At 65.9% G+C, this 57,671-nt stretch carries 43 protein-coding genes; 23 read left to right on the plus strand and 20 right to left on the minus strand.

Annotated features, from left to right (window positions below):
• Together VFZ97_09135 and VFZ97_09140 are read right to left on the minus strand one after the other, a co-directional pair.
• Positions 1-1,011 (minus strand): alpha/beta hydrolase (locus VFZ97_09135; GenBank protein ID HEX6393593.1); only part of this gene is annotated, 1,011 nt, incomplete at its 3' end.
• 32 nt (positions 1,012-1,043) lie between these two features.
• Complete coding sequence (locus tag VFZ97_09140) at positions 1,044-1,688, minus strand: TetR family transcriptional regulator (GenBank protein HEX6393594.1); 645 nt, start codon at positions 1,686-1,688, stop codon at positions 1,044-1,046.
• A gap of 78 nt (positions 1,689-1,766) precedes the next feature.
• Between VFZ97_09140 and VFZ97_09145 the strand changes: the two genes are divergently transcribed.
• The 5 genes from VFZ97_09145 (at position 1,767) to VFZ97_09165 (ending at position 11,137) form a co-directional block, all read left to right on the plus strand.
• Positions 1,767-2,924 (plus strand): amidohydrolase family protein, encoded by a 1,158-nt coding sequence (locus VFZ97_09145; GenBank protein HEX6393595.1) that lies wholly within the window; start codon positions 1,767-1,769, stop codon positions 2,922-2,924.
• A 252-nt stretch (positions 2,925-3,176) separates the two neighbouring features.
• Positions 3,177-4,967, plus strand: a complete 1,791-nt coding sequence (locus VFZ97_09150) for a hypothetical protein (protein ID HEX6393596.1) — start codon at positions 3,177-3,179, stop codon at positions 4,965-4,967.
• Complete coding sequence (locus VFZ97_09155; protein ID HEX6393597.1) at positions 4,964-7,108, plus strand: ABC transporter permease; 2,145 nt, start codon at positions 4,964-4,966, stop codon at positions 7,106-7,108. Before VFZ97_09150 ends, VFZ97_09155 begins: the two co-directional genes overlap by 4 nt.
• Positions 7,105-10,137, plus strand: coding sequence for an MFS transporter (locus tag VFZ97_09160; protein ID HEX6393598.1), 3,033 nt, complete (start codon positions 7,105-7,107; stop codon positions 10,135-10,137). Before VFZ97_09155 ends, VFZ97_09160 begins: the two co-directional genes overlap by 4 nt.
• The gene (locus VFZ97_09165) at positions 10,130-11,137 is read left to right on the plus strand and encodes a hypothetical protein (protein ID HEX6393599.1); all 1,008 of its coding nucleotides are present in this window, start codon (positions 10,130-10,132) and stop codon (positions 11,135-11,137) included. Before VFZ97_09160 ends, VFZ97_09165 begins: the two co-directional genes overlap by 8 nt.
• Here the strand turns inward: VFZ97_09165 and VFZ97_09170 are convergent.
• The 3 genes from VFZ97_09170 to VFZ97_09180 all read right to left on the minus strand — a co-directional run bounded on the left by VFZ97_09170 (position 11,104) and on the right by VFZ97_09180 (position 15,148).
• Entirely contained in the window at positions 11,104-12,189 is a 1,086-nt protein-coding gene (locus VFZ97_09170) for a hypothetical protein (GenBank protein HEX6393600.1), read from the minus strand. The genes VFZ97_09165 and VFZ97_09170 overlap by 34 nt on opposite strands.
• Positions 12,190-12,328: 139 nt before the next feature.
• Positions 12,329-14,080, minus strand: coding sequence for an amidohydrolase family protein (locus VFZ97_09175; protein HEX6393601.1), 1,752 nt, complete (start codon positions 14,078-14,080; stop codon positions 12,329-12,331).
• Between the two features lie 51 nt (positions 14,081-14,131).
• Positions 14,132-15,148: an alpha/beta hydrolase family protein gene (locus VFZ97_09180; GenBank protein HEX6393602.1), complete on the minus strand. Its 1,017-nt coding sequence runs from the start codon at positions 15,146-15,148 to the stop codon at positions 14,132-14,134.
• A gap of 361 nt (positions 15,149-15,509) precedes the next feature.
• Between VFZ97_09180 and VFZ97_09185 the strand changes: the two genes are divergently transcribed.
• From VFZ97_09185 to VFZ97_09210, 6 genes are all read left to right on the plus strand, one after another.
• The gene (locus VFZ97_09185; GenBank protein HEX6393603.1) at positions 15,510-16,841 is read left to right on the plus strand and encodes a hypothetical protein; all 1,332 of its coding nucleotides are present in this window, start codon (positions 15,510-15,512) and stop codon (positions 16,839-16,841) included.
• A gap of 129 nt (positions 16,842-16,970) precedes the next feature.
• The gene (locus VFZ97_09190; protein ID HEX6393604.1) at positions 16,971-17,576 is read left to right on the plus strand and encodes a hypothetical protein; all 606 of its coding nucleotides are present in this window, start codon (positions 16,971-16,973) and stop codon (positions 17,574-17,576) included.
• Between the two features lie 116 nt (positions 17,577-17,692).
• Positions 17,693-18,691 (plus strand): hypothetical protein, encoded by a 999-nt coding sequence (locus VFZ97_09195; protein HEX6393605.1) that lies wholly within the window; start codon positions 17,693-17,695, stop codon positions 18,689-18,691.
• Positions 18,692-18,709: 18 nt separating this feature from the next.
• A complete protein-coding gene (locus VFZ97_09200; protein ID HEX6393606.1) occupies positions 18,710-19,222 on the plus strand; it encodes a hypothetical protein in 513 nt (170 codons plus the stop codon).
• The gene (locus tag VFZ97_09205) at positions 19,186-19,512 is read left to right on the plus strand and encodes a hypothetical protein (GenBank protein ID HEX6393607.1); all 327 of its coding nucleotides are present in this window, start codon (positions 19,186-19,188) and stop codon (positions 19,510-19,512) included. Before VFZ97_09200 ends, VFZ97_09205 begins: the two co-directional genes overlap by 37 nt.
• A 287-nt stretch (positions 19,513-19,799) precedes the next feature.
• On the plus strand, positions 19,800-21,635 hold the full coding sequence (locus VFZ97_09210; GenBank protein ID HEX6393608.1) for a sensor domain-containing diguanylate cyclase: 1,836 nt from the start codon (positions 19,800-19,802) through the stop codon (positions 21,633-21,635).
• A 46-nt stretch (positions 21,636-21,681) separates the two neighbouring features.
• Here the strand turns inward: VFZ97_09210 and recD are convergent, their stop codons facing one another.
• The 7 genes from recD to VFZ97_09245 all read right to left on the minus strand — a co-directional run bounded on the left by recD (position 21,682) and on the right by VFZ97_09245 (position 34,834).
• Positions 21,682-23,619, minus strand: a complete 1,938-nt coding sequence (gene recD, locus VFZ97_09215; protein HEX6393609.1) for an exodeoxyribonuclease V subunit alpha — start codon at positions 23,617-23,619, stop codon at positions 21,682-21,684.
• Positions 23,616-27,101: a UvrD-helicase domain-containing protein gene (locus VFZ97_09220; protein ID HEX6393610.1), complete on the minus strand. Its 3,486-nt coding sequence runs from the start codon at positions 27,099-27,101 to the stop codon at positions 23,616-23,618. The genes recD and VFZ97_09220 overlap by 4 nt, the downstream gene beginning before the upstream one ends.
• A complete protein-coding gene (gene recC / locus VFZ97_09225) occupies positions 27,098-30,523 on the minus strand; it encodes an exodeoxyribonuclease V subunit gamma (GenBank protein ID HEX6393611.1) in 3,426 nt (1,141 codons plus the stop codon). The genes VFZ97_09220 and recC overlap by 4 nt, the downstream gene beginning before the upstream one ends.
• 420 nt (positions 30,524-30,943) lie before the next feature.
• Positions 30,944-32,119, minus strand: coding sequence for a serine/threonine-protein kinase (locus VFZ97_09230; GenBank protein ID HEX6393612.1), 1,176 nt, complete (start codon positions 32,117-32,119; stop codon positions 30,944-30,946).
• 57 nt (positions 32,120-32,176) lie between these two features.
• Complete coding sequence (locus VFZ97_09235) at positions 32,177-33,145, minus strand: LLM class flavin-dependent oxidoreductase (protein ID HEX6393613.1); 969 nt, start codon at positions 33,143-33,145, stop codon at positions 32,177-32,179.
• Between the two features lie 354 nt (positions 33,146-33,499).
• The gene (locus VFZ97_09240; GenBank protein HEX6393614.1) at positions 33,500-34,213 is read right to left on the minus strand and encodes a Clp protease N-terminal domain-containing protein; all 714 of its coding nucleotides are present in this window, start codon (positions 34,211-34,213) and stop codon (positions 33,500-33,502) included.
• A gap of 30 nt (positions 34,214-34,243) precedes the next feature.
• Complete coding sequence (locus VFZ97_09245) at positions 34,244-34,834, minus strand: hypothetical protein (GenBank protein ID HEX6393615.1); 591 nt, start codon at positions 34,832-34,834, stop codon at positions 34,244-34,246.
• Between the two features lie 77 nt (positions 34,835-34,911).
• Here VFZ97_09245 and VFZ97_09250 point away from each other — a divergent pair, with 77 nt between their 5' ends.
• Positions 34,912-35,238: a GlsB/YeaQ/YmgE family stress response membrane protein gene (locus VFZ97_09250; GenBank protein HEX6393616.1), complete on the plus strand. Its 327-nt coding sequence runs from the start codon at positions 34,912-34,914 to the stop codon at positions 35,236-35,238.
• Here the strand turns inward: VFZ97_09250 and VFZ97_09255 are convergent.
• Entirely contained in the window at positions 35,222-35,602 is a 381-nt protein-coding gene (locus VFZ97_09255) for a hypothetical protein (protein ID HEX6393617.1), read from the minus strand. The two genes, VFZ97_09250 and VFZ97_09255, sit on opposite strands and share 17 nt — an antisense overlap.
• 32 nt (positions 35,603-35,634) lie before the next feature.
• On the opposite strand from VFZ97_09255, the gene VFZ97_09260 reads away from it, so the two are divergent.
• The 3 genes from VFZ97_09260 to VFZ97_09270 are packed head-to-tail and all read left to right on the plus strand — an operon-like array spanning position 35,635 to position 39,283.
• Complete coding sequence (locus VFZ97_09260; GenBank protein ID HEX6393618.1) at positions 35,635-37,062, plus strand: amidase family protein; 1,428 nt, start codon at positions 35,635-35,637, stop codon at positions 37,060-37,062.
• 25 nt (positions 37,063-37,087) lie between these two features.
• Entirely contained in the window at positions 37,088-37,765 is a 678-nt protein-coding gene (locus tag VFZ97_09265; GenBank protein HEX6393619.1) for a response regulator transcription factor, read from the plus strand.
• 3 nt (positions 37,766-37,768) lie between these two features.
• Positions 37,769-39,283 (plus strand): HAMP domain-containing sensor histidine kinase, encoded by a 1,515-nt coding sequence (locus tag VFZ97_09270; protein ID HEX6393620.1) that lies wholly within the window; start codon positions 37,769-37,771, stop codon positions 39,281-39,283.
• On the opposite strand, the gene VFZ97_09275 is transcribed toward VFZ97_09270, so the two are convergent.
• Positions 39,259-40,662 (minus strand): amidase family protein, encoded by a 1,404-nt coding sequence (locus VFZ97_09275; GenBank protein HEX6393621.1) that lies wholly within the window; start codon positions 40,660-40,662, stop codon positions 39,259-39,261. The two genes, VFZ97_09270 and VFZ97_09275, sit on opposite strands and share 25 nt — an antisense overlap.
• Before the next feature lie 186 nt (positions 40,663-40,848).
• A complete protein-coding gene (locus tag VFZ97_09280) occupies positions 40,849-41,229 on the minus strand; it encodes a VOC family protein (protein HEX6393622.1) in 381 nt (126 codons plus the stop codon).
• 85 nt (positions 41,230-41,314) lie between these two features.
• Here VFZ97_09280 and VFZ97_09285 point away from each other — a divergent pair, with 85 nt between their 5' ends.
• From VFZ97_09285 to VFZ97_09305, 5 genes are all read left to right on the plus strand, one after another.
• Complete coding sequence (locus VFZ97_09285) at positions 41,315-41,827, plus strand: DinB family protein (protein HEX6393623.1); 513 nt, start codon at positions 41,315-41,317, stop codon at positions 41,825-41,827.
• A gap of 48 nt (positions 41,828-41,875) precedes the next feature.
• Positions 41,876-42,622 carry a class I SAM-dependent methyltransferase gene (locus VFZ97_09290; GenBank protein HEX6393624.1) on the plus strand — a complete coding sequence of 249 codons (747 nt, stop codon included), beginning with the start codon at positions 41,876-41,878 and terminating at the stop codon, positions 42,620-42,622.
• A gap of 37 nt (positions 42,623-42,659) precedes the next feature.
• Positions 42,660-43,547 (plus strand): patatin-like phospholipase family protein, encoded by an 888-nt coding sequence (locus VFZ97_09295; protein HEX6393625.1) that lies wholly within the window; start codon positions 42,660-42,662, stop codon positions 43,545-43,547.
• Between the two features lie 114 nt (positions 43,548-43,661).
• Entirely contained in the window at positions 43,662-45,215 is a 1,554-nt protein-coding gene (locus VFZ97_09300) for an adenylate/guanylate cyclase domain-containing protein (protein ID HEX6393626.1), read from the plus strand.
• Positions 45,216-45,227: 12 nt separating this feature from the next.
• Positions 45,228-46,028, plus strand: a complete 801-nt coding sequence (locus VFZ97_09305) for an RNA methyltransferase (protein ID HEX6393627.1) — start codon at positions 45,228-45,230, stop codon at positions 46,026-46,028.
• Between the two features lie 3 nt (positions 46,029-46,031).
• Here VFZ97_09305 and VFZ97_09310 read toward each other — a convergent pair whose 3' ends face one another.
• Genes VFZ97_09310 through VFZ97_09330 form a run of 5 tightly spaced genes read right to left on the minus strand, consistent with a single transcriptional unit; the run spans position 46,032 to position 54,160 of the window.
• A complete protein-coding gene (locus tag VFZ97_09310; protein ID HEX6393628.1) occupies positions 46,032-47,069 on the minus strand; it encodes a polyprenyl synthetase family protein in 1,038 nt (345 codons plus the stop codon).
• The gene (locus VFZ97_09315; protein HEX6393629.1) at positions 47,066-47,608 is read right to left on the minus strand and encodes a hypothetical protein; all 543 of its coding nucleotides are present in this window, start codon (positions 47,606-47,608) and stop codon (positions 47,066-47,068) included. The genes VFZ97_09310 and VFZ97_09315 overlap by 4 nt, the downstream gene beginning before the upstream one ends.
• A complete protein-coding gene (locus VFZ97_09320; protein ID HEX6393630.1) occupies positions 47,605-49,689 on the minus strand; it encodes an NAD(P)-binding protein in 2,085 nt (694 codons plus the stop codon). Before VFZ97_09320 ends, VFZ97_09315 begins: the two co-directional genes overlap by 4 nt.
• A complete protein-coding gene (locus VFZ97_09325; protein ID HEX6393631.1) occupies positions 49,690-52,959 on the minus strand; it encodes an adenylate/guanylate cyclase domain-containing protein in 3,270 nt (1,089 codons plus the stop codon).
• A 4-nt stretch (positions 52,960-52,963) separates the two neighbouring features.
• On the minus strand, positions 52,964-54,160 hold the full coding sequence (locus VFZ97_09330) for a hypothetical protein (GenBank protein ID HEX6393632.1): 1,197 nt from the start codon (positions 54,158-54,160) through the stop codon (positions 52,964-52,966).
• Between the two features lie 106 nt (positions 54,161-54,266).
• Between VFZ97_09330 and VFZ97_09335 the strand changes: the two genes are divergently transcribed.
• From VFZ97_09335 to VFZ97_09345, 3 genes are all read left to right on the plus strand, one after another.
• Positions 54,267-55,286, plus strand: coding sequence for a polysaccharide deacetylase family protein (locus VFZ97_09335; GenBank protein ID HEX6393633.1), 1,020 nt, complete (start codon positions 54,267-54,269; stop codon positions 55,284-55,286).
• A 44-nt stretch (positions 55,287-55,330) separates the two neighbouring features.
• Complete coding sequence (locus VFZ97_09340) at positions 55,331-57,079, plus strand: glycoside hydrolase family 5 protein (GenBank protein ID HEX6393634.1); 1,749 nt, start codon at positions 55,331-55,333, stop codon at positions 57,077-57,079.
• Positions 57,080-57,173: 94 nt separating this feature from the next.
• Positions 57,174-57,653, plus strand: coding sequence for a hypothetical protein (locus VFZ97_09345; GenBank protein HEX6393635.1), 480 nt, complete (start codon positions 57,174-57,176; stop codon positions 57,651-57,653).
• The last annotated feature ends 18 nt before the right edge of the window (positions 57,654-57,671 follow it).

Consider the following 57,671-nt stretch of genomic DNA (forward strand, 5'->3'; position numbering starts at 1 on the left):
GCTGGAGACCACGTCCGCGCTCTTGGAGAACTCGTCCAGGAGCGACGCGATCTCGTAGGGGCGCTCCTGCATCAACTGGTGGCCGGCGCCGTCGAGAACCTCGAAGCGCGCGTAGGGAAGGAAGTTTGCAATCCGTCTCGCCGCCCACACCGGGGTCAGGAGATCCATCGAACCCACGAGCACCATTGACGGGGTCTTGGTTGCCTGAAGGGCGACCCGCGCGTCGTGGTCGAGCAGGTCGATCCCCGATGGCAGCGAAGTCGACTGGGGGACCTCCTCGGCGTAGCGCCTGACCTGGTCCACGGCTTTAGCCGAGGGGTTCCGGCCGAACGCGACCCTAGCCAGCACCCACGACAGGTCGTCTTCGCCGAACGGCCGCTGAGGTACCGGCTTCCCGTGATCGAACCGGGTGTTGATCCGCCGCCCCAGGGCTTTCGCGATCGGCAACGCCGGCTTGGGCAGGACCTGGTAGGCGGCGGTGTCCATGAACACCAGACCGGCGACGCGTTCGGTCAGGAGCTCGGGGAAGTCGCCGGCGAGCTCCATCACGATCATCCCGCCCATCGAGTGACCTACGAGGATGACGTCATGCAGATCGAAATGATCGAGCACCGACTTGACGTCGCGCGCCGCGATCCTCCGCCCGAAGCCGTCGCTGCCCGCAACCGATTGGCCGTGGCCCCGAACGTCCATCGCCATGACGCGATAGCGGTCGGCGAGAAGGTGGAACTGCGGTGCCCAGATCCCGGCTTGCAGCGTTATGCCGTGGACGAGCAGCAACGGCCGGCCGATTCCCCGCTCGACCACGTGCAGAGAACCCCCGTCGTCGCTCGGTATCTGATGGTGGGTTACATCGGGCGGCAGGTCGTAGAGCGGATCGAGGTCGGGGTCGGAGCGTGATTTGATCGAGTTCGCCGACTGCTTGACCAGCAGCCGCCCTCCCGCCGCCGCTGCTCCGATCGCTGCGATTGCGGCTGCGCCGACGGCGAGGCGTCCACGGTTCCCGGGCATATCAACCCGATGGTAGGCCCGAAAGGCCCGCGCTATCGAGCCTCGCGAGAGAGCCTTTCGAGCCCCCCGGTGACCAGGCCTAAGTAGGTCTCCTCGAGGGCGGCGGCATTTTCTGCCGTGCGTCGGGTCCGCCATTGCAGCATGATCGAGTCGATCGCACCGAGCAGCATGGCGATCGCCCGCTGCGCGTCTCGTATGGGAAGCGAATACTCCTTGGCAGCCCGGGTAGCGAAGGCTTTCACGGTTGCGCGGTCGCGACCTCGCTGCTCCGCCCGAAGCTCGCGATTCCACGCGCCCGCCGCTCGGAGTGCAGCGAACAGCGCGCCCCTTTCGACCGACACGCGCATCGAAGCGCGGATCAGCGCACGGAACATCCCCTCCAGCGAGTCCGCGCTGCGGACCTCGGCCGCCATCTCCTCGTGGAGCAGCCCGGCTTCACGCCGGTAAACCGCGGTGAGGAGTTCGCTCCGGTTTGCGAAGTGCTTGTACACCAGCGCCCTGCTGACCCGAGCCTCATCGGCGACGGAGTCCATAGTGACCGCTTCGACGCCTCGCACGGCAGCGATCTCGGCGGCGCTGTCGAGCAGCGACTCCCGGCGCTCGATCCCGTTGAGCCGCGCTGCATCCCCGGCTCCGGCGGCTCTCACGCGAACGGGTGTTGTGCCGGACGAGGACATGGTGGCATTCTGTCACCACCGAGCCGGTGACGAAATGTCACCACGCTCCAGGCACAACCTAGAACGGGGAAAACAACGATGAGCTACGCCACTGGGCGCACTGTCATGGATGCGGACAGCCACCTGATGGAGTTGCCGGACATCCTTGACAGGTATTTGCCCAAGGAGAAGGTCGAGCAACTGGCGAAGGGGATGTTCGAATCCCGCCGCGAGATCCTCGACCGCGCCGTAGCAGCCGCCGAGGAGCGGCGCGCAGACCAGGAGGTTGCGTCGCAAGCGGAGGACCGGCTTCTCCGCGACAAGGGCTGGATGGCGATGGGTGGCTGGGACCCGGAGGAGCGGAGCCGGGTTCTCGACTTGCTCGGTTTCGACGCTCAGTTGGTGTTCCCGACGTTCGCCCCGCTTCTCTACAGACTGAGCAACGGGGTCGGAACCTACGCCGGGGCCGACGCTTTGAACCGGGCGATCGCCGATTTCTGCGCCAAGGATCGGCGGCTTCTGGCGGTCGCCAGCGTTTCGCTCAAGGACCCGTCCCGCGCGGTTGCCGCCGCCACCAAGGCGATCGATTCGGGATGCGCAGCGATCATGGTCCCGTCCACTGCGCCGGGGGAGCGGGCTCCGACCCATCCCGACCTCGACCCCTTCTGGGAGGTGCTCGCAGAGTCGGACACGCCGTTCGTGTTGCACGTCGGCGGCGGAGGCAGCCTGCTCGACAGGGCGTTCCACAACAACGACATGCCGGTTCCCGACCACCTCGGTGGCGGCGAGAACATACGGTCGAAGGACTACCTGGCGATCCACCATTCGCCGGCGGTGTTCCTCGGCGTGCTGGTGCTCGACGGTCTGTTCGACCGGTTCCCCAAGCTGCGCGGCGGGTGCATCGAGCAGGGCGCGGCCTGGGTCCCGTCGTGGATCCGGCATCTCGACTGCGCCCAGCGCTCCTTCTCACGCACCGAGCCGCCGCTCACCCGCCTGTCGAGGAAGCCTTCGGAGTACGTGCGGGGCCACCTGAAGTTCACTCCGTTCCCGGGGGAACCGGTCGGGTGGATGATCGAGCAGGCGGGCCCGGAGCTGTTCATGTTCTCGTCGGACTACCCGCACCCTGAAGGAAGCACGGACCCGATAGCGAAGTTTGAGGCGACGCTCGACGGGACGGACGCTGACGCTCTTGACCGGTTCTATTCGGACAACTTCACGGAGCTGATGGGCTCGAAGCTGGAGATGGCGCGGGCTTGACGCAGCCACGGCCGGACACCGCTCCGCCACCATGGGACGGGAAGTGACGACTTGTCACCAGAGCAGTTAGCTGTACAAAATGACCGATATGCGTACGGGAGGAAACGCCGGCCCGGCGGGGGAAGGGAGGAAGCGGGCCGGCAACTAGCAGGCACCGAGGCGCACGGGAGATCGGCGCCATCGAGTTCAGGGGGGATTTGATTGCCGACGGGAGGAACTTCCAAACGGGAGCGTGACGAGACGTTGGCGAAGGTGAGCGATCCCTTCGCCCGCAACACCCTGCGGGCTGCTTACCACGTTCGCCGATTCCTCGTGATCTACGTGTGCGGTGGTTTGATCGCGATCGCACTGGCTCTGCTCCCAACCGTCGCCAACAACGGACGGACCGCGGTCGGCGCCGGCTCCACCGGCGGCAGCCCTTACGGCGCCAACGCAGGCCCGAACGGTCCGGCGAACGCGAGCGCCGCCTCGAGCGCCGGGACTCTCGCCAGCAGCGGAGCGTCTGGCGCGTCGGGGGCAACATCCGCCAGCGGCCCGGCACAGGCTTCGGGTGCGGCGGCGGGCGCAGCATCGCAAGGTCCGGTCGGGAATACCGGGGGCCAGGTCGGCCACGGAATCACCGTCGGGGGCGCTGCCTGCGCGCCAGGCGTGCGCCAGATCTCCTACTCCGAATACGCCGCGCCTTGCGTCAGCAAGTGGTCCGGCAACAACGGCGGGGGAACCTGGAACGGCGTCACCGGGAACACCATCACCATCGCGATCAGGCACACGGCCGACTCGTCCGGTCCGAATGCGGTAGCGACCGAGGCGGAGATCGAAGCTGCGGGAGGCGTGCAGTACAGCGTGGCGGAGCAGTACACCCAGCAGCTGGTCGCCTACTTCAACAAGGTCTTCGAGTTGTACGGCCGGCAGGTAAAGCTGGTCGACTTCAACGGGCAGGGCAACTACACCAACGAGGAGCTCGATCAGGATCAGGCTGCCGCCTGCGCCGACGCCGACGCGGCGGCGTCATCGATCCACGCCTTCGGGGTGATCGACTTCGAAGGCAATTTCGAACCGGCGCCGTTCGCTGAGTGCGCGCAGCGTTACAAGCTCTACATTCCCGAGGGCGCCGCCTACTTCCCGGAGTCGTTCTACCAGCGGCTGAACCCCTACGTATGGGGCATCACCATGAACTGCACGCTCATATCTCAGGAGTTCGCCCAGTTCGCCGGGCAGCAGCTCTTCCCGTCCAATGCCAAGTGGGCCGGAATGGACGGCGTGCTCAACCTGGCCTCGCTGCCGCGCAAGATTGCCACCTACATCCCGAACAACGCCGGGTACCAGGACTGTCAGACGTACCAGAAGCAGCTTGTCCAACAGAACTACGGGATCGGCTCCAACCGCCAGGACCAGTACAACTACGCGCTCGACATCTCCACCTTCCCGCAAGACGCGCAGCGTGCAATCGTGCAGTTCTCCGCGAACGACGACACGAGCATCGAGCTCGCGTGCGACCCGATATCCCCGATCTTTCTTACCCAGGACGCGGTTCAACAGAACTACTACCCCGAGTGGGTTCTGAATGGTGTCGCGCTCACCGACAGCGACAACTTCGCGCAGCTATGGGACCAGCAAGCAATCAACGGCCACTTGTTCGGCATGTCCCAGGCCGGGGACACGGCCGCCCTCCTGAGCCCGAACGGTGAAGCCGGGCGGGTCCTCACGGCGGCGGGTGTGCCGGTCAACCCGTCTTCGGTGGTCGACTACTACGAGCTGCTGCCGATGTTCAACCAGCTGCAAGCCGCCGGACCAAACCTGACGCCGGCGAACATTGCGGCCGGGTCGGCCGGGCTTCCCGCCGGCGGGAGCGACACCAGCCCCGAAGGCCCGTGGTACTTCGGTAACACCCACACGCTCATCCGCGGATCGCGCGAGGTCTGGTGGAACGGCAGCGGTCACTCCCAGGCCGACAACAAGACCGGAACCTACGTCTCGGTCTACGGCGGGCGGTTCTTCCAAGTCAACGAGTTCCCGAGCGGCCAGCCCCCGTTCTACCCGTGAGTGTCCTACCGGTTGCCGTAGGTCGGGTACCGAAGCTCCCATCCGCTGCTCGGCCTCTGGCGGGCTTCGCCGGTGCGCTCATCGCGTGGGCGGTGCTTGCGCGGATCCTTCCCCACGGCGCTCCTGCGGGGATCATCCTCGCCGGCGCGGTATTCGGAGGGATCAACTCGCTGGTCGCCATCTCCATCGTGCTGGTGTACAAGGCGAACCGGTTCATCAACTTCGCCGCAGCGGAGTTCGGGTCGGTCGCCGCTGTGATAGCGATCGAGCTCCACATCAGGGTCCATCTGAACTATTTCCTGTCGATCGCCACCGGTCTTGCCTTGTCGGCCGTTCTGGGGGCGGTGACCGAGGTGGCGATCCTCCGTCGGTTTGCAAAGGCCCCCAGGCTCATCGTCGCCGTAGCGACTATCGGGCTCGCGCAACTGCTCAACGGGTTGTCGGTGATCATCCCGACGGAATGGAGCCACTACGGCAACGCCGGAACGTTCACGACTCCGTTCAACGTGCACTTCCTGCTTCGCCCGGTTCTATTCAACGGTAACTACATCGTCGCGATCGTCGTGGTCCCGGTCGTTCTGGCGGCACTCGCGTGGTTCCTGCGCGGTACCAGCTACGGGACCGCCATCAGAGCGGCGGCCGACAACAGCGACCGCGCTCGGCTCATGGGTGTCCCGGTCGCAAGGCTCTCGACGATCGTTTGGACGATCACAGGAATTCTCTCCGCGCTGGCAGTCCTTCTGCGGGTTCCGATCCTCGGTTTCGAGTCCTTCGCCAGCGTCTCGGGAGGGGGCATCGACTTACTTCTCCAAACGCTGACTGCGGCTGTGATCGCGAGCATGACCAGCATCCCGGTCGCGCTGGTCGCCGCGGTGGGGCTTGGAATCGCCGAGCAGCTGGGAGCCTGGACTTTCCAGAATTCCACCTACGTCGACGCGCTGTTGCTCGGGGTAATCCTGGCCACGCTCTTGTTGAGAAGGGACCGGCTCACCCGGGCTTCCGAAACCGGTATCGGCAACTGGCAGGCCATTCGCCCGGTCCGGCCCGTCCCGGCGGAGCTGGCCAACCTGCGGGAGGTTCGGCTCGGGCGCTCCGGGGTTCGCCTGGCCCTTCTCGCGTTCGGTCTCGTGCTCCCCTTCTTGATCACCCCCGCGAGGTCGCAGCTGGCGTCGCTCGTGCTGATCTACGCGATCGTCGCGGTGTCGCTGGTCGTATTGACCGGCTGGGCGGGACACATCTCCCTGGGTCAGGTCGCGCTGATGGGGTTCGGCGCGGCGGTGACCGGGAACCTTTTCGCCAATCACGGTTGGGACCTGTTCTTCGCGCTCGGTGCCGGTTGCGTGGTGTCGGGACTGTTGGCGCTCCTGATAGGCATCCCCGCACTTCGCATCAGCGGTCCCTACCTAGCGGTCGTAACCCTCGCGTTCGCGGTGACGTCCGCGAACTACTTCCTCGTGCCGCGGTACTTCCACTGGCTGGACCCGTCGTCCCTGATTCAGCGCGCGCCTTTGTTCGGGAGGATCGGAATCTCCTCCGACCGGCAGATGTACTACGTGTGCTTCATAGCGCTCGTGCTGGTGCTCGTCGCCGCCCGTACTCTCCGATCGAGCCACGCCGGGCGCGCGATCATCGCGGGCAAGGAGAACCGCCTGGCCACGCAGTCGATCGGGCTAAGCACCACCCGCCTCGACCTTGTGGCGTTCGCCCTCTCGGGGATGATCGCCGGTCTCGCGGGAGGCCTGTTCGTAGTGCAGCAGCAGGCCTTCAACTTCAGCGCGTTCGATGCGTACAGCGGCCTGCTCTTTTTCACCATGGTCGTCATCGGGGGGCTCGGGTCGATTCCGGGCGCGGTGCTCGGTGCCATCTATGTCTACGGGTCCATCTACCTCCTCAAGCCGGGATTCCAGTTTCTTGCAACCGGTGCGGGCCTCCTGATCCTCCTGATGTTTCTGCCGGGCGGACTCGGTGAGCTCGTCTTCAGGGTCCGCGACCGGCTGCTTCGGCTCGTCGCCGATCGCCATAGGATCCTCGTCCCCAGCCTCGTCGCCGACCGCCGGGACGACCAGGAGCATCAGAGCTCCGAGCAGGAAGACGTCACGTCTCTCATCAGCGCGGGCCTCGTGAGGGAGCCGGCGAAGTGATCGGCTCCCTCAAGCGGACGTGGTCCGAGCTCCAGGTTGCTCTGGAGCCGATCGGGGTCACCCCTCTACTGATCCTCCTTGGACTGGCGAGCGTCCAGACCTTCGATATCACCGCCTTCGGAGTTCTGTCGCCTGACATCCGCCACACCTTCCATCTCAGCAACTCGGGCATAGACGCGGTGGCGGGGCTAACCGGTGCGCTGCCGATCGTCTTCGCGGTTGGGATCGGCTACCTCGGGGACCGCCACAGCAGGATTCGCCTGTCGGCGATCGCCGCAATCGTTTGGGGCGTAACCGCGATCGTCACCGGCCTGGCTCCGGTGCTGGCGATCCTGGTGATCGCCCGGATAGTCGGAGGGGTCGGCTTCATCGGCTCCGAAACCGTCTACCCGAGCCTCCTCTCCGACTACTACCGCCCCCAGGGCTTGGGTGAAGTATTCACGGGTTATCGGTTGGGGGCCCAGGGAATCGGCCTGCTCGGAGCCCCGCTCGCGGGATTCATCGCAACCCTCGTGGGATGGCGGCCGACCTTCGTCATCCTCGCCCTTCCCACCTTCGCGTTGGTCGCCTGCCTCGCCTTGATGCGCGAACCCGCCCGGGGCGCGTCGATCGGACTGTCGATGACCCAGCGCTCCTCCGCATCCCTTGGCGAGGGCTTCAGGAGGGTGAAGGCGATCCGCTCGCTCAGGAGAACCTGGGGGTCGTCGTTCCTGTTCGGCGCCGGCACCATCCCCTTCGCCACCGTCGCCAGCAACTTCTTCAAGGACGTCTATCACCTGGGCGACACCGCCCGCGGCGGTGTAAGCGCTCTCCTCGGCATCGGCGGTCTGGTGGGCATCGCGCTAGGCGGATGGATGACCTCGAAGGCCCTCGCCGCACGGCGGCCCGATCGGTTGCCGGCGATCAGCGGGTTCCTGATCGTTTCTTTCGGCGGGCTGAGCCTCCTCATGGCGGTGGTCCCCAACCTCGCGGTCGCTGTGCTTCTCGCCGGATTCGTCACCATCGGGGCGTTCGGCTACCTGCCGTCATACACGACGATGGTCTCGTTGGTTTCACCGCCGACCCTGCGCTCTCAGGCTTACGCGTGGTCGCTGCTCTTCTACGCCATAGGCGCTGTCGTCATCACCCCGATCATCGGCAGTGTCGGTGACTCGAACGGCCAGCGGGTGTCGCTTGCAGTTCTCGGCGTGATCGTTGCTGCGGGGGGATTGGTCCAGGCGAGCGTGCAACGCTTCGTCGAAAAGGACGCCGAGTCGGCGATGCGCGCTCAAGAAGCGACCGGAGCCGATGCGCTGCTGTCGTGCCGCGGGGTGGATGCGTCTTACGACGGGGTGCAGGTGCTGTTCGGCGTGGACTTCGATCTCGGAGCCGGGGAGATGGTCGCAATTCTCGGAACCAACGGCGCAGGTAAGTCGACCTTCCTCAAGACCATCACCGGCCTTCTCGATCCAGTCGGCGGGACGGTCGTCTTCGACGGAGCGGAAATAACCCACGCTGATCCTCAAGCCACCGCTCGAGCGGGGATCGTCCAGGTGCCCGGAGGAAGGGGCGTTTTCCCGACCCTTACCGTCGCCGAGAACCTGCGCATGGCGGGATGGCTCTACCGCAAGGACAAGCGGTACGTCGACGACGCGATCGCGCGGACCGTCGAGTACTTCCCGATCCTCGGGGAGCGGTCCCAAACCCTCGCCGGGTCCCTTTCCGGCGGTGAGCAGCAGATGCTGTCGCTCGCGCAGGCCTTCATAGGCAAGCCGAAGCTTCTACTGATCGACGAGCTGTCGCTCGGCTTGGCGCCCACGATCGTGAATCGCCTGGTCGAAATCGTGAGGGCCATTCACGATTCGGGAACGACCGTGGTCATCGTCGAGCAGTCGGTGAACACTGCACTCCGGCTTGCCGATCGCGCGGTCTTCATGGAAAAAGGGGAGGTCCGGTTCTCGGGACCGACCGCCGACCTGCTCGAGCGCCCCGACATATTGAGGGCCGTCTTCCTCCAAGGAGCAGGCGCCGTCAACGGCGCGGGGCCGGTGTCTCGAGATCGGACTGTCCGCGCGTCGCGTTCAACCCGCCGGTCGAGCGAGACCGAGCATCGTGTCGCGGGGGCTGACGAGCTGTCACACGAATTGGTCGATGAAGTTGCGGACCCGGCGGCTGCGCTGCAGACGTTCGGGCTTACCAAGACCTACGGAGGCATCACCGCTGTCAACGATGTCGGCGTCTCGCTCCAACGCGGTGAGATCCTCGGGTTCATCGGCGCCAACGGCGCCGGCAAGACGACCCTGTTCGATCTGATCTCCGGGTTCGCCCGGGCCGATCGCGGGCTCGTACTTCTCGAAGGACAGGACGTCAGCGGTTGGGGACCGCACCGCCGTGCGGCGGCGGGCCTGGGCAGGTCCTTCCAGGACGCGAGGCTGTGGCCGGCGTTGACGGTCGGCGAATCGCTGGCGCTGGCGATGCACGAGGAGGCGGAGATAACCGGCGTTTTCCCCTCATTGCTCGGGCCACCCCGATTGGCCGATTCCGAAGCCGGGCTCCGTGCTCGAGTCGAAGAGCTGATCGCGTTGATGGGGCTCGGCGCGTTTCGGGACAAGTTCGTTTCGGAGCTGTCGACGGGGTCGCGGCGGATGGTAGAGCTCGCGGCGATAGTCGCGCGACGGCCCAAGGTCCTCCTTTTCGATGAACCGTCGTCGGGAATCGCACAGAGAGAGACCGAGGCGCTCGGCCCCTTGATTCACCGGATCCGGGATGAGCTCGATTGCAGCATCCTGATCATCGAGCACGACGTTCCTTTGTTGAGATCTGTCGCCGACCGGATGGTTGCGTTGGAGCTCGGCAGCGTCATCGCCACCGGTACGCCCGAAGAAGTGCTCCACGATCCGAAGGTGATCGAGTCCTACCTCGGGGCACCTGTCGGCCAGCCTGACGGGATGGAACGGGTCGAGCGCCCGCCCGAACTGGCCGAGAATCCGATCGTCGAGGATCCGACCGTCGAGCTTCCTGTAGTTGCAAGAGGCTCCAGCGGTGCCTAGGCGCCGGCTCATCCTCATCGCGACGGCCGTCGCGTTGGGCGGCTCGTCTGCCGGGCTTTGGGCCGTTCCCGCGCACGCGGCAGCCCCGGTGAAGGATGGTTGGTGGACCGTCACCAACACCGGCTTCGGCGTGGCACCGCCCGCGCCGCCCCAAGTCCCGTCCGGCGGTCTGTACATCGAAAACGGTTTCACCGGCCCCACCGCGATCTCCGCCCTCACCTTCCAGGTCGGCGCCGGCGACGAAGTCGGATCGATCACTCTCAAAGTCGCGGGCAACCCGGTCATCACCAGCCCACCGGTCGCCTGCCCGATTACCCCCGCCGGCCAGAACTACAAACCCGCGCAGGGGGGACCATGGACGGACGTCCCTGCATACGACTGCACCAAATCTCAGGTGACGGGAACGGTTAGCTCGAACAGCACGACGGTCACGTTCGCCGCCGGACCTCTGCTCGAGAACGGAACCGTTGCTGCCGTCATCAAGGCTGGCGGCACCGCCGACCGGGTCGCTTTCGATCAACCAGGCCCCGACACCCTCCAGGTAACCCCCGCCGGCGAGCCGAGCGGCGGTGCCACGGGAGCGCCGGCAGGAACACCGGCCGATCAGGGCGCGTCCTCTCCTGTCGGCACCGGTGACAACGGCAGCTTCGGCAGCGCCGCACCCGCTGCTCCGAGCTCACCGTTGTCGTTAGTTCCGGCCGCTCCCGCCGCCGGCACCCCGCCCGCAATTGCGCCGGGGGTGCCGTCGGGAGTGTCTCCGACCGGCAGCCCGGGTACCGGGTCTCCGAGCGGGTCTGCCCCAACTGCGCGGCAGCGAACCCAACTTTCCCGCTCAACCGGTTCCGGCTCGTCGGTTCGCAAGGACCTCGCCGAGGCGATCGGCATCGCCGCAGTCCTCGCGGCCCTCGTCGCTTACACGGAGGGATTCGGTCTTCTCGGTGGGCGAATCGACCGTCCCTCTGCGCGTCAACGGCCGGCGAGAGCGAGCTCCGAAGCGTAACGGGAGAGCTGCACAGGCGGCACCGTGCCGCGAACCCGGACCCAACGGTTCTGGTCGAGCTCGATTCGGACTTCGGGACCGTCCGACCGCAGCGCCAAAGCGGCGCGGCCCAGGCCTTTCAGTTCGAGTGCGCCGGAGGGTGTGTCACCCGGCGACCAGGGCAACTGGCCCTGTCCGGCTTCGACCGTGATAACGGCTCCGCCATCGGAGAACGACCAGATCGTTGACAGATCGGTCACCTGAGATGGATCCGAGGGGCTGAACGCGATCGTCGTCGCCACCGGCTGAGCAGTGAATCCCGCCGGCGCCGGCGGCGTTGCAAGGTAGGACTGTGGCGCGTTGATCTGGTCGGGCCGTTCGGTGACTTTCAAGATCGCGGGCGCACCAGACGTCTGCGCAGTCGACAGCGCCGGCGCGCCGTGAATCGCAGAGTCCGAAGACCCGACCCTGACTTCAACCGCTGTTCGCTCGAGGACCACCCGCCCGTGGTATGTCCAGGCTTCGTGAGCCTCCAGGCCCGACCGGTCGATGCATATGTCGTCGGTGCCGCTTCCATTCGGCGCGGTGATCGGACCGACAGGCGGCTCGCCGAAGCGCACCACCGTGCAGGGCTCGCCCGCTGCTGCCGAGCGACCTTTGATGGCGGCAATGCGGCGTTGGGCGAGTTCCGCCACTTCTACCCCGGCTCCCGGCGCCCCGCTCCCCGGTCCTGGTTGCCGGTCGGAGACCAGTGTCAGACGTCCCCCTGCAAGCTCGTAGAGGTGATCGAACGACGACACCGTTCCCGTACTCGGATCGGCTCCCGAGCGAGGATCGGATCGGTACACGAGATCGCTCACATCGAACGGACCGGATTGGGTCAGCACCTCCCAGGACTGCTGGGAGGACGAGCCGTGCGAAGTCTCCACGCGATAGACGACCTGATAGGTGGCCGGCAGCGCGGTGACGTCGGACGCCTTGGGCGAGGCCTGCGAACCTCCGCACGACGACGCGCATGCGGCCAGGAAGGCGCCGCCACAGATTGCTGCTGCGCCGGCCGCCGCTGGGCTCAACCACCTCCGCTGGTACGGGGCGAGGAGGCTTTTGTTGCATTTATGCACCAAAAACGACCTCAAATTGCAAATAAACCCTCGCCGGGGCGCGGCAAAACCCTCGCCGGGGCGCGACTCGCGGTCGGCGGCGGCCAGCTGTTCACCCGAACTCGCCGGCGTGCATCGTGTAGGTGTCGCGGCCCGAACGAAGGAGACGCCCGGGAAGTTCACCTGAAAGAGTCCCCGAACTCGCGATGACCGTGCCGTTGACCACTACGTGCTCGACGCCGACCGCTTCCGAGTACAGGCGTGGAGCTCCGGCGGGGAGGTCATAGCGCGTCCGGGGCGGACGGTGCCCGATCCGCTCGGCATCGAACAGCACCAAATCGGCGTGCCACCCCTCCTCGACCCGACCCCGTTCCCGAAGCCCGTATAGGCGTGCCGGCACGTCGGTGAGTTGGTGGACCGCCTCCTCCAACGGAAGCAGCTGCCGTTCCCGGACCGCGTCGCCGAGCAACGAAGTGGAGTAGATCGCACCGCACATCATGTCGAGGTGCGCGCCCGCGTCGGAACCGCCGACAACCGTGCGCGGGTCCAGCCACACCTCAGCGCGGAGCTTCCAGTCATCCGGGTTGTCGGTCGCGATCGGAGGTTGGAGGCCGGTACGGAGCTCATCGGCGAGGACGACGTCGAGAAGGAAGTCGAACGCCGAATCGGTGCCGCCGCTGAGGTCGATGCCGCGGGCGGCCGCGGCCGCCGCCACCGTCATTCCCGCCAGACCCTCGTTCTCCTGAGCGAACGTTTCGGCGATCACCATGCTTGACCACCGCGCGAGCCCTCGGAGCAAGCCCGCCTCGTCGGACCGGGCGCCTTCGCCGAGACGCCGGCGGACCGAAGGATCGCGCAGCGCCGTCATTCTCTCCGGGACGGCCAGGGCGAAGGTCGGGCGCCAGCCGGGCAGCCCGTCCAGGACGAACCCGGTGAGGAACGACAACCTGATCTGCATCTGGTGCGGCAGCGTCAGCGCGACCACGGTCGCGCCGCGAGACGCCGCGACGGTGGAGGCGTCGAGCTGATGCACGTACCCCTCCGGATCCGCCGCGGATACGCCGAGCACGTTCCAGTTCAGCGGCCGGTCGGCTGCGATTGACATCGAGGACATCAGGTCGACCTCATCGCCTGAGAATCGACCGAGGCAACCGGCCAGGATGAGCTCGAGCGTCGTGCCGGGGTGCTCTTTTACCTGCGCCGCCAGAGCAAGCAGCTCCGCGTCGTCGGCGAACCGGGACGGCACCGGGTTCCCATCGCCGTCGTTGTGCGTGTGCGCCCGCGATGAAGAAAACCCGAGCCCTCCGGCAGCGAGCCCGGCCCGCAGAAGCTGCACCATCCGGTCCACCTCGGCCGGCGACGCAGGCCCGCCGATCGCTCCTTCTCCCATCGCCGCCCGCCGCAGCGCCGAGTGCCCGATTAGGAAGCCGGCGTTGACACCGATCCGGCCGTCCAGACGGTCGAGCCACTCCGAAAACGACCCCCACCGCCAATCCAGACCCCCCTCCAGCGCGGCGAGCGGCATGCCTTCGACCCGGGCCATCATCCGGGTCAGGTACGCGGAATGCTCGGAGCCCGCCGGGGCGAGGGTGAAGCCGCAGTTCCCGCCGAGGACCGTCGTGACCCCATGAAGACAGGACGGCGTAGCGAACGGGTCCCAGAAGAGCTGGGCATCGTAGTGGGTGTGCAGGTCGACAAAACCCGGTGCGACGACCAGGCCGGCGGCGTCGATGGTTCTCCGCGCGGGCTCGTCGATCGTCCCTACCGTGCTTATCCGGTCCCCGCTGATCCCCACGTCTGCGGTGCGGCCGGGTGCCCCCGAGCCATCGATGAGCGTGCCGCCACGGATCAGAAGGTCGAGCATGAGCTTTTCTCCCTGCTTGCTAGTGGTGGGGCTTGCTAGTGGTGGGGCTTTCTAGTGGTGGGCTGCGCCGGCGTCCAGGATCGACGCGATCTGAGGCAGGGCCCAGTGCAGGTCCGCCTGCCAGTATGGCCAACCGTGGTAACCGCCGGGGTAGAAGTCGTCGGTGTGCGCCACGCCGGCAAGATCGAGTGCGCGGACCATCGAGAGGTTCATCTGGAAGATCCCGTTTTCCAGGGCGTAGCCGCCGGGGTTGCCCGGATCGTCGCCGTGGGCTCCGCCAGGAGTGCCGGTTCCCGAAGCGAGAAACACCGCAGTCCCCTTCAACCGAGCGGCTAGCGACGCGGGATTGTGGCTCGACCAGGTTCGGTAGTTCTGGATCTGGTCTCCCCACACCCCTGCGTTCGGCGTGCCGTACATGGAGTGCAGCTGGGTGAACACCACGCCCGTCACGGGCGCTCCGTACAGCATGTCGAGCGCGCCCGAGAAGCTTGCCGCCGCCTTGAACATGCCCGGGTGGCGGGCGGCGTACGACATGGCCCCGAAGCCTCCCATCGAGAGGCCCGCGATCCCGAGATCGTCACGCAAGGTGCGGTAGTTGTCGTCGATGAACCCCTGCAGGACAGCGATGTGGTACGTCTCCCACTGGTACTCGCCGTCAAGCCAGTTCGAGTACCAGCCGGCGGTCTTGTTGGCGCCACCATCGGGCATCACGATGATCAGCCGGTAGGCCTTGGAAAAAGACACCACGTCGGTCTTGGCCGCCCAGGCTCCATACGTGTCCCCCGCCCCGTGGAGTAGGTAGAGGACGGGATACCGGGCGGAGCCCCTGGAAGGGTCGCAGTAGCCCTGAGGGAGGATCACGTTCACATGGTCGTCGGTGATGTTCACGCCCTTCGGTGGAGGGACCGTGATGGTGTTGAGGCCGTCATGCGAGTTGAGCCGGTCGTGACAACCTGCCGGCGGCTGCTGCCCAGCTAGAGGCGAAACGGCCGCGGCTGCCGGGAGTCCGGCGCCGAGGAGGCAAGTAAGAGCCAGGGCGATGCCAGGCCTGGTGAGCCGCCGACGCATCGAAAATTACATTCTCGCTGTCGCTGCCCGGTTCCTCCAAGGGACCCCTCGGTCTGCGCAAAAGGCTGAATTAGGATGCCCGCGCTTTTGGATCAAAAAAAGGACGTGGATTCGCCACTATCAGTGGCTATAGCGACACGATCAGCGCGTATTAAAACAATTTTCCGCGACAGAGAGGTTGACGTCCGGAGTTTGGAGAAAAAGGATACGTGTCATAAGGGAATTGCCCCTTTTGAGCAGTTTGGTTTCAGGGGCGAAGTTTCTCTCCCTGCGACACAAAGTGTTTAGAGGCACGAAGAACAAACCATAAAGACGAGGACGGAAAAGTACCTCTAGCTCTATGAAAAGGATGGAGGAATAGATGCGAATCGCACGGTGGGGAGCGGCGGCAGGAGCAGTTCTGCTCGTTAGCCTCCCGATAGCCGCGCAGGCGGAGGTTACGCCTTCACCCGGCACCAACGTCGGTGCCCCCTCGCTTCCGGCGGGGGCCCCTTCCGGGGCGGGCGGCACCTCGGTCGCGCAACCAAGCGGTGCCAGCAACGTAACCAGCGGTGCAAGCCACGTCGCACCCGTTTCGCATGTCGGAACGAGCAGCGTGAGGGGCACGGTGGTCCGGCACTCTGTGAACAGGTCGTCGAACGTCAGGACGTCCTCGACCCATAACTCCGTCACCCATGCGGGCACGGTTCATTCCGCCGGCACCGGGGTTGTCGTCGTTCCTGCGCCGCCCTCGGTGGCGGAGGCCTACGCGGCGAACATCCTCAATGCCATTGCAATCAGCCACACGAAGGCGTCGGCTGGCGGTAGCGGCGGTACCACCGGCTCGGCCACCGCGAACGCGCTCGAGCTGGGCGGGAACCCGCCGGCCAGTGCGTTTGGCGGAACGGTGACGAACGGCAGCGGAAGTGGTGACGTCATCGACACCACCAAGCTGATGATCCCGACCAATGCGCTGTATCTCGCGGTTGCTCCGTGGTCGGCCAGTGCTTCGCCCACCAACTCCAGCGCGATCGCAGACCTGCTGGTGCTCACCCTCGGCGACACCCAGGGCAACCCCAGCCAGTCGGCGACGGTCAAGGTGCTGCAGTCCACGTCCAACGCCAACTGGACGTCGGGCCAGAGCACCAGCAACGCCACTTCGGACGGCGCCTTCATCAACCTCGGGGGGCCGAGTGGTCTCACCATCGACCTGTTGCACTCCGACACGTCGTCGACCACACCTGGGACCAGCTACCTGATCTCGATCAACGGCAACCAGATCCCGCCTAACGGGTCGGTCGGCAGTGCCTGTGCGATCAACATCCCGAGCCTTCTGTCGCTGAGCTGCCTCACCGCAACCGGCGGCCTCGGAAGCACCGGGTTGAACACGGGTAGCAGCGGCGTGATCACCAGCACTCTGCTGCCTGGCCCGGGCAACCTGCCCCTAAACCTCTTCACCAGCAACGCCGGCAGCGGCCTCGGCAGCTCGCTTCCCGGCGTGAGTGGTGGATCGGGTGGCGGGGGCCTGACGGGCAACGGAGGAACCGGTCCTAAGCAGGCAGCCCCGCACGCAGCAGCGTCGGGCGCGCATCATCGCCTGGCCTTCACCGGGCTCGACACCCCGATGCTCCTCGGCATCGCGGTGCTGCTGCTCACCGCCGGCACGGGGATCATCTGGTTGGTCCGCCGGCCCCGGGCAGCGGGACTCGCCTAAGCAGTTAGGCCCGAAATCTGCGGGCGCTGGGGAGCCGGGTGTACCGGCTCCCCGGTGACCGCGGAGGATTCATGACCTCCATCCATCTTTCTGGCGAGGCCTCGTTTTCGACCTTTAACATTCGGCGTCGTGGCCAGACGACGCCGGCGGTCGAAGGCGGGGCCTCCCAACGCGCCCGGACTGAACGGGGTCGAGGAGCTGCGGGGCGAGCTCGAATCGTTGAAGGCGGAGCTGAGCAGCGCCCAGGCAGAGGCGTCGGAGCGCGAGCAGTCGCCGCGTCGCAGCCGGCGGCGCGTCGCGATCGCAGCGGGCATGGTCACGGCAGGGGCGGGGGTGACGGCCGGTGTTCTCCTATCGGAGCAGGGCTCGCAATCGCGCGTGGCCGCTCCGGTCACCGCGGCGCCGTCCACGCACTCCTCCGCTCCCAGGACCCAGCCGACCGCGCCGGCTCCGACATCACCAGCCACGACGCCCATCACCACACCTCCCGCCACGACCGTCCCCTCGCCGGCGCCTGGGAACACGGCAGGCGGTCTGGTCATCGTGCAGCCCGGGCAGAGCTTCTGGTCGATCGCCCAGGCGGTGGAGACACAGTCGTCGGGGCGGGTGGCCACCACGGCAGAGGTGACCCGGTACTGGCTGGCGGTCGTCGCCGCGAACGCCTCGCGGTTGCCGCGACCCGGCGATCCGAACCTCCTTTACATCGGCCAGAGGATTCTTCTTCCTCCGATCTAGACCCGGATGTCCGAAGTGCGTCGCGGCACTTGGCCCATATTTGACGATCAGTGGAGCGCAACTTTGTTGTGCGCCGCTATCGTCCGACGTCCCTAGTAGGACTAGTAGGAATAGAAATGCGCCCGCTCAGTCACAGAACCTCGACTTCTGAACTAGACACCGCACGCCGGTTGGTGACGAGGGCTGAGAGGCGCGCGCTCGAGACGGCCGAGCGACTCCGCCAGCACGCGGAGGAGGTCCTTCGCGCCGCGGAGTCCCGGGTCATGGAAGCGCAGGAGAAGGCTGAACGTGCGGTAGCAGCGGAGGTCGAAGCTGCAAAGCGCGATGCTGAGGAAGCTCGCCGCCGCGCTGCTGGTGCCGAAGGCGCTCTCGCCGAGGCACAGAACGAGCTGGCGAGGGCACACGGCCAGCTCGGGAACCTTGCCGCTCTGGTGGCCACAAACGACGTTCCTGACGGGGAGACCCAACAGGCGAGAGAAGGGGAGGGTCCGCACGGGCCCGGGTCGGAGAAAATGAACAGCGACAATGACCAAGGGGGCGGCGCCGGGTCGTCGACCGACCCCAACAGGCAGCAGGGGTTCATCGGCGGGGTCGAGGAGATCTCGAAGAGCCTCGCCGAATTGCTGTCCCGGGTTTCGGAGGACTCTCGCCTACTGACCGAGGCGGCGAGCAAAGAGGGGGAGCGGCTGCGGTCGGCCGCTGAAGCCGAAGCCGAAACCACCCGACGGGAAACCGAGGAACTGCTCGCGTCTGCTCGCGCAGAAGCCGAGAAGATTCGTCACGGGGCGCGCGAAGAAGCCGAAGGGGAACGGAACGCAGCTCGCCGGGCGCGCGAAGAGGCCGAGCGTGAGAGGGACGCGGCCGCCGCTGACCGCCGTGAAGCACAGCGCCTGCTCGAAGAGGCGCGCGATCAATCGACCCGAATGGTGACGGACGTGCAGGAGGAGTGCAACCGGCTCATGGAGGCCGCTCGGGCGGCTGCCGACGCCGAGTTCGGGGGACTGAGACGCGAGTTCGAAACCCACGTCCTCGCTTTACGTGACGCTCTCGGAGTCGCCAGGGACACGCTGGATCGTTTCATCCAGGCCGGCGGGTCCACCGGTCCGGTCGACTGACCTCCCGAGGACGTCGGAATGAACGGCGGCGGGCCAGGGGCCCCGCAGCCTGAAATCCACCAGGAGCAAGCTCCAGAGGTCTCGGATCTGCACGCGGCCCTCGACCGGCTGCGCGCCCGAATCGAGGAGGTTTCCGCCTGGGCGGAAAGCGCTTCGCTTTCGACGCCCACCGGCGGCGGGGAAGGCGAGGCCGAGGCACCACAGGTCATCGAGGAGACCGCCGCGCAGGGGCCTCTCGACGTCCTGCGGAGTATGGCGAAGTCCGGCGCGGTGGCGGGCGGAGTCTTCAGCACCGGCAACGAGATCATCGACCTGACCGCGTCCGGAGACCGTGCGCAGGTGCAAGAATCCGGCCTGGTGGCATTGCTGAACCTTGTTCCATCAGACACCGTGCTCGAGGTACGCACGACGAACTCGGAGCTGAGGGCCGCCCGAATCGGCGGTGACGCCTTCGCGGTCGAACTGGCGCAGGGCGCCGAGCAAGAGGTCGACGAATGGCTAAGTTCGCTGCTTCCGTCAAGGAAAGCCTGAGCGGAGGACGGTTGCCAGAATTGTTTGCCACCATCGGCGCGATCGTCGCGGTGGCGATGGCCCTGGCCTGGAGAGTCCGTTTTCGGCCCGGGCGCCTCGATCTGGTCGGACCGGCCGCTGTGGATCCGGAGCCGGACATCCAGCAGCCGCAGCCGGCACCGGAGGCCCCGCTTCCCCCGTCGGCGTTTCTGTCCGCAGTCGAAGAAGCCCTCGGCCAAACGGTCGTGTCACTCCGGCTGCGGACCCCCTCGGACGTCTTCAAGCTGGAACCACCTACCCGGCGCGCCTGATCGCCCGAGCAGCCCGGTGTCGCCTTGGTCCGCGGCACCGCTCCAGGACCCGGAGGCGTGGCCTGGGTTGAGTGCTCGCTCCGTCTAGCCTGGTCCCGGGTCTGCAAATCGCGCTTGTAGAGGAGGCCGGTCCCGATTTACGTGGATGTCCTTTTTTTCAGCCGGGCTTCGTAGATCGGAGATCGTCATTGTTGGCAAGCGGCCAGCTGGCAAGTCATGATTTACACCCATGGGGCGCAAATGGGGTCTTGCTTCGCGCACAGCCGAACCATGCGCGGTCTAGGCCCGTGGCCGTCCCCCTAGCTCGCCCCTCCGGGCAGAGCGTCGCGGCGGTCCTCCGCCGTTCCGCGCGCGCGATACAGATCCTTCTCGGGGCGGCGATCATTGTCGCCGGCATAACCGCTTACGCGGCCGCCGGCGTCCTCCATCCCCGGGTCGACCGCTTGAACTCCGCCGTAGCCGGGCTGAACCAGGCACGGACCGGGCTCGAACAGGAGCGGTTCGCGCTCACCCAATACCTGACGACGGGTGACCGCGGGAGCCTCGCTGCGTACACGCAGGCAAAGGCTCAGGTCGCCAACGGTGATGCGCAGGTGTTGCGCTCAGGCCTTGGTGGTCACGACGTTCTCACCAAGCTTGTTGCGGTTCGCTCGGCCGAGCAGGCCTGGACCGCAGGGTGGGCGAACCAGCTCGTGGCGGGGACGGAACCTGGCACGACGGGAGTTGCCGCGTTCGAGGCTCAGGGCAGCCAGTTGTTTTCGTCTTATCTGACCGCCTCATCCCAAGCCGTGGCCGATCTCGGAGCGAAAGCTCAAACCGCCTCGAATGACCTCCGGGAAGCCGTGATAGCGGGGCTCGCCGGCATGGCGGTTCTCGCAGTCGCAAGCGGGTTCCTCGCTGCCGATCACCGTCGTTTGGTCGCGAACGGGTTCCGGAGGGGCGTCCAACCGCTGGTCGATGCCGCCCGCAGGATCGAGTCAGGAGACCCCGCCAACGTCGACTCCATCACGGTTCCGGCTGAGATGGAGGACCTGGCTCGGGTTGTCTTCGGACTGGCGCACGAGTTGGAAACCTTGAGAGAGGCGGCCGACGCCGGCGCCGCCCAGGCCGACGCCCGGGCGAGGAAGCTGTTGCAGGTGCTCGATCTGACCCGGGCGATCGGTGGCAACTTGAGCCTCCGCCCGGTGATGGATTCCGTCGCTTCGGCCGCGTTGAAACTGAGTGGCGCGTCGCGAGCGGTCCTTTGGATATCGGACGACGGTGAGCTCAGACCTTCCGCTGACACCGGCGGGGGTCCTCCGGTGAACGGGTCGGAACCGCCGGATGCGGTTGTTCAAGCCGCGACGTACGGGCGGTCGAGCCGTTCGGGAATGGACGAAGCGCTCGGCCCCCGCGCGGGCCAGCAGGTTGTAGACCTCCGAGAAACGGGATCTGCCTACGCGGCAGTGGCGACGGTCCTTCCTCGGCTCGCGGTGCCGATGACGTTCACGGGAAGGGTTGTCGGTGTGATCGAGCTTCGGGGAGGGTCGATAGGCCAGCTGTCGCCGGACGACGTCGAACTCGTGGAGACGCTCGCGTCCCACGGAGCAAGCGCGATCGAAGCCGCGCGAGCACACGGGGTGACCGAGTCACTGAGCATGACCGACCCCCTCACCAGGCTCCCGAACCGGCGGCAACTGGAACACGACCTGGCTACCGAGACCGAACGCGCCCGCCGCTACCGACGCTCGTCCGCTCTGATCATGCTGGATGTCGACGGCTTCAAAGCCTTCAACGACAGGTATGGTCACCAGGCCGGCGACCAGGTCCTCGCCCAGTTCGGCGAGCTGCTCGCCGACTCGGTCCGGGCGAGCGATTCGGCCTATCGCTACGGAGGTGAGGAGTTCGCCGTTCTGGTGCGTGAAGCGTCAGTCGCTGCTGCGGTGGACCTTGCCGAGCGACTGCGGCAAAAGGTGGCTGAGAGGTTTTCGGTGCTGCCGCCCGACGCGCCGGTTACTGCCTCGTTCGGTGTGGTCGGCGTGGAACAGGTCGAACCCGAACCCGCCGCGCTGATCAGGGCCGCGGACGAGGCGCTGTACGCCGCGAAGGAACGCGGTCGCAACCGGGTCGTCGCGTTCAAGTGATTCCCGAGCCGGCCCCCATCCTCGATTGAACCGTTCCCCTCATTGATCAGCCCCAAAGGTGCCGGGTAAGGCCGGACGCACGTGCGACCGGCCGGCTAACAGCGACACGAAGCGATTCCTCGGGACCGACGATCGTCAGACTTCGTCTGGCTCGGGTAACTGCGGTGTAAAGAAGTTCCCGGGTGAGCAGAGGGGACTCTGGCGGGGGAAGCACCAGGGCAGCCTGCTCGAACTCCGACCCCTGGGACTTGTGGACTGTCGTCGCGAAGATCGTCTCGACCGATGAGAGTCTCGAGGGGCCGACAGTGACGGTCGACTCGCCGCGGGGGAAAACCACGCCGAGACTCCCGTCGGCGCGCACTACCGCGGCGCCGGTGTCGCCGTTGAACAGACGGAGGCTGTAGTCGTTCACCGTCATCATGACCGGTCGTCCGGGATACCAGACAGGGTCCGGGTCGAACCCTTCTACTTCCTGCGCCAACCAGGTTTCGACGAGTTGTGTCCAGACTTCGACACCACCGGCGCCCCGGCGATGCGCGCAGAGGAGCCTGAATTTTGCCAAGGCCTCGAGAGCGCCTGCAGCGTCGGAGGCGGACGCCGCGCTGAAGAGGGTCCGTCCCGCGCTGACCGCCATCTCACGGACCGGGCCGATCTCGTCGGGGATCCTGCCGTTCTCGATCGCGTCGGCGATGTCGAGATCGACCCACCTCAGCGTCGTGCCTGCGTTGTTCAACACCGAAACCGCTGCGTCGGCCTCGCCTTTGCGGATCGCCGACGCGAATTCCGAAAGGTGCCCGGTGAAACGGAAATTCGATCGGAGCATCACTATCCCATCGGCCACGGAGGAGGCCGGGCCGAGATCGCTGGACGCGCGCGGTGTCACACCGGTCAACCTTGCCGCGATCTCGGACCCCTGCTTCGACATCCGAATCTCATTCGCTGCCGGACCAACGATGTCACCCAGGACCGCGCCGGCCTCGACCGACGCCAGCTGTTCAGGGTCGCCGACGAGAATGACCGCCGCGTCAGGTCGAACTGCCTCGAGCAACCTCGCCATGAGCGACAGCGAGACCATCGATGTCTCGTCGACGATGACCACGTCGTGAGGGAGACGGCGGTTCCGATCGTGGCGGAAGCGGCTGGAGCTGTCGGGGCGCCTTCGCAGCAAGCGGTGAATGGTGAGTCCTTCGGCGGCACGAAGGCGGTCTCGTATTGCGTCGGTCAAGTCAAGACGTGACGCGGATTCCCTCACTGCTTCCTCCATGCGAGCAGCGGCTTTCCCGGTCGGAGCTGCAAGCGCAATCAACGGATAGGCGCGTCCGAATGACTCGGCTTGCTGATGAAGCAACGCGATGACCCGAGCGACGGTCGTCGTCTTCCCGGTTCCCGGGCCTCCCGCGATGACGGAGAACTTTCGTAGAGCGGCCACGGCTCCCGCCCATCGTTGTTCTGTCGACGATTCATTTCCGAAGAGCCGCCGGATACCTTCCTGCAGCGCAGGTTCGTCGACTGCGCCCATGCCGAAGGCGCAACGGCGAAGGATATCGTCAGCGACGAAGCACTCGTCACGCCAGTAGCGATCCAGATAGAGAGCATCATCGACGAGACGCAACGGCCGGTCGCCAAAGCCGTTCGGTCCGACGGCGACGAGCGGGCTTGCAGCGACCGCTTCCAGCCAGCTCTCCTCCTCTGGCCAGTCAAGTGATTCGATCGACGCGCGATCTTCGACGTCGGCGATCACCGTCGAGCGGATCCCGCGCAAGCCGGTTCGCACGTGCCCGAACCGCGGGCCGCGAACAGTGAGAGCTGCGGCAAGGATGACGCTCTCGTCGGTCTCGCCGCCGAGCTTTGCCAGGCGTGCCGCCACGTGAACGTCGGCAGGCGCGACAACTCCTGCGACGTTGAACTCGGCTAGCAGGCCGCCGACATTGAGTACGACGTCGACGGCGAAGGGGTCCCGGCTGCCGGCTTCGGCAAGGATCATCGGGCTCCTCCCCCGGCGTCCGCCAGGTCAAAAAGCTCGGACAGCTCGATTACAAGTGCCGCGGGAGGCTTCCACGAGAACACTCCGCACGTTTGGTCGCCTAGCACCGGGCAGTCACTGCCGGTCATCCCGCGCAGGAAAAGGTAAAGGACACCGCCCAGGTTGACCTCCGGGTCGTAAGCGGGAAGTCGCCACCGGAGGTACCGGTGAAGCGCCACGGTGTAGAGGATCGCCTGCAGCGGGTAGTGGGCGTGCTGCATTGCGGCGTCCAGCGCATCAGGCCGGTAGTGCCATGCGGTGAGTGTCTCTTCCGGGCCGCTCAGCCGGTTGGTCTTGTAGTCCGCCACGAAATATCGGTCGCTTCCGGTCTGGCCGGGGCGCCTGAAGACCAGGTCGAGGCTCCCGGTGAGATACCCGCGCAGGTCCACGTTGAGGGCTGGACTCGCGAGACGGTCCGCGTAGCCGCGCAGCGGGCCGGTTGCATCAAGATGGAAACCGAAGAGTTTCGAGATCTCCCTGACGAGCACGGCGCCTCGGGGTGCATCGCCGCCGGCCAACGGGAGTTCGAAACCGACCTCGTCCAGGCGATCGTTGCGTGATATGCCGCGGAGACTCACGTCGCCGGCGAAAGGACCGAGGGGCGTGCTAATCGCCGCGACCAAACCGTCAACCATCAGCTGCTGGTCGTCCAGCTCCACTGGACGTCTCGCCCATTCGGCAGCTATCACAGACCCGACTTCGGCCGGCAGGTCCGCGGCAGCGAAGTCCAACCGCTCGAGAACGCGGTGAACGAAGGTCCCGACTCCGGTGCCTCCCGGCATCGCGGCCAAGGGGAGCTCGTGCTCCCTCAGCGACCGCTCTGTCTCAGGAGGTAAGCCGGCGATGGCGAGAGGCTCGGGTAACGCGTCGGGCTCGTCGAGCACACCACCCTGCTCCGGTTCGCTTCGAACCAACTCCGATTGCTGCTGGTGGCCGCCGGCGAGGATCGCCGAGTACGACGTCCGGCGCCACGCGAGGTCCAGGGCGCGCGAGAAGGTCGCCGCCCTCAATTGCGGGGTGACTGGCTGGTTGGCACCATCCGCAACGCTGCCGGTGGCCGTCGCCATGGCTTCGATACTCGGCTTATGAGAGCAGTGCTCGACGGTGATGCGACCGGGCCGCGACGCGGCAAGGCGCAAGAGCCTCTGCTCAACCTCGGAGTCCTTGGGCTGACGCGGTCTTTGCTCGAAGGACCCGTCAGGCCTGCGACCGGCAAGCACCCGGTACAGAGGCGACTGCTCGCAGTCCTTCACCCGAACCCACCACACGACAGCCTGGTGGCGCGCGCGGGTGAGAGCGACGTACAGCAGCCGCAGATCCTCGCAGCGGTGCTCCTCGAGTTCGATGTGCCGGTGCGCGGCGATTCTGCTTCCCGAGTCGGCGGTGCCCACGTCGAGAACACGGGCGAACTCGCGGTCGGGATCGTGGTAGACGACGGGGGCATCCCGGTCGGGTCCGCGGGCGCAGTCCCACAGGTAGGGGCAATAGACCACCGGGAACTCGAGCCCCTTTGCTCGGTGGATGGTCAGGACCTGGACAGCGTCGGCGTCGGATTCGAGCCTTCTGGTTCGCTCCTCGACGTCGCCGTCTGCGCTGACGTCGTCGACCCGGTGGGACAGCCAGCTTCTGAGCCCGGGAGCCCCGAGCAAGCTCGTGGAGCTCTCCGAGTGGAGGAGCTGAGCAACATGAGCCAGGTCGGTCAGGATGCGGGAACCACCCAGGTCGCCGAGGATCCGCCCGGGCATCTGACCGTCGGCGAGCACCCAGCGGAACAGTCCCGCGACCCCCCTCATCCGAAGCACCTCGGCCCATGAGTGCAGCCGGGCGTGAACGTCCTCCCAATCCGATTCGCTTGCCGTTGCGACCCGAGCCGCGGGCATCCCGACGAACGGAGTCAACGCGACGGCGGCAGCCCGCGATCGCGACGCGGGTTGCTCGAGCGCTTCGAGCAACCTCAGCCAGTGTTTCGCGCTCGGAGTCGAGAACACGCTGTCCGCGCCGGCGGTAACCACCGGGATTCCCACCGCCCGGAGGGCCTCCTGCACCCGTTGAGCCTGCCGGTTGGTTCGGACCAGCACCGCGACGTCTCCGGGACTGATGACGGACTGTTCGCTGGAGCGCGCCCTTCTTAGCCGAGCTCCGCTCGCGAGCAACATCCGGACATCCAGAGCGAGGTCGCTCGCGATGCACTTCTCCGCCGAAGGCTTCGAGACTCCATATCTGTTTCGGATGAGATCGGGATTGTCCGACCCACGCAACAGGCGGATGCGAAATGGAGCCTCGGCAGGCGCTCCGACCAGGCCGGGCTCCTCGTGCTCTCTCGGAACGGTCACTTCGCGATAGAGAATCTCCGGATGACCCAGTTCGGCCGCCGAGAGAAGAGCGTCATACGCGTCTACCAGGCCCGCGTCACAGCGCCAATTCTCTGCGAGGGTGAACCGGTTCGATGCCAGACGCGCCGCGTCCAGATAGGAGTAGACGTCACCACCTCGGAACGAGTAGATCGCCTGCTTGGGGTCGCCAATCAGGACGAGGACAGTCTCGCCGCTCGCAAACGCGTTCTTCACGACGTTCCATTGGATCGGGTCGGTGTCTTGGAACTCGTCGATGAGCACGACGTCGTATCGATCTCGAAGTAGCCCGCAGGCCGCCTCGCGGCGAGCCCCTTCCCCGTCCTTGCCCCCGAGAGCTTCGCTCAGGCGCGAGAGAAGATCGTCGTAAGTGAGGAGGCTCGCCTCTGTCAACCGGCGGGTGACTTCCGCACGCGCGGCGTTCGCCAGGCGGCTCTGCAGGTCGGCGACAGATTCCTCGGGCGCGGAAGCGAGCTCTGTTCCCGGGTTGCCCAGCGCTGCTCGCACCGCCGAGCGAGCAGCTGAGAGAGGAAAGGGCTGCCCGTGGATCAAGCATCTGCGGGTGTAAAGGTCGTCCACGACCTCGTCCACAATGTCGCCTGGATCCTCGGTCAGTTCCGAGCCGAAGGCAACACCGCCCGCGACCCCGAGGCTGGCCAGGACCAGGTGGCAGAACCCGTGGGTCGTCGTGATCGTCGCCGCGTCGAAGTACGCGATCGCCTCAGAGATGCGGGCACGGCGCATCTCGACCATTTCGGGGGGCCCCGCAGCCAGAGCAGCGTCGACCAGATCCGCTGTCGCGGCGGGAGCTCCTTCCACTGACAGAATCCGAAGCCGATCCTCCGACATGACCAAACGGTCGCGAACCCTGCCGCGAAGCTCCGCCGTCGCCATGCGGGTGAAAGTCACCGCCAGGATCCGGTCGACCGGAACGCCCTCCGCGACGAACCTGGCAACCAACCCGGCAATCGTGAACGTCTTGCCGGTTCCAGCGCTTGCTTCGAGCAGTGTCACTCCGCGGCCGGGTAGCGCACCCGCGATGTCGAAACGGGTTGGCTCGGCCGTGCCTTCTCCCTGGGCAAAGGCGGTCACGTCAAGCTCCGCGGCGATTCGTTGTCCAGGAGGTCGTCCCACAGGCGCCGGGCCAGTCTCCCGAAGCGCGATCTCTCCGATTCCACCCATCCGGGCCCGCGCTCATCGTCGCGCGGCGCTTGCTCGAAAAGCGCGCTGAAGGGAGCCCGACCCCCGAGAACCATCACGTGTGCTTCTTCGCTCGACTCACCGTCGAACCGGTCGCCATCCCATGCCTCGCGCGCATACTTGTCTGAGTCGTCACCCCTCCGGCTCATAGCTGCCCACTCGGACGAGGTCTTGCAGTAGACGGGGAGCGGTTCCGTGATCCCTCGTTCGTAGAGATCGATCAACTTCCCGAGCAGTACGACGGCGATGCTACGAGCAGAGCCGCCTTCGGCTTGGACCCGCATCTCCGAGATCGCCACCCGCCCCGCCGTCCGCCTGCCAGAACGCCCGAGCGTGATCGCCGAGGGAGCGAGATCGGTTCCGCTGGCAGTCAAGGCGAGCAGCCGGACCCACGACTCGAGGCGGTGCTTGGCAGCAAGTTTGGAGTAGATGCAGTTCACGATCGTCGAATCTCTGACTCCTGCCACGGTTCCGACCAGAGAACGCCCGCTCGGTAGCTGGACATTGATCTCGACTGAACGCGGCTTCGTCTCGAAGCACGGGAGTGAGCCCGCCTCCTGTGCAAGCTCCTCGACCACGGGCACGACCGTGTCGAGCACGGACCCGATAAGTGGTTCGGGGGGTAAGAAACCGCGCGCTCGTTCGACCTTCAGGGCCTCCTCGAGATCGGCAGCATCGAGCAGCGCCCTCAACAGCCGGTCTCCGAATCCCCATTCTTCGAGAGACGACAACTCGATAGGAAGGCGGTCTTCGACCTCGTCCCTGCTGCCGTTGACGTAGATGCCCATCCTCTCTCTGAGGAACCATTGGACCGGGCTCTTCACGAAACCAACCAACGATTCGAGGGACATCACACGGTCGCCTTGTGCGGGAAGCGGTGAGTCGAGGAAAGGCGATGTCGAACGGCGAGGGCCGACGAGGGCTCGGGCCCCCTCCAGATCCACCTGGCTGAATCCCCACGGGCCGTTGGCGCCGAGAGCCCCGCTTTGAAAGTTCCGTGAATCGAACGATTGCAGAGGATGCTGTGCGAGGACGAGGTCGCGCGGAAGCGTGAATCCCGCCGGGGCTCGCATCGTCCGATCGATGGTGTCGAGCAACTCGGCGACCGGAACGGCCGGGGGTCTGACGCGGTTGGTTCGCTCGTCTCGGCCGGAGTAGGTGACGACGAGATGGTCGGTCGTGGCGAGGATGGCGTCGAGCAGTAACTGGCGGTCCTCGCTTCGAGGATCCCTGTCACCCACGTAAGGATCTGAAGAGATGATGTCGTCGCCGTCGCGCCCCGGGTGGCGCGGGAACAAACCGTCGTCCAGCCCGAGCAGGCAGATGACCCGGTGCGGCACCGAACGCATCGGTACCAGCGTGCAAACAGTCAGATCGCCCGTGCGGAAGTTCGCGCGTGTCGGCCGACCCTTCAGACGGTTGCCCAGAAGCGAACGGAGTTCGGGGACGGAGAGAAGCGGCTGTGTCCGCCGGTTGCCCGCTTCCTCGGCGACCTCGTCGAGGACTCTCCTGAGCTGGTCTGATTGCCACGATTCGCGCGCATCGGCGGAGGCGAGCGTTTCGGTCGCGCGTGCGAGCGAGCCGACCCATTCTTCGACCGTTCTGCGGCCTGCCAGGCGGCGCATGGCGTCGGCGAGCCGGGAAACGTACTCGGCAAGCCGGCCGGCAAGGTCGACGTCGGTGCTGGCGACATCGTCGACCGGCAGCGTCCCTCCGAACAGCCGGTAGTCCTCCTCCGCCATGGCGACCCCGAGTAGCAGTCGGTCGAGCCCGGTCTCCCAAGTGTTCGTTCGCAGAGCGCCGAGTTTCCAGTGCTGTCGGTGCTCCCCGTCCAGACCCCACCGAGTGCCCATGTCGATCACCCATCGCTCGAGCAGCGCGAGATCGTCGTCGTCGAAACGGAACCGCCGCCGCACAGGATCGCGGCCGGCGAGGTCAAGGACTTGAGAAGCGGTCAGTCGACCTTCGGCCAGCTCGAGGAGAGCGGCGGCTACGCCAAGAAGCGGGTTGGTCTGGCGAAGGGATCGATCGGCGAGCCGAACCCGCAACTCCTGCAATGACGCCTCCCCCGATTGCGATACAGGTTCGGCCGCGAAGACGGCTTGCACCAAAGGGGCGAAGGCTTCGACATCGGGGCACATGACGATGACGTCTCGAAGTTCGAGGGTTGAGTCGCTCGAGAGCAGATGGAGGATGGAGTCGCGTAGGACTTCGACCTGCCGGTACCGCCCGTGGCACGAGTGGATTTGAATGCTCCGGTCGTCGTTCTGCATTACCGGACGCCTGTCTTCGACTTCGGGGCGCGGAACGCCGAGTGGTTCGCCGTTCGACCGGATGGCTGATTGGACCAGGTGAAGTAGCCGCCCTCGAGGATCTTGCTCGACGGGTCGGTAGATGCCATCCGAGGCGCCCTTCGCGGTAAGAACTAATTGCATCTCTCGAGCGTCGCGGCCCCAGGATTTCAGCAAAGGGTTCCTCGCAAGGCTCGCGCTTGGATCGTCGCTCCGCCGCAGCGGCGCGGACGCCGGCGCGACGGCCTTCAGCACCGAGTCCCACAGGGCGCCTGAGGGATGCAGAAGGAAAAGGTGGACGTCGCGCGCTCGAGCGAGAGCTTCCAAGACCACCAGGTAGCTGACGGGAAGCCGCGTCAATCCGAAGAGAGAGACGCGAGGCGGTGCATCCACGAGAGTCGGGTCGTTCGTAATGCTAAGGGCAGCGGTCTCGAGGCGCTCCGCCGGGCTCTCGACAGCGATCCGCTCTCGCAAGAGCCGCCACAGAAATGCCTGCCACTTGTGCCGGCCGTCCAAGCTCTCGATCTCGTCGCCGCGCGCCCAAGATCGGATCATCTCGGGCCGGTGAACGCCGTACTGGTCGTAGAGGTCGGCGATATGCCTGACCGCGGCGAACCTGGTGAGAGCGCCGTCCTCACGTCTTGGCGATGACGCCTCCAGGTGCTTGGCGAGAGGCTCGAGAAATGGGACCGTCAGGTGATCGTCGACGACTTCGAGCAGCGGCCAGACCGCGCGCTCCGGAGTCCAGGGATCCTTCTCCGGCTCGAGAGCGGTCGCGTTCGCTATCGCGGCCCCGACGAGCGATCCCGGAAAGGGGAAATCGATGTTCGCGGCTACCCCGTCGGCCCGCCCGGCGCTGCATCCGAGTCGATGCGACAGCCGTTGAGTCAGCCACCGCTCCACCCCGCGTGTCGGCACGGCGACCACCTCGGGGGTGAACGGATCTTCCAGTGGAACCGAGAGGATGTCCGCCAGGACTTCGAGAAGGTGATCGGCGCGCTCGGAGCGGTGTACGTACAGCATCTTCAGCTCCGAGCGTAGAGATCCGGTGCGACGGCCTGGGTGAGCCGACTCGGCCGTGTCGGCCTCATGTTCGAGCGGACGTCACGAACCGGTCACGCTCCCGCGGGCTCGGGGGATTTTCGGGGCGGGTTCGGGCGGGCCTCAGGCGGGCTCAGGCGGGTTCGGACGGGTTCGGACGGGTTCGGGCGGGCTCGGGCGGGCTCCCCGAGGTTGGGCGTGGAATCCGCACTTCGGGCGTGGATTTGAGCAGCTCACTGCACAGATCCACACCCAAACGCGGAAGTTACGCCCAAACAGCGGACGGCAACCTCAGACGGGCGTGGGCCATAGCTCAAAGCGCTTCGGAGCGCTTAACCGACATTTCTCGGCGCGCCGGCGCTCAGCCGCCGTGGTCGCCTTGATCCCCACCGCCGCCTGCGCTCAGCCGCCGTGGTCGCCTTGATCCCCGCCGCCCCCGCCCCCGGCACCCTTGCCGTCCGGATGATGTTGTACGGGCGGAGTCGTGACGACCGGCAACGTGGTCGGAGGCGCAATCGTGGTGGTCACCTGCACAGTCGTGGGAGGCGTGCGCGCGCTACCCCCGCCTTCGGTTGCGGCCAGTGCAATGGAAGCGGCCACCAGTACGGCGAGAACCGCAGCCAAGCCGGCCGGCCGGAACCGCCTGTGCCGGCGGACGGCGCCGGCCGGAAGCACCTCCGTCGCCTGGTCGTCGAAGGGCGTCGCCGGGGCGATCGCCGTCCAACCGGTTGGCTCGTGACTCTGGCCGGACGGAGCCGCTTGGATAGCCGCCGTCATCTCGCCGGCGCCCACGAACCGCTGCCCCGGGTCTCTGGACATGCTGCGCTCGATCGCGGCGGCCAGGGCCGGCGGAACGTCCGGCCGGACATGGTTGAGCGGCGTCGGTCCGGCGGTCGTCGCGGATACCCAGCCAGCGGGGTCAGTCGCTTGGTACGGCTTTCCCCCCGCCAGCGCCTCGTAGAGGATGACGCCAAGGGCGTACAGGTCTCCGCTCGCTGTCGCGTCGCCTCCCAACAGTCGCTCGGGTGGGAGGTAGGCGGGCGTACCGAGCACAACCCCGGTTACAGTGTCGTCCCCGGACGGCTGAACGCTCTTTGCGATCCCGAAGTCGGCGACCTTCCACTGTCCCCGACTCGAGCGGAGGATGTTCGCCGGCTTGATGTCGCGGTGCAACAACCCGGACTCGTGCGCAGCGTCCAGCGCTGCCAGCACCTGAAGCGCGATGTCGCAGGCCTCTTGCGGCGACAGTTTGCGCTTCGCGATCTCGTCGCGAAGGGAGTGACCGGGGAGCCTTTCCATCACCATGAACGGGATGCCACGATCCTCGCCGGAGTCATAGACCTGGACGATGTTCGGGTGCACCAGCCGTGCCGCTGCCCTTGCTTCGGATTCGAATCGGCGCCGGACGAGGGGGTCCGAGGCGACGTCCTCGCGTAGGACCTTGACGGCAACCGGCCGATCGAGGACCTTGTCCCAACCGGCGCGCACCTCTCCCATGCCTCCCCGCCCGAGGAGTTCGCCGACCGAATAGCGCCCTGCGAGAGTCGGCATGCGCGCCGTATCGCGGAACGAGGTCACAGCACTATTTGATACCCGCTGGCCGGCGGGCGGTAACTCCGGTGGCGGGCTCAAGGATCAGGTCTGCAGGTCGAGCAGGGAGTCCGCCAGCCAGGCAAGCTCGTCCTCCGAGGACGATGCAGGAGCGATGCGCCTCACCACGAACTTGGACAAGCCTGAGTCGATCAGGTCGCCCACGAGGTCGCGCAGACCCTGTCTCCCGATCGGCACGACCTCGCTGAGATCGACCGGCGGCCGGCGGCGTATGGGCGTGGTCCTTTCCAGGTCGCTCTTCTCCCGGGCGTAGCCGATGCTGAGCCCGAAATGCTCCGGGTCTATCGTCCGGCCCGCGGCCGTGGCTTCTTGCTCGATACGGACCTTGATCTCCTCGGCTCGGGCGGGAGTCATCAACGATCCCAACCATCCATCCGAAAGCCGGCCCGCGCGGACCACCGCCTCGGGTCCCGAGCCTCCGAGCCAGATCTCGAGTGGGTCCTGCAAGGGTGTCGTCGGGAGGGCCGGGATCTCCTCCGGGGCACTGCCGGCTTCGACCCCGCCGCCGGCTCCGCTTGCGTCGCCGGCTTCGACCCCGCCGCCGGCTCCGCTTGCGTCGCTGGCTTCGACCGCACCGCCGGCACCGACCGTGTCGCCGGCCCAAAACGACCGCAGTTTGGGGATGAGGTCGTCGAGGAGGTTCCCCCTGTGGGCCTTGCCGATCCCTAGCGCTCCCCGTTCGCCCGGCTGGTCCAACCCCGGCACGATCGTGAGCAGGAGCCTCCCGCCGCTCAAACGGTCGAGTTGAGCCACCTGCCTTGCGAACACGAACGGTTCGTATCCGAAGGGGACCAGGTTCACCCCGAGCTTGATGCGCTCCGTCCAGGCTGCTGCCATCGCAACCGACAACATCGGGTCGGTGGACGGCAGGACCGGGAGGTCCGAGAACCAGAGCGTGTCGAAGCCCAAACGCTCGGCGACGGTGACGAAACCCTTCAGCTCAGCCGGATCGGGCCGTCCGGCGCCGGCGGATACTGCGAAGCGGACCTTCATGTCGGCAGCGTATGTCGCCGTCGCGCAGTGGGGGTCCGCCAGGGTGCCGTGTGCGCCGTTCTACCTGGCGCCGTAACCTGTCCGGCCGATGCTGCGAATTCGCCGCCGGTTGATCAAATGGGCCCTGCTCGCACTGGGCCTTCCTCTCGCCGCCCGCATCCTCCACAGCGCTGCCGATCTCGTGGAATCCCGTCAAGGTGAAACGCCGGCGGTGCGGAACCTTCACCGGGCAGGCGCGACCGTAGAATCCGTGCAGGACCGAGTCCGCGGCAAGCCACGCCGGCAAAGCGGCCGACCTCCAACGACCTGGGAGTGATCCCGACACCGGGCTAGGGGGCTTTCTATGCGGGGACTCTATCTGCGGGATTTCCGGGTCGCGCCGAACGTCGCCCCGCACACGGTGCAGTAGGCCACGTCGAAGTCGGCGCCGGAGGGTGACGAAACCACCGCGTGCGCCATGGACGAATCCAGCGGCGCACCGCAGGTCGCGCACAGCGGATGGGTGAACGCGGGTGATGCTGGTTGTTCGGAGGATTGGGCGAGAACCGAGTCAGCGAGACCCGCGGCACCAGCCTCTTTCAACGGATCTCTTTCCACGCCCGTCGGGCCCCCTTCGGTGACCTCTCCCGCGAGCCCGTCGCGGACCGCGGTCAGATCGACGGACAAGCCCCTCAGGACCTGACCGGCTGTCCCCTCAACGTCGAGGACGCTCACCAGCATGTGCGAGGTTTCCACCTCGTCGCTCTTCAGCCGCGCAGACAACCGTCCGGCTCGGTCGAGCGCCCTGGTCGCGCGGTCGGTCATCTCTAGCCGCTCGGAAGGAACGCCCGCTAGGTCCGAGCGGGCTCGGGGACCGCTCCGGCTCGCCAAGGCCTCGGCGACTTTCTCCCGGCACAATGCGAGCGACGCTCCAGCGCGTTGCAACGACCGTGCGGCGGCGTTGTCACCCTCGGCGAGAAGCCCGAGCAGCAGGTGCTCCGTTCCAACATACGGGTGCCCCAACTGGTGGGCCTCGTCATGGGCGAGGGCCACCGCTTTACGGGCCTCCGCGCTGTAGCGGTCGAGCACGGCACCAACGGTAGGGCACCGAGGGGGAACTCAGTAGCCGTATCCGCCGCCGCTCCGTGACGTCGTTGCGGGCGTCGTGGAACCAGATCCCCCGGCCGCCCCGGCCGGATTGCCGGACGTGTTGACAGCGTGCCAGGTCCCCCCGAAGCTGGTGATTCCGACGCCGTTGGCCGTTCCAGCGGCGGAGTCCCCTGTGAAGGTGTACAGCGGCCAGCCGCCATACGTCACGTAGAGGTCGCCCGTCGAGGTCTTGAGCGTGGCGAGCTTCGAGCTGTCGATCCCGCTGCCGGCGACCGGTTGGGTCACGCCGCTCGGCAACTCGACCGGGGGCCAGATCTTGGTGCAGCCGTTGGCGTCGGTGCAGGTGATCTTGCCGCCCTGCTCCGAGCTGAGCAGGTAGAGCGTCCTCCCCTGACCGTTGACGAGGACCGTGCCGGCGCTGCCGACCGATTGAGCAGAAACCGTGTAGGCCGCCGCGGATGCCGAGCCCGAAGAGCTCGGTGCGCTCGTTCCAGCCGGTGTCGAGGAGTGAGACGAGGAACCGCACGCCGCCGCAACCAGGGCCACGCCGGCGGCCGCAACGAGGCCCCGGGTGAACGGGGCGCCTCGGCCGGGTTTCATTTCGTTCGTCTTCATGTGATACATACGCCGGGAGCCGGGCCGTGGATTGCCACCAATGATGACGCTACCCTCCGAGCGTGGTCCTGACGCTGTTTCTGGTCCTGGTGGTCCTGTTCGTAGTGTTTCCGCTGGTGGGCCTGGCCGCCGGGGCCCTAATTTCGACGTTGTTCGTTGGCCTTATCATCGGCGCCCTTGCCCGCCTCGTGGTGCCGGGGCGGCAGCCCCTGAGCCTCCTGATGACGATCTTCGCCGGCCTGATCGGGGCGATCGTCGGCGCGTTCGTCGGAGACCGGGTCCTCTACGTCGGTGGGTTCGCGACGACGCTGCTCGAGATCGGCGTCGCGGCCGTCGTGGTCGCCGCGCTGTCGGCGCCGAGGAACCGCAGGATCACCCGGATTCGCTGAGCCGAATGCCAGCGGCTGCCGCGATCGAAGCAGCCAGGTCGGCAGCCCGCTGCTCGCCGGGGACCGACACCAGCCACCGCATGAAACGCCCGGTCGACAGCTCGACCTGTACGACCGGCTGCATTCGCCGCAAGACCGTGAAGTCGTAGCCGGTTCCGTGCCGGCGAGTCCCGAAGGCGAAGAACGCCGGGATGGCAAGGCCGGCCATCCTCCATCCGCGCAACTCCAACCACGGGTTGGAGATCACCTTGACCGACAGCACCGACGACAACGGCGCCGAGATGTTCGCGTGGAACCCCGCCGCCTTCTCACGCCAAGTCATGTGCAAGACGAGGTCTTCGCCATCGACGCGGAGGGTCGCCATCGCCTAAGCATAAGGACCGTGAACGGTGCAACATGAAGCTCGATTCCGAACTCGCGTGGATCGACGCGACCGAGACCGCCGGCTTGATAGCCCAGAAGGAGATAACCCCGATCGAGGCTGTCGATGCAGCGATCGCCAGAGCGGAACGAGCCCAGCCGCTGCTCAACTTCCTCGCCGCCGACCTCTTCGAGCGAGCCCGGGGACGGGCGGCGGGCATTGCGCCTGCCTCGGAACGGAATGCTCCTTTTTCCGGCGTGCCCTTTCTGGTGAAGGACATGTACGACGTCGCCGGCGTGCCGACCCGATGGGGAGCGCGTTTTGGGCCGCTGCTTCCGCCGGCATCCGCGAACAGCCCGCAAGTAGACAGGTTCGAAGCGGCCGGCTTGGTGGTGCTCGGCAAGTCTGCGTTGGGGGAGATCGGTTTTCTGCCCACGACCGAGCCGCTGGCATCGGGTCCGACCCACAACCCGTGGGACCTCGATATGTCGCCGGGAGGCTCTTCCGGAGGCTCGGCCGCAGCAGTCGCCGCCGGCGTCGTGCCGATCGCAGACGCAGCAGACGGCGGTGGGTCGATCAGGATCCCCGCATCGGCTTGCGGCGTGTTCGGGCTGAAGCCGTCGACCGGCCGCCTCGTCGGGCACCAGGATGCCGCCGGCGGCTACCCGCTGACCGTCGAGCACTGCTTATCGCGCTCAGTCCGGGACTCGGCTGCATTGTTCGCGTTCATGGAGCTCGAAGACCTGCCGGAGGGACTTCCGCGCGTCGGGCATGTCGCAGGTCCGTCGAAGCGACGCCTCCGCGTCGGCGTCCTTTCTCGGGGTTTCGGCGGCAGTGCTCCCGATGGCGACGTTGCCGCCGCGCTCGAGGCGGCTGGCACGCTCCTCGGTAGCCTCGGCCATCAAGTCGACGAGGCGTCGTATCCGTTCGACACCGGGCCGATCATGGCGGACTTCTCGGTTCTCTATGCCAACGCCGCTTTGGGTGTGAGCCATCTGGTTGCCGGCGTCATCGGCCACGAGCCCGACGAGACGCTGCTGGAACCGTTTACTCTCGCCATGGCAGCCGCCGCCGCGTCGATGCCGGAAGGGGCGCTCGACGAGACCAAGCAGCGGCTCGAGTCGGTGAAGCCGATGTACCAGTCGACGTTCGAGGAATTCGATGTCATCCTCTCGCCGGTGACCCTGACGCCAACGGTGCCGATCGGTTACATAGATGGTGGCGTGCCGTTCGACGACCTCGTGACCCGGATCGGCGGTTACGCCGACTGCACCGTGTTGCACAACATCGTCGGTGCCCCCGCGATGAGTGTCCCGCTCCATTGGACGCCCGGCGGGTTGCCGGTCGGGGTGCAGTTCTCGGCCGCGGTCGGTGACGAGCGGACGCTCTTCGAGCTGGCGTACGAGCTCGAGCAAGCCCATCCCTGGCGGGACCGTCGCCCGCCGATCTTCACACTTCCTTAATCATTCCCTGGCACGCTTGTTCCCCATGCCGGGAGATGCGGGCACCATCGTGGTCGTAGAGGACGATCCCAACATCGCCGATCTTGTCGACCTCTACCTGCGCCGGGACGGTTTCAGGGTGATCCAGGCGACGTCTGGATCGGCGGGGCTTGCGGCGGTGGACAGAGAGCAACCGAGGCTCGTCCTGCTCGACGTCGGCCTACCCGGGGACATCGACGGGTTCGAAGTGTGCCGCCGCCTGCAGTCGAAGAGCCGGGTTCCCGTTCTGATGCTCACAGCCCGCGACAGTGAGATGGACCGCGTGGTCGGATTGGAGCTCGGCGCCGACGATTACGTGACCAAACCGTTCTCACCGCGTGAACTGGTGGCGAGGGTTCGCGCCATCCTTCGCAGGGCAGAGGGCGCCCCACCCGCCAAGGACGTCGCCCAGATTGGAGGCGTCGAAGTCGACCGGCCGCGCCGTGAAGCGCGGGTCGACGGGTCGGTGGTTCAGCTGACCGCAAAGGAGTTCGACCTGCTCTCCTATCTGACCGACAGCGTCGGGTTGGTGCTCACCCGGCGCCAGCTTCTCGACGGAGTATGGGGACCGGGCTGGTACGGCGACGAGCGGACCGTTGATGTCCACGTCCGCCAGCTTCGCAAGAAGCTCGGCGACGCGCTTCCGCTGACAACCGTGTGGGGCGTCGGATACAGGATGGGCTGAGCTGTGCGCCGGCGCCTGACCCTCGCCATCGTCGCGGTTGTTGTCGGAGCGCTAGCGGTCGCGGGCGTCGGGAGCCTGCTGCTCGCCGCCCGGGCGGAGCGGGCCCATTTCCAGCAACGGCTGCGGTCGCAGGCGCAGGTCATCTCCAGCAATCTCGACACCCTCGTGTTCGGCAAGACCAGCGCCAATCGAAAGAGCGTCCTGGCGATCGTCGCGGAAGTGTCGCGCCTCGAAGGCGTCGCGATCGCAGTGGTCGAACCGAACGGCACGATCACCCCGATGCAACCCTCGGCTCCGCTTCTGGGCCTGTTCGGACGTGCCGAACCGTTGCCGTCGGGGCTCAGCTCGGCCGACCTTCAACCGGGCCGCTTGCGAAACGGGGTGACCACGTCGGGTAGCCACGGGGCGTTCACTTGGGTCGCGGTGCCGACCTCGATCAACACTTCGGCGCTCATGCCGTCCGGGCTCACCGCTGAACGCACCGCCGCCCTGGAACAGCGTTTGGCAAGCGTCGCACCCAGCGGCAGGATTCCCATCGCTGTCATCGTCACTGGAAAAGAGACCGGAAGCCCCGGAGCGAACACGTGGTTCGCCTTGGCTGCCATCGCGGCATTGGCGGTCGCCGCGGTTGTCGCAGGTGTTCTTGCGAGGCGGATCACCCGGCCTCTGCAAGCGGTCGAGCAGGCAGCCGGTCGGATAGCCGCGGGAGATCTCGAACGGCGCGTCGACCTTGACGGTCGCGAGTACCCGGAGCTGGCCTCGCTTGCCTCGTCGATCAACACGATGACCGACAGCCTGCAGGACGCAAAGCTGCGCGAACGACAGTTCTTCCTGTCCGTCTCCCACGACCTTCGGACCCCGCTCACGTCGATACGCGGATGGGCTGAGGCGATCGCCGACGGGGCGGCGACCGATCAAGAGCAGGCAGCCCGGGTGATCGGATCCGAAGCGCGAAGACTCGAGCGGCTGGTCCAGGATCTTCTCGACCTAGCCAGGCTGGACTCGCACGCCTTTTCCTTGCATGTCTCTCCCGTGGATATCGCGGCGGTAGTGGGCGACACCGCCGAAGGGTTCCGGCCGATGGTGGAACAGGCCGGCTTGCACCTTCAGCTGCAAATGCCTGATCAGGTCCTCGAGGCCATCGCCGATCCCGACCGGCTCGCCCAGGTTGTGGCGAACCTGGTGGAAAACGCGTACAAGTACGCATCGACCAGCGTCCACGTCACCGTGTCGGCGAACGAAGGGTCGATCGTGGTGGCCGTCGAGGACGACGGCCCGGGCATACCGCAAACTGAGCAAGGCCACGTCTTCGAGCGGCTGTACCAGTCCGCGCGTTCGCCGGCGAGGCAAGCGGGATCGGGGCTCGGTCTTGCCATCGTTAAAGAGCTGACCGCCGCAATGGGGGGAACGGTCGTAGTCGGATCATCGACTGCGGGACGCGGAAGTGTCCTGTCGGTAATCCTGCACGCAGCCCGCGACGCGCAGCCGGCGTCTTACGCTCCAGGCGGAGGCCTGTAACCGCCCGTCAGCGTCTCCAGCTCGCCTGCGACGAACAACGACGTCCGGTCCTCGAGATAGGGCCCGACCACCTGCACGCCAACCGGAAGGCCCTCGGGCGTAAACCCAACCGGAACCACTGTGGACGGCAGGTATACGACGCCGACGAGCCCGGTCCACACAAGCGTGTCTATGTGGGCGCGGGGCCGTCCGTTGATGGTCACCACGCGACTGATGATCTCGCCGGACTGGTCGTGGGCGAACGCGGCCATCGGCATTACCGGGCAGAGCAGAACATCGAACTCGCGGAACCACTCCTCCCAGACCGATCGCATCTGCGTGCGCGCTTGATGATTGTCCAGCCAGGTGCGGTGAGTCCCGCTGATCGCGTCGCCGATCTCCTTGTCGGTGCTGACCGATATCGCCGGCGCTATCAAAGAGCTGAACAGGGCCGCCGCGTCGGCAAGCTTGATCGGGGGTCGGGAATCCGACACGTTGGCGCCGACCTTCGCCAACGCCTCCGCCGCAGTCGAGAGCACGTCGCCGACCTCGGTCGCCACTTCTCCCACCGGGTCGTCGAGCCAGGTACCGATCCGGTACTCGCGAATGTCGGCGCGCCGGGGGGCGGGCAGATCCAGCCTCCAGGCCTTGGCGTCCTCTCCGGATGCGCCGGCCATCACGTCGACCAGCTCAGCCAGATCGCCGGCGCTGCGAGCGATCGGGCCGAACACGTTTATGTCCGCGTCGATCAGGCCCCCGCCCACCCGATCGAGGTAGCCCTTCTGCGGGATCACGCCGAAGCTCGGCTTGTGGCCGCACACCCCGCAGAAGTTGGACGGGATGCGCACCGATCCGCCTATGTCCGTGCCGAGCTCGAACGAGGTGAGCCCCGCCGACACCGCGGCCGCCGCTCCTCCGGAGGAACCCCCCGGCGTTCGGGAGTGGTCCCACGGGTTGTTGGTCGTACCGAACACGTCGTTGAACGTCTGAACGTCACCTGACCACCGCGGCGCGTTCGTTTTGCCGAACACGATCGCCCCCGCGTCCCTTAGGCGCTTGACCGCCGGGGCATCGCGCGCCGGGACATGGTTGATCAGCTCACGCGCGCCTCCGGTCGAGCGGATGCCCGCGGTCTCGATGGCGTCCTTGATGGTGGTGGGTAGGCCGTGGAGCGAACCGAGGTTGCCGGTGCCTTTTGCGGTCGCTTCGTCGGCGCAGGCGGCGGCTTCCTTCGCCGCGTCTGGCTCGAGTGTCACGACCGCGTTCAGGGAGGGGTTGATTCTCTCGATCCTCGACAGGTACTCGTCGAGCAGCTCGCGACTGGAGATACGCCGCGCCTTGATGGCAGCGGCCTGGTCCCTCAGAGTCCACAGCGCCGGCGAGTCGTTGGTTTCTGTCATCGGTGGGACCTCCAGTGGTGACGGGGTGTCGATCGGCGGGTCTTTGAGGGCTTACCGGGCGCTGACGGTGCTTGATGGGTTTCTTGAGGGCCGATTGGGCGTGGATCCTGCGTTTGGGTGTGCGGTTGAGCACCGGCGTGCTGATTCTTACGCCCGAACGCAGCGATCGCTATCCAGTTGCCCGAATCAGTCCCGAGTCAGAGGCCGAGCGAAACTGAGCTCGTGGCCGTCCGGGTCGAGCACATGGAAAAAGCGTTCCCCCCAAGGTGCGTCTGCCGGGGGCGACCCCGGCTTCACGCCGGTGGACTCGACGCTCTTGTACATCGCGTCGACATCGTCAACCCAGAAAACGATCCGTCCCCAGATCGGGTTTTGATTGGAGCGAGTCGCGTCGAGTTGGAGGTTGAGGTAGCTGCTCCCGGCTCGGAAGCTGGTGAACTCGGCGTGCTCGCCGCCGTACAGGAGATCGAACCCGATCGATCGGTAGAAGCGGACGGCCCTCTGCATCTCCACCGTCAGAAGTGTTACAGCGCTGATGCTTTCGATCGGGCTTGGCGCGTGAGCCATGCCGGTCAGCTTGTCAGCTCGACGCTTCCGAGCGGCTGGCGTTTTGCGGACATGTTCTGTCCGCAAAGAGTGGGAGGATGGACCGATGAGCGAAAGAACCACGTCAACGGAACGGTCCGACTTCATCGCAGCTCTGGCGAAGCAGAGATCCTTTCTCCGCGGGACAGTCGAGGGCCTCTCTGATGAGCAAGCGCAACGGCGAACCACCTCGAGCGAGCTGTGTCTCGCCGGGATCATCAAGCACGTGGCGGCTGTAGAGGACTCGTGGGTGCAGTTCATGCTCCGGGGACCCGGAGTGATGACCTTCAGCCCCGAGAGGATGGAGGCACACGCTCAGACCTTTCAAGTGATGCCGGGCGAATCCCTCGACGTTCTTCTATCCCGCTACGACGAGGTAGCGAGGCGTACCGCAGAAGTGGTTGCCGAGGTGCCGTCGTTGGACGATACCCAGCCTCTGCCCGATGCTCCGTGGTTCCCGCCGGGCGCGCGCTGGTCGGCCCGTACGGTGCTCGCTCACATTCTCGCGGAGACCGCGCAGCATTCGGGCCACGCCGACATCATCAGAGAGTCGCTCGACGGCGCCAAGACCATGGGCTAACTCGATCGCACCAGCCGCCGATTGCGAGCCACCGGTAATGTCCGCTCGGTGAGCGGCCTTCCCAGAGCCGAAGCCGAGGCTTGGCTGGAATCGTGGGATCGGCAGCAGGAGCGTTATCTCCCCGATCGGGAGGAACGGTTCGGGTATTTGACCGCCCTGGTCTGCGTTGCCCCGCCGGATCGGGCGCTTCGTGTCTTGGATCTCGCCTGCGGTCCCGGTTCCCTGACCAAAAGGATCCTCGCGGTCCGGGCCGACGCCGAGATCGTCGCAGTTGATCTTGACCCGGCACTTTTGGCCATCTACCGGTCGCTCAATCCCGAGGTACTCGTGGTCGAGGCCGACCTGCGTCGCAGCGGATGGTCCGAGGCCGCCGGCGGCGAGTTCGACGCTGTCGTAACGGCTACTGCCTTGCACTGGCTGAGCGGCCCCGAAGTCCGCCGGCTGTACGCCGAACTGTTCCGGAAGCTGCGGTCTGGAGGGGTGTTCCTCAATGCTGATCACGCGCCGCTCGACGGGAGCCCGGACCTGGCCCGCAGGTGCGCCGATGTGTTGAACGGGGAGATAGATGCGCTTCCAGGCGAACGACATGATTGGGAAAGCTGGTGGTCCCGGATGCACGAGGACTTAGTGCTCGGTCCACTGGTCGCCGAACGCAATCGCCGGTTCGCCGATCGGGGTGACGAGTTCGCCCCGCCTGAAGATTGGCATCTGTCGGCGCTCGCGGATGCTGGTTTTGCGGAGTGTGCTGTTGTGTGGCGGCGGGGACGCGACGCCATCATCGCCGCCGTCAGATAGGGCGATGAGTCGCTCGGTTCAGTTAGCCTCGCTACCTATGACGCGTGCTTTGGTACTCGGGGGAGGCGGTCCGGTAGGCATCGGGTGGGAAGCCGGCCTCCTTGTAGGACTCAGAGGCAACGGGGTGGACGTTTCAAAATCAGACACCGTGATCGGTACCTCTGCTGGTTCGGTGGTTGGATTCACTCTCGCCTCCGGAGACGACCTGACCCAGGCGATCGGAGATGTTGGGGCAGCAGCCGGGGTGGAAGAAGGCGGCCCAACCTCCGCCGACGCGAGCGAAGACCTCGAGCTGCTCATTGCCGCGCTTGCGGAAGCCGCTGCCCACCCGGAAGCGGCCGAAGCGGTTCGCGCCCGTCTTGGAAAGACAGCACTTGCTGCTCGAACAATGGACGAGGAGCGCTGGTTGGGGATGTTCTCGAGATTTGACGGCGCCGCGTGGCCCACGGGTTTCTCTTGCACCGCCGTCGACACCGAAGACGGGAAGTTCCAGGTTTGGGACGAACGTTCAGGAGTGGACGCACGGGCTGCGGTCGCGTCAAGTTGCGCCGTCCCCGGAATCTTCCCGCCCGTCACGATCAACGGAAGGCGTTGGATGGACGGAGGCGTCAGGGACATGCTCAACGCCGACGTGGCCGACGGACACGACGTCGTGCTGGCGGTGTCCTGCACGCTCCTCGAAGTCCCGGAAGAATTCGGATTGCCGGCCCTCGATGCAGTGATGGGCGCGACCCGCTCCCAGCTCGACCGGCTTCGCGACGGCGGGTCAAAGGTCGAGGTCATCGTCCCCGGGGCGGAGATGCTCGACATCAGTGGGTACGGGTTGAACCTCATGGACTTCTCGCTGGCAGTTGCGGCCTATGCGGCCGGAATCCGGCAGGGCGAGTCGGAAGCCGCTCGTCTCGAGGGTTTCTGGTCGTCCTAGGTACGTTGCCTGGTCAGAGGTTTGATCCTGCATTAACCACGCACCTGAGCCTTAAGGCACCTGTGCCGTGAGACACGTTGCGCCATCGGACCTGTTGAGCAACGATTGAATCTGATGGGGGATCAGCCAACCGGGGTCCAGGAGACCAGGGAACTCGTGCTTCGGCGGATCTCGACGAGGAACCATCGGAACATCGTCCTGGCCAATGTCGTCGGTGCTGGGCTTGCTGCCATTTCCGGCGCGCTGACCAGTCAGCACATCAAGGGGCAAAGCGGGTTCGGCTTGGGCGATTTCATAACCCTGTGTGTCTACCTGGTCGCATCGCTCTTGGTCGGCTCGTGGTTCTTCCCGAGAATCGCCACGAAAGCGACCGAGTGGGTAATGGCCGGCCGGGGGCCGAACCCCGCCGAACAGCGTCGCACCCTGAACCTCCCAGTCATGTACGCAGCGTTCTCACTGGTTGGCTGGCTAGGTGCCGCGGCGCTCTGGGCCGGGATAACCGCGGTAGGCCACCCGTGGGGCGCGGTCGTTCGAGTCACGGCTTCGATACTTCTCGGAGGGTTCACAACGAGCGCTCTCATCTATCTGCTCGCCGAATCTGCTTTTCGGCCCTTGGTGCGGCTTACGCTTGCGACGCGAGTTCCCGAGCGGACAATGGTTCCCGGTGTGCGGACCCGGCTGATTGCGTCCTGGGCGGTCGGTGCCGACGTCTTTCTGCTGATGATCGGTCTTACCTTCATCGGTCGCCCTGCCAGCGAGCCACCGAGTGCGGCAGCGATTTGGTTCATCGTGGGCGCCGGCCTTGCCTCGGGCACCCTCGTCGTTTACGTCGCTGCGCGTTCTCTTGCGCTGCCGATGCGCAACCTCCGGTCGGCGGTGAGTCAAGTGCAGCGTGGACAGCTCGACGTGACGGTGGACGTCGATGATGCAGGGGAGCTCGGTCTGTTGCAGGCCGGATTCAACCAGATGGTTTCGGGGCTGCGTGAGCGCAACGCTCTACAGGATCTCTTCGGACGTCACGTCGGTGACGAGGTGGCTCGGCAGGCGGTGGAGCGCGGGATATCACTTGGAGGGGAGCGGCGAGAAGTCGGAGTTCTATTCGTCGACATCCTCGGGTCGACGACGCTGTCGCTCCGTTACCCTCCCGATCAGGTTGTCAGCCTGCTGAACGAGTTCTTCGGAGCCATCATCAAGGTGGTGTCAGCCGAGGGCGGGTGGGTCAACAAGTTCGAGGGCGACGGCGCTCTTTGCGTGTTCGGCGCCCCGATCGCGATGGAGGATTGCGCGATGCGGGCGTTACGCGCCGCTCGGACGATCCGAAGGGAGCTTCTCACCCTCGCGGCGTTACACCCTGATCTCGACGCGGCCGTTGGCGTTTCCGCTGGGTCGGTAGTCGCCGGGAATGTGGGTGCCGAGCAGCGCTACGAGTACACGGTGATCGGAATTCCGGTGAACGAAGCGTCCCGTCTGACCGACCAGGCGAAGCGACGATTCAGCAGAGTGCTCGCAAGCGAGGAAGCGATAGCGCGGTCGGGTCGCGAGTCGAAGGAGTGGATGGTCGCGGACGAGATCGAGCTCCGTGGCCTCGAGCAGAGGACGCTCGTTTACGAGCCGGCTGCAGAGGTGGCTGCGAGGCGAGAGGCGCCGGCGGTCGGCGACGCCCGGTAGTCCAGCGCGACGTTGATAGTCGAGGTCGACGATCCGGCCGACCCTCGGCTCGACTTGTACCGCAATCTCCGTGACGTGGAGCTGAGACGGTCACTCGAGGCCGATCATGGTGTCTTCGTCGTCGAGGGATTGCGAACCGTCCGTGTGCTGCTCGAGTCTCAATGGCCGGTGCTCTCGCTCTTGCTGACGCCGAGCCGCCTCAGTTCGGCCACTGACGTGTTGGAGCAGGCGGAAGACCGTGGCGTGCATGCGTACATTGCGGGTTCGGAGGTCTTCGACGAGATAGCCGGATTTCGCGTGCACCGAGGCGTCCTCGCACTGGCCGAGCGGCTGCCAACGAGACAACCCAGCGAGATCTTCGAAGGCTGTGACGCTGTCGTGGTGGTCGAGGGTGTCAACGACCACGAGAACCTGGGCGCAATCTTCCGCAACGCGGCTGCGCTCGGTGCCGGAGCGGTATTCCTTGACCCGACTTGTTGCGATCCCCTTTACCGTCGGTCTGTGCGCGTGTCGCTCGGGCACGTGCTGAGGGTTCCGTTCACTCGGATTGTCCCATGGCCTGCCGGGTTGTCCGAGCTTGCGGGACACGGGTTTTCGATCGTGGCGCTCGATCCGCGTTCGCCTCACACGGTTGGTTCGATGAGCCCTCCCGAGAAGATCGCTGTCATCGTCGGAGCCGAGGGCCACGGGTTGAGCCAGGCTGCCCGGCTTTCGGCGTCGTGCAGCGTGCGGATACCGATGGCCCCGGGGGTCGACTCCCTGAATGTGGCCACAGCTCTCGCGATCGCCCTCGACAGGCTGGTTCGCCGCTGACCGCTAGCGCTCCCGCTCCACCATGAACTGCACCAGCTCGCCGAGGAACCGACGCGCAGGCGTCTCGGGAAGCCCTGCGAATGCTGCGTCCATCGCGGCCCGGGCGCTACTCGCGACGCCTCTTGCGAACTCACCGGCGAAGCTGATGCTCCCGTAGGCCACCATGAGGTCGAAGACCTTCCCGACCTCTGAAGGACGACGCAGCGACGACGGCCGGCCCAGGTAGTCGCGTAGCCATCCGAAGTCCGAAGCGTCGGCAGCGGCGAGGAGGTGGATGAGGATTAGCGTCCGCTTACCTTCTCTAAGGTCGCCGAATCGCTCCTTGCCGTACAGAGCTTCGTCGCCCGTGAGGTTGAGAATGTCGTCGCGGATTTGGAAGGCGGCACCAAGGTGGAACCCGCACGCGATCATCGGCTCGAGGTTCGCAGCGCCACGCGATCCGATCAGAGCCCCTACCCGCAACGGTAAGACGGTGGTGTACCAGCAGGTCTTCTTCATGACCAGATCGAGGTAGTCGTCCGGAGTGAGATCGAGCCGTGCGTCACGCAACCACCCCAGTTCGAGGGCCTGCCCTGCGACCGTCTGCCGGCTCATGAAATCGAACTCGGTCATCACCTGGTGTGCCAGCCGGGCACCCATGCGGTCGATGTTGTTTCGGAGCGTTCCCATGGCGTACAGCGCGAGTGCGTCGCCGGCGTTGATGGCAAGAGGGGTGCCGTAGATCCGGTGGAGGGTCGGCTTGCCCCTGCGGAGAACGCTCCCGTCCTCGATGTCGTCGTGCACCAGGAACGCGTTGTGAAGAAGCTCGATCGCGACCGCGGACGGGAGAGCGTCGTCGAGGGCCCCACCGAACGCTTCGGCCGTTGCAAGGCACATGCTCGGCCGCAGCGCCTTGCCGGTTCGCGACGGGTACTCGGACAAAAGAGGGCCCAGGTACGCGGAAGTCGCCATCGGCTCCAGTTCGCTCCGGATGGCCTCCGAGACGGTCGCCCCGTAACGGGACAAGCTCTCGATGACCGAAGCGGCCCGGGCGGCGATCATCGTGCTTCCAAAACGGCGATGCACACGGGAAACGAGGTATCCGGCAACCCTTCCACCAAGATCTGACCGTGGTACTTACCGGGGCGAGCGTCGTTGGGGACGGAAACGGTGACCAGGATGTCGAGGCTCGAGTCGGCTTCGATCGCCGTGACGGTCGAGGGGGTGAAGACGATCGCTGAGGGATCGAGCGTGTGGCCGTCGTGGGTCAGAAGCGGCGGTGCCCAAAGGCGCAACCTCGGACTGGCCTGGGCGGTCGGGTTGTGCAGCCAGATCTGGCGGTTGCTCCGCCGTCCTGGTTCCGTATCGGGAAGGGTGAAGTGGGCTCCATCAGCAGTCCGATCCACCAGACCGCCGTCCCCGAACAACAGAAACTCTGGGATCACTCCTGCGATGCCAACCCCGCTCTGAAAACGCTCGAACATCTCGGCGAACCGGTTGACCACGACACGCGCCGAGTCGAAGCCGAACTCCTGCACCTGTGAGATCAATCCCAACTTTCCGCCGGGACGTTCGACCCGTGCGTCCGGGCCGCCGCTCATCTGCACGTTGCCCGCTCGGTGACCGCAGCCGCAGCGAGCTTCCCCGACATCGTCGCGGCTTCCAGGCAGCCGGCGTTGAGGCCGCAATCGGTCCAGTCGCCGGTGACCAGCAGGTTGTCAAAGCCCGTGGCATTGGGAGCCATCCGAAAGCTATCTGTTCCCGGCAGCGACTGAACGTACAGATCCGAGGGATCGACGTTCGCCTTCCAGAACTGGCTCGTGAGCCGGCCCGCTCCATCCCCGTCGCATAGGAGATCCCATCGGAACCCTTTTGGCCCCACGGCTCGCGGCCAAAGGACCTTCACCTCGCGGTCGAGGAACTCCCGGGTTCGGGCGAGAACGGCGTCCGACGCGGACACCTGGGATCGCGGCGGCTCTGGGCTGAGGGGGCTGCAGAAGTATGCGATCGACTTCGGGCGTTCGGCATCGGGCCAGTCCTCGAACTCCAGCAGATGCGACATGGAAGCCCACGTGTCGAACGGTTCGGTGAACCCGCTGACGATGTCGCCCGGATTGCCCGGCCACCCGAGTTCCCGCTCGTCGGCCTTGAGCCACAACTGGAATGCTTGAGTCGCCACCGTCCCCACCCCGCTGACCATCGACCGCCACGCGGGCGATTCTTCGATCAACTCCCCGCAGACGTACGGCACCATCCCGAGCGAAATACCAAAAACGACCTGGTCGAAGTCCTCGCCCGCCCGGAGAACCACCTTCCCGGAATCTCGACGGGGAGACCAGTACGACTCCAGATCCAGGTCCTCGATCCACTCTGGTCGAACGACCTGCCCTTTCAATGGCTCAGCCGGCCAGCACGGGAGGCCGTTGACCTCGGCCAGCGGCGAATAGACCCCGGTAGACGAAGCTGGCTCAGCCTGGAGGCCCATTTCAATGGCCTGGACGGAGCGACGGTCGGTGCTGAGGCGAACCGAATCAACCCGGTGGAAGAACCTGAAGTCCACACCTCGGTTGAACAGAACCTGATAGAGCGGTGCGAACACGATCTCACCCATCCCGGCGCGCATCTTCCAGAAGGGTCCGCCCGAGTAGCCAAGAAGCATGCGGGTGGCCAACTGAAGTCCGAGACCGGCGCTGAACCGGGGACGGGACGGATCACCTTGTTCGTAGGCGAAGGTCAGGTCGTACATCCCGCGAAGTAGAGGCGAGGAGAGGGCTTCCGGATCAATACCGTGACCCGAGAGCCACTCCCGATAGTCGAGATGGTCGATCGATCGATAATCCTCGTTTGCTTCGAGCAAACCGTCGCCGAAGATTCCCACCAGGTTGGCGGTGACGATCTCGACGAGGTGAAGCGTCCGCCGTGATATCGCGTTCGAGTTCACCGCGCCTCTGAGGCCCACCCGGAGATCCTCGAGCATCCTCGGCAGCCCACCGTCAGGGCTCCCAGAGACGAGGTTGCCCACCGATGTAAGCCTTCGGGCCATGCTGAACGGAATGACCAGGCCGAGAACGGCTGCTCCCCTCACGAGCGCGTCGATATCGCCAAGCTGCTCGGTCTTTCCTCCCTCCGGGAGCGGCGAGGCGCTCAGGTAGATCCGGTCGCGGGTTCGACTCGGTCGCGCCGGGGCCAACGAGCGTAAGAAGTCGGCAAGCAGTTGCAGAGATCGTCGGGCGATCTCAGCGGGGCTCGCCGGCCACGAGCTCGTATTGCCGGGCGTGCCGGGCATGCCGGGTGTGGCCGAGAAACGGGCCATCCACGGGACCCATCTGCCGTCGTGCAAGTCGGCGACGCCGACTCGATTGGCGGGTGACACCGCGTCGTCCCACGATCGGATCGGGCAGCGGGGGTCGGTCACCGCGCGATCCAGCTCGTCGTAGCAGCGGCGCATCAGCTCGAAGGTGTGGTCGTAGTACCCGAGGAGGACGTGAAGGCCGTGCTCCTCGATCCGTCCGTTGGCACCTCGGCTGCTTGCGCCCTTGCCGCCGAGACGCCACCCGCGCTGGTAGACGGTGATTCGCTGGAACCGGTCCCGCCACCGTCCTTCGGAAAGCTCGAATGCGGCTGTCAGCGCCGCCATCCCACCTCCGAGGATGGCGACGGAGGGCCGCCCCGACGCGTCCACTTAAGAGCCGAGCAGGGCTCGAGCTTCCGCCAACTCTCGGCTGGTCGACGATGGCGTCATCAAGTCAGCGGTCGTGCGCAAGAGTTCCGGCCAGTCCGCAGGGCGCGATCGCCCGGGGAGGTGAGCGATCTGGTTGGCGGCTCGCAGGGCGAGCAGGAGGGAACCTTGCTTCTTACCAAGATCAACGGCAGCCCGCAGATCGGCGATCACCTCGTCGGTCCGGTCGGGGAACGCCTGTGCCACCAGCTCGGCGCGCAAGATCAGAAGGTAGGGCTCGTGTACCCGCTCGCCAGACTTCTCGACTCTGTCGAATCCTTCGTCAACCTCGTCGAGGGCTCGCTTCAGGTCACCTCGAGCAGCGTGGTTGCGCGCGGCGATCCAATGAAAGCCTGCTCTGAACGCCGCGTGCCCGACCATGTCCATGGCGGCTTCCCATCCTGCCAACTCATCCTCTGATGCTCCGGTGTCACCGTCCGGAACGAGGACGTACTGGTATCCGATCGCTCGGAAGTAATCGAATCGGTGCAGGTCCGCGATTTCGACTGTTCGACGGCCTAGCGCTCGCGCGCCAGCGTTGTCTCCCATGATCATGCGCAGCCACGACAGATAGGTGGTGACGAAAGCAAGGCTGAACGGTCCGCGTGGAAATCCGACGCTTTCAGCCACCGATATGGCCCGCTCCTCCCATGCCGCGCTTTCGAGAGGGTTTCCTTCGAGGCCATAGACGCACGCAAGTGCCACCGCAGACACTGCGATCGGATCGTTTGGCAGCGGCCACACGGGTGAAACCCTGACCCCTTCGGGCCTGCTCATGTATCCCTCCCAGGCCTCCAAAAGCAGCCGCTTCGCGTCGGCAAGCTCGCCCGCGTAAAGACAGTTGTAGCCGATGCACGACTTGATCTCCGGCGCGAACCAGGAGACCTCTGGCGAGTCGACCGAATTGCTCAACGGAGCCAGGAACCATGTCGCCATCCCGAGCTCGCCGCGGACGAACATGTAGCTCCAGATGCCCACCTGCGCCGGGATGATCGCAGCGTTGTTGCTGTGCCTACGGCAGATTGCTTCGGCGCAGTGGAAGTCGTCGTAGACCTCCTGGTAGCCATAGCCGAACAGCGAGCTGACGCTCATGCTGCGGAGCAGCCGGATGTTCAACTCGGTGAGATCACGCTCGTCGCCCCCCGGGGTTGACAGAAGGAGTTCGAGCGCCCGGTCCAGCAGCCGCCTCGCCTCGGTGTGGCTTGCCTCGGCCTGCGCGGCGAGCGCCGCCGAGATGTAGCCCGGGATGCTCCGCGCGTGATCACCGGCAAGGTCGTAGTGATGGGCGACGATCGCCAAGTCGCCCGGACCAACAGCCCTGGGCTCGAGCAGGCGAGCTATGCGGCCGTGACGGTCGCGCCTTGCGTCGAGGACCTGGGTTTCGTAGGCGGCGTCCCGCAGGAGGACATGGCGAAACTGGTAACTGGCGTGCCGGGCGTCACCGACCGGCTCGATTATCCCGGCAGCGTGCAGTTGCGAAAGGGCGTCGGAGACTGGAGCCTCAGCGAGTTCTCTGAGCGCTCCTTCTTCGAAGACGGGCCCGAGCGTCGCCGCCAGCTGCGCTGTCCGAAGATCAATTCCGGGAGCACGCAGGCGAGCGGCGAGGAGTTCCTGTAACCGGACGGGGACCGTCTCGCCTGATGTGCTCCGCAACGCGCTGCGTACGAGCTCCTGAACGAACAGAGGGACACCCTGTGCACGGTCGACGATCATTCGGCGCTGATCGTCGCTGAGCTCGTGGCCCTGGGTCATCTCGTCGATCAGTTCCTCTGACTTGTCTGCGGAGAGAGCGCCGAGCTCGACGTCGGCGGCCAGGGCGGACCATGGTGCGATCAGCTGCTCGCGGCTGGTGGCGACGACGAGGACGCCGGGTGAGGATTCCTTGGCAAGCAGCCCCATGAGCTCGACGGTCGTCGGGTCGGCCCAGTGAAGATCTTCGACCACCAGCAGGGTCGGGTTGGCCTTTGCGAAACGGGTTAGCCAGTTCACGAGCGCCGCGAGGGTCTCGGCGCGCAACGCGATGGGGTCAACCTCGAGACGTGATCTCTCCTCCGCCATCTGAATCCCGAGGAGCGGCATGAGCAACGGGAGGAATTCATAGGTTCCCATACCAACCGCGCTGATGCGCCGCTCGACCGCGGCGATGCGTTCCTCCTCCGGTTGCTCCGGATAGAGACCGAGGCGATACTCGAGCATTCGAGACATCGGCCACAGCGCGACGTTGGTGTGGTACGGCGAACAGTATGCGCGAAGGACCGTGCCACCCTCGCCCGCGACTCGCGTGCAGAAATCGGCGACCAGCCGTGACTTTCCGATACCCGCCTGGCCCCGGACGATGACGGCAGGGGTTGCAGGCCCTCGGTCGTCGCGCGCGGCGGCGAGCACCCCGCGCCAGTGGCTCGACAGCTCGTCGAGCGGGGCATCCCGGCCGATCAGGGTCGCTTGCAGGGGTGTTCCGTCATCGAGGCGGCCCGCGTCGAATGAGCGCAGGACGCGGTAGACCTCGACGGGCCGAGAGATCCCTTTGAGATTGCGCATACCCAACGGGGAAAGCTCGAAGTACTCCTCGACCAGTTGCTTCGTGGCGTCGCTTATGACCACGGTGTCCGGTTGGGCCTCTGCCTGGAGCCGTGAGGTCATGTTGGCGACCAGACCGAAGATCGAGGGCGATCCCAACGGGCCCGGCGTGCGGCCGGCCACCACGACGGTCCCGGTGTGTATGCCAACCCGGACGGACGCCTCGATCCCATAGCGTCGCCGCAGCTCCGGTTCAACGGACGCCATCCGCTCCACCAGGCCGAGCCCGGCGAGGACGGCTCGCCTAGCGTCGTCTTCGAACACCGCTGGATAGCCAAAGCACGCCACGACTCCGTCGCCCACGAACTGCAGTACGCAACCTCCCAACCCCTCGATCGCCTCGGTAACCGCCTGGCGGTACACGCGAAAAAGGTCGCGGACGATTTCGGGCTCCCGGACGTCCGCTAGATCTGTCGAGCGAACGAGGTCCGAAAAGAGCATGGTCACAAAGGCGCGCTGACCCTCGGCAAGGGATTCCTCCGCGCGCACACGCTCGAGGAGCCCTTTTGCGCGGTCGTTCGCCGGCGCAACTTCGAGAACATCCGAACAGATGTCGCGTACCCGCTCCCAATCCCCGGATGACGCAGCTGTTTCGGCTGAGGAGAGGAGACGCTCGACTAGTCGACCTAGCCGGTCCTCGGCTCTCTCATCATCCATGCGGTCATCCTTCCTTCGGCGTCGGGCGAGCCCCGCTCGCATAGAAGAGCGCCGGCGCCGTGGTGTCGTGGCCGTCTTTGGAACGAAGTGTCAGCTCTCCCTCGTAGAGGCCAGGTGGTAACGCGGTTGTATCGGTGAGAAGCCTGACCGACACCGGCTCGCTGCCCCCGTTGCCGGGACGCCCGTCGATTCGCGCCGGGTCGACCTTGATCGCCTTGGACCGGATCGTCGCCTGCTTCTTGGCGACACGCGACAGGTCCGATACCTCGACGGTCACGGTTGTGCTCGGCGCCGGCACGAAGACCGTCGAGTACTCGAGTGACCTCTTCCAGGCACCGCCGCCCGACGGCACTCCCCCGCTCGGGGGAACGTCGGCTCCGGCCAACCCCTCGGCCACGACATTCCCGGCGCGCCAAACCCGTGACCAGTCCCGGGCCAGCCTGAGGAAGAGACGGCTGCTGTCTTCGGCAGCATCCTTAGGACCGTATTGCCCCGACCAAAGACGGTTGCCAACGTCGGTAGCGTAGTTCCCGTAGAAGTCCGTCATTCCTGACATGCAATCGGCCCACTGCTGCGCGTAACCACGTGTGAATCCCGCGGCGGCTTCGGTCGCACTCGCGTCGTCCGCTCCCGCATCGCCCAGTGCTCCGTGGGTTTCGCCCACCGGGCTCCCTTCGAGCTGTTCCGCAGCGGTCTTGGTGGCCTCCTTCATCCACTCGGTCCATTCCGGGCACACGGCTGTGGCCAGAGCGTTGTCGACCGGGTCCGTGAAACCCACGATCTTGAGGGCCTTGACGAGACGCCTTTTCCCGAGATCCAGAGCACAGAGAAAACCTCTGTCGACGGTCAAGACGTCGACAACGCTGTGGTCGAGGTCGTACGTCATCGCCGCCCATTTCGACGTCTGCTTCCCGTCGCACTGCAGGACGGTATGAAGTTTCCGCCCTCCGATGTTCACCGCCTCGAGGTATTTGCCGTGCCACCGGTCACCGTCGCTGTCTTTTGCCGTGGTGCGCTCGCCGACGGGCGTCATGGATTCGAAAAGCTTCCCGCCCCACTGGGGCCAGTCCGTTGGCTCGAGCCAGGCGCTCAGCTGCGTTACCGTCCGGTCGGTCTGGAACTCGGCGAAGATCCAAGCAGCCTGCTTGTTGCCGACGGCCACGATTCTGGGGGTGCAGACGTCTTTCTGGCCGGTGCCCATTTCGACCATCCCCTTCTATTCCGGCAGTGACGTCTAGACGCTACTCCTAGACTGACCGTGCGTTTCATGTGGTGACCGTTCGGTCACCTGAGGAAAGATCGGTGGAATGAGCTTCATGGGGCGTTTCTCACGCCTGGCCCGACCAAGGGTGGCAACTGCGATCGCCGGGGCCGCGGCGGCGGCGATATTGCTTGCTGCTCTGGTCGTCGCGGTGCCGGGTTCACCCCGCCGCAAGGCCGAGACCGTTGCACCCTCTACGACCACCCCTACCCTGCCGTTCTTTGTGGGGCCGTCAACGACAACTCCACCGCTCGCCCAGCCAACCGACACAGAGCCCTCTGTTCCGGCCACTCCGACTGCACCGGCCGCGACCCCCCTTCTGACCTCCAACGCCGCGGCCGCCCCAGTGTTCTACCGGCTCCACCTGTCTTCGCCGGTCGTGTTCGTCACGATCGACGACGGGTGGGTGCGGGACCCTCGGGTCATCGGATTTCTCGGCCAGACCGGTTGGCCGATTTCCATCTTCCTAATCGAGCGGGCGGCCGCCGGGGATCCGAACTACTTCCGTCAGATGTCGGCGGCCGGCGCGACGATCGAGGACCATACCTACGACCATCCTTACCTCACCTCGCTCGGACCGGACCGGCAGAGCTACGAGGTGTGTCGTCCCGTCCGTGACTACGCCGGGCTGCTCGGTCACACCCCGACTCTGCTTCGACCGCCGTACGGGGCATGGAACCCGACCACCCAGAAAGTCGCTCACGGCTGCGGTCTCGGCGCAGTCGTCGAATGGTCTGCCACGATGTCGGCGGGCCGGCTGGCCGTGGCCGGACAGAGGCTGCGCGGCGGGGACATCATCCTCCTCCACTTCACTCCCACCCTGTATTCCGATCTCGTAACTCTTCGCAGCATCCTTGCCGCCGACGGCTTGTCGGTGGGACGTCTGGAGTCCTATCTCTCTTCGGCAACCTCTGGTGGATCCACTGTCGAGGCTGTCCCGACTTCGGCCACGTCGCAGATGACGACAACATCGGTGGAGCGCGCGAATCCAAATCCGGCCCCGTCGAACACAACCACGACGACGATTACGACTGCACCGCCGGGATCGACCCCACCGACGACGTAGACGCCACTTGAGTCGCGGCGGAATGGCGCCGAAATCTCCTATTGGTGCTAGTTTCCGCAGCAATCAAAGGAGTCGCGCGCGCGGTCGTCGGTGTGCTTCCCGCCGGAGCGCTCGTGGGAGCCGCGACTTTTGTGATACCGGCGGGGACGCACGCTTCAACAAGTGCACTGACATTCGCGTCCAGCGCGACAGCGGGGCTATCCGTCAGGGTCGCGGGAAATGCGCTTGTCGATGGGTCGGGCCGACCGGTGCGGATGCTCGGTGTCGATCGTTCTGGAACGGAGTACGCCTGTACCGGCGGTTGGGGGATATTCGACGGCCCTTCGGATGCCGGCTCCGTGTCCACCATGGCTTCTTGGCACATCGACGCGGTACGCGTCCCTCTCAACGAGGATTGCTGGCTTGGTATCAACGGCGTCAAGCCGGCCGACTCAGGGCCTAACTACAGCGCCGCGATCGAGGGGTACGTGTCCGAGCTCAACGCCGCCGGCATCGTTGCGATTCTCGATCTTCACTGGTCGGCCCCGGGAACGACCCTCGCACAGGGGCAGCAGGTAATGGCGGACGCCGACCATTCGCCGGCCTTCTGGTCGTCTGTTGCCTCCGCGTTCAAGTCCAACCCCGCGGTCGTGTTCGACCTATACAACGAGCCTCACGACATCTCCTGGTCCTGTTGGCGCAACGGTTGTGTCACCTCCGGTGGGTGGCAGGCGGCCGGCATGCAGACTCTTGTGGACGCCGTTCGCTCCACGGGGGCGTCCCAGCCGATCATGATCGGGGGACTGGGTTGGGCAGGCGACCTGTCCGGTTGGCTTGCCAACAAACCGGTCGACCCTGACAACCAATTGGCGGCTTCGGTGCACGTCTACAACTTCGGAGGGTGTTCCGCCAGTTGCTGGGATTCGACGATCGCCCCCGTCGCCCGAACGGTTCCGGTCGTCACCGGTGAGCTCGGTGAGGACGACTGCGCGGCCGGTTTCATCGATTCGTACATGTCGTGGGCGGACGCTCATGGCGTGTCGTATCTCGGGTGGGCCTGGGACACATACAGCTGTGGCGGATTCCCGGCGCTGATCAGCTCCTACGACGGCACCCCGACTGCTTTCGGTGCGGGCCTCAAGTCTCACCTCGCATCCTTGTCGGTGTCGGGAGCGGTGGCCACCCCCTCCCCTGAGGGTTACCGAGTCGCCGGCGCCGATGGCGCGGTCTACGCCTTCGGTGAACCCGCGTACGGTTCGATGGCCGGGGTTGCCCTGAACCGTCCGATCGTCGGGCTGGCGAACACTGGCGGAGGAGGCGGCTACTGGTTGGTCGGGTCAGACGGCGGCGTCTTCGCGTTCGGGAACGCTCCGTATTACGGGTCGACGGGGAACATCAGGCTCAACCAGCCGATCACTGGTATTTCCCTCGATCCGGCAACGGGTGGGTACTGGCTGGTCGCGTCCGACGGCGGGATCTTCTCGTTCAACGCACCATTTGACGGGTCTACCGGAGCCATTCACCTCAATCAACCTGTCGTCGCGATGGCGGCGACTCCGGATGGGCGGGGGTACTGGCTGGTCGCTCGGGACGGAGGTGTCTTCACGTTCGGTGACGCGGGCTTTTACGGATCGACCGGTGCCCAGCATCTCAACCAGCCGGTCGTCGGGATCGCTTCTACCCCGGATGGTCGCGGCTACAACCTGGTCGCCGCGGACGGCGGGCTATTTACCTTCGGGGATGCGAGCTACCTCGGATCCGTGCCAGGTCTAGGCATAGGCACCACTGACATCGTCGACGTTTCCCCCGGCTGACCAACCGCCGGGGGAGACTCGGCGAACCCCCTGAACTGCGGGTTTGTGAGGTGCGTTCGTCGCCGCTCTTGGCCGAAGCTGGCTGGTATACGCCGTGGCTAGGAGGATTCTCGAGTGCCGTTCCGCCGAGCAGACCAGCTGGCTGCGCCGCTACGCCCGCCAGTCGGTAGCGGTGGGAACGACGAGGGTGTTTGTGGTCACCGAGCCTGGCGATGTGCGGGTGGTGGCCTACTACGCGTGGTGCATGGCCCACGTGACTGCCGAGGCCGCCACGCCCCGGGTCCGCAAAGGCGCCGCCAGGTATCCCCAGCCGGCGGCCCTGCTCGCCCGCCTCGGGGTCAATACCCGCCACGAAGGCCAAGGTCTAGGAGCCGCCCTTCTCCAAGACGTGTTCGCCCGGCTGGTCGAACTGTCCGACCGGATCGGCTGTCGCGGTCTGCTGATCCACGCCGAGACACCACAAGCCCGGGACTTCTATCTGCATCTCGTACCCGAATTCCGACCCAGCCCGACCAACGAGCTTCACCTCCTACTACTCATGAAGGACATCCGAGGGACCCTGACCGGCACTTGACCAGTCGTGATCGCAGAG

Source organism: Acidimicrobiales bacterium (assembly GCA_036378675.1).
GTDB lineage: Bacteria > Actinomycetota > Acidimicrobiia > Acidimicrobiales > Palsa-688 > DASUWA01.

Coding starts and splice junctions, on each gene's coding strand:
- VFZ97_09300 (HEX6393626.1), top strand. CDS start 43,662: ATGGGGGATCAGCCAACCGGGGTCCAGGAGACCAGGGAACTCGTGCTT.
- VFZ97_09185 (HEX6393603.1), top strand. CDS start 15,510: ATGCGAATCGCACGGTGGGGAGCGGCGGCAGGAGCAGTTCTGCTCGTT.
- VFZ97_09145 (HEX6393595.1), top strand. CDS start 1,767: ATGAGCTACGCCACTGGGCGCACTGTCATGGATGCGGACAGCCACCTG.
- VFZ97_09205 (HEX6393607.1), top strand. CDS start 19,186: ATGGCTAAGTTCGCTGCTTCCGTCAAGGAAAGCCTGAGCGGAGGACGG.
- recC (HEX6393611.1), bottom strand. CDS start 30,523: ATGCTGTACGTACACCGCTCCGAGCGCGCCGATCACCTTCTCGAAGTC.
- VFZ97_09275 (HEX6393621.1), bottom strand. CDS start 40,662: ATGACAGAAACCAACGACTCGCCGGCGCTGTGGACTCTGAGGGACCAG.
- VFZ97_09315 (HEX6393629.1), bottom strand. CDS start 47,608: ATGAGCGGCGGCCCGGACGCACGGGTCGAACGTCCCGGCGGAAAGTTG.
- VFZ97_09255 (HEX6393617.1), bottom strand. CDS start 35,602: ATGGCGACCCTCCGCGTCGATGGCGAAGACCTCGTCTTGCACATGACT.
- VFZ97_09195 (HEX6393605.1), top strand. CDS start 17,693: ATGCGCCCGCTCAGTCACAGAACCTCGACTTCTGAACTAGACACCGCA.
- VFZ97_09180 (HEX6393602.1), bottom strand. CDS start 15,148: ATGCGTCGGCGGCTCACCAGGCCTGGCATCGCCCTGGCTCTTACTTGC.
- VFZ97_09295 (HEX6393625.1), top strand. CDS start 42,660: ATGACGCGTGCTTTGGTACTCGGGGGAGGCGGTCCGGTAGGCATCGGG.
- VFZ97_09280 (HEX6393622.1), bottom strand. CDS start 41,229: ATGGCTCACGCGCCAAGCCCGATCGAAAGCATCAGCGCTGTAACACTT.
- VFZ97_09140 (HEX6393594.1), bottom strand. CDS start 1,688: ATGTCCTCGTCCGGCACAACACCCGTTCGCGTGAGAGCCGCCGGAGCC.
- VFZ97_09235 (HEX6393613.1), bottom strand. CDS start 33,145: ATGAAGGTCCGCTTCGCAGTATCCGCCGGCGCCGGACGGCCCGATCCG.
- VFZ97_09260 (HEX6393618.1), top strand. CDS start 35,635: ATGAAGCTCGATTCCGAACTCGCGTGGATCGACGCGACCGAGACCGCC.
- VFZ97_09285 (HEX6393623.1), top strand. CDS start 41,315: ATGAGCGAAAGAACCACGTCAACGGAACGGTCCGACTTCATCGCAGCT.
- VFZ97_09245 (HEX6393615.1), bottom strand. CDS start 34,834: ATGAAACCCGGCCGAGGCGCCCCGTTCACCCGGGGCCTCGTTGCGGCC.
- VFZ97_09325 (HEX6393631.1), bottom strand. CDS start 52,959: ATGGATGATGAGAGAGCCGAGGACCGGCTAGGTCGACTAGTCGAGCGT.
- VFZ97_09310 (HEX6393628.1), bottom strand. CDS start 47,069: ATGATCGCCGCCCGGGCCGCTTCGGTCATCGAGAGCTTGTCCCGTTAC.
- VFZ97_09175 (HEX6393601.1), bottom strand. CDS start 14,080: ATGCTCGACCTTCTGATCCGTGGCGGCACGCTCATCGATGGCTCGGGG.
- VFZ97_09265 (HEX6393619.1), top strand. CDS start 37,088: ATGCCGGGAGATGCGGGCACCATCGTGGTCGTAGAGGACGATCCCAAC.
- VFZ97_09335 (HEX6393633.1), top strand. CDS start 54,267: ATGAGCTTCATGGGGCGTTTCTCACGCCTGGCCCGACCAAGGGTGGCA.
- recD (HEX6393609.1), bottom strand. CDS start 23,619: ATGATCCTTGCCGAAGCCGGCAGCCGGGACCCCTTCGCCGTCGACGTC.
- VFZ97_09200 (HEX6393606.1), top strand. CDS start 18,710: ATGAACGGCGGCGGGCCAGGGGCCCCGCAGCCTGAAATCCACCAGGAG.
- VFZ97_09330 (HEX6393632.1), bottom strand. CDS start 54,160: ATGGGCACCGGCCAGAAAGACGTCTGCACCCCCAGAATCGTGGCCGTC.